This window comes from Methanohalophilus profundi (assembly GCF_004137855.1).
GTDB lineage: Archaea > Halobacteriota > Methanosarcinia > Methanosarcinales > Methanosarcinaceae > Methanohalophilus > Methanohalophilus profundi.
This window is the reverse complement of record NZ_QBKB01000002.1, coordinates 606,377-664,047: the sequence shown is the minus strand read 5'-3', so window position 1 is coordinate 664,047 and position 57,671 is coordinate 606,377. Positions and strand designations below refer to the sequence as shown.

The 57,671-nt window shown below is 43.2% G+C and carries 65 protein-coding genes, 1 tRNA gene and 3 pseudogenes (1 of these 69 cut by a window edge); 48 read left to right on the top strand and 21 right to left on the bottom strand.

Features of this window, described 5'->3' with window-relative positions:
* Positions 1–70: 70 nt before the first annotated feature.
* Together C9889_RS03445 and C9889_RS03440 are read left to right on the top strand one after the other, a co-directional pair.
* Positions 71–436 (top strand): carboxymuconolactone decarboxylase family protein, encoded by a 366-nt coding sequence (locus C9889_RS03445; protein WP_072560417.1) that lies wholly within the window; start codon positions 71–73, stop codon positions 434–436.
* 45 nt (positions 437–481) lie between these two features.
* On the top strand, positions 482–985 hold the full coding sequence (locus C9889_RS03440; RefSeq protein WP_129597194.1) for a type 1 glutamine amidotransferase domain-containing protein: 504 nt from the start codon (positions 482–484) through the stop codon (positions 983–985).
* A 56-nt stretch (positions 986–1,041) separates the two neighbouring features.
* On the opposite strand, the gene C9889_RS03435 is transcribed toward C9889_RS03440, so the two are convergent.
* Positions 1,042–2,040: a radical SAM protein gene (locus C9889_RS03435; protein WP_318531509.1), complete on the bottom strand. Its 999-nt coding sequence runs from the start codon at positions 2,038–2,040 to the stop codon at positions 1,042–1,044.
* 467 nt (positions 2,041–2,507) lie between these two features.
* Between C9889_RS03435 and C9889_RS10300 the strand changes: the two genes are divergently transcribed.
* On the top strand, positions 2,508–2,840 hold the full coding sequence (locus C9889_RS10300) for a hypothetical protein (protein WP_225419962.1): 333 nt from the start codon (positions 2,508–2,510) through the stop codon (positions 2,838–2,840).
* Between the two features lie 118 nt (positions 2,841–2,958).
* Here C9889_RS10300 and C9889_RS11105 read toward each other — a convergent pair whose 3' ends face one another.
* From C9889_RS11105 to C9889_RS11530, 3 genes are read right to left on the bottom strand one after another with little or no spacing between them, the layout of a single operon-like run.
* The gene (locus C9889_RS11105) at positions 2,959–3,087 is read right to left on the bottom strand and encodes a hypothetical protein (protein WP_318531508.1); all 129 of its coding nucleotides are present in this window, start codon (positions 3,085–3,087) and stop codon (positions 2,959–2,961) included.
* Positions 3,084–3,704 (bottom strand): malic enzyme-like NAD(P)-binding protein, encoded by a 621-nt coding sequence (locus C9889_RS11535; protein WP_318531586.1) that lies wholly within the window; start codon positions 3,702–3,704, stop codon positions 3,084–3,086. The genes C9889_RS11105 and C9889_RS11535 overlap by 4 nt, the downstream gene beginning before the upstream one ends.
* A 6-nt stretch (positions 3,705–3,710) precedes the next feature.
* Complete coding sequence (locus tag C9889_RS11530) at positions 3,711–4,307, bottom strand: hypothetical protein (RefSeq protein ID WP_318531507.1); 597 nt, start codon at positions 4,305–4,307, stop codon at positions 3,711–3,713.
* Between the two features lie 168 nt (positions 4,308–4,475).
* Between C9889_RS11530 and C9889_RS03415 the strand changes: the two genes are divergently transcribed.
* Positions 4,476–4,907, top strand: coding sequence for an FKBP-type peptidyl-prolyl cis-trans isomerase (locus tag C9889_RS03415; RefSeq protein WP_191985816.1), 432 nt, complete (start codon positions 4,476–4,478; stop codon positions 4,905–4,907).
* Between the two features lie 184 nt (positions 4,908–5,091).
* Here the strand turns inward: C9889_RS03415 and acnA are convergent, their stop codons facing one another.
* The 5 genes and pseudogenes from acnA to C9889_RS03395 all read right to left on the bottom strand — a co-directional run bounded on the left by acnA (position 5,092) and on the right by C9889_RS03395 (position 9,385).
* Positions 5,092–7,869: an aconitate hydratase AcnA gene (gene acnA, locus C9889_RS03410; RefSeq protein WP_129597190.1), complete on the bottom strand. Its 2,778-nt coding sequence runs from the start codon at positions 7,867–7,869 to the stop codon at positions 5,092–5,094.
* A gap of 26 nt (positions 7,870–7,895) precedes the next feature.
* The gene (locus C9889_RS03405; protein WP_129599391.1) at positions 7,896–8,126 is read right to left on the bottom strand and encodes a citrate/2-methylcitrate synthase; all 231 of its coding nucleotides are present in this window, start codon (positions 8,124–8,126) and stop codon (positions 7,896–7,898) included.
* Positions 8,127–8,248: 122 nt separating this feature from the next.
* Entirely contained in the window at positions 8,249–8,500 is a 252-nt protein-coding gene (locus C9889_RS10295) for a CDGSH iron-sulfur domain-containing protein (protein WP_394342246.1), read from the bottom strand.
* Positions 8,501–8,530: 30 nt separating this feature from the next.
* Positions 8,531–8,887: pseudogene (locus C9889_RS03400) on the bottom strand (CDGSH iron-sulfur domain-containing protein); the annotation flags it as partial.
* 72 nt (positions 8,888–8,959) lie between these two features.
* Positions 8,960–9,385, bottom strand: coding sequence for a hypothetical protein (locus C9889_RS03395; protein ID WP_129597188.1), 426 nt, complete (start codon positions 9,383–9,385; stop codon positions 8,960–8,962).
* A gap of 492 nt (positions 9,386–9,877) precedes the next feature.
* On the opposite strand from C9889_RS03395, the gene eif1A reads away from it, so the two are divergent.
* The 14 genes from eif1A (at position 9,878) to C9889_RS03325 (ending at position 20,665) form a co-directional block, all read left to right on the top strand.
* Positions 9,878–10,150 (top strand): translation initiation factor eIF-1A, encoded by a 273-nt coding sequence (gene eif1A, locus C9889_RS03390; protein ID WP_129597186.1) that lies wholly within the window; start codon positions 9,878–9,880, stop codon positions 10,148–10,150.
* Between the two features lie 200 nt (positions 10,151–10,350).
* Positions 10,351–11,427 carry a KamA family radical SAM protein gene (locus C9889_RS03385; RefSeq protein WP_129597184.1) on the top strand — a complete coding sequence of 359 codons (1,077 nt, stop codon included), beginning with the start codon at positions 10,351–10,353 and terminating at the stop codon, positions 11,425–11,427.
* Positions 11,428–11,811: 384 nt separating this feature from the next.
* Positions 11,812–12,054 (top strand): hypothetical protein, encoded by a 243-nt coding sequence (locus C9889_RS03380; RefSeq protein WP_129597183.1) that lies wholly within the window; start codon positions 11,812–11,814, stop codon positions 12,052–12,054.
* Entirely contained in the window at positions 12,038–12,295 is a 258-nt protein-coding gene (locus tag C9889_RS03375; protein ID WP_129597181.1) for a MarR family winged helix-turn-helix transcriptional regulator, read from the top strand. The genes C9889_RS03380 and C9889_RS03375 overlap by 17 nt, the downstream gene beginning before the upstream one ends.
* Before the next feature lie 225 nt (positions 12,296–12,520).
* Positions 12,521–14,839, top strand: coding sequence for a hydrophobe/amphiphile efflux-3 (HAE3) family transporter (locus C9889_RS03370; protein ID WP_394342245.1), 2,319 nt, complete (start codon positions 12,521–12,523; stop codon positions 14,837–14,839).
* Entirely contained in the window at positions 14,836–15,936 is a 1,101-nt protein-coding gene (locus C9889_RS03365; RefSeq protein WP_129597177.1) for a COG1361 S-layer family protein, read from the top strand. Before C9889_RS03370 ends, C9889_RS03365 begins: the two co-directional genes overlap by 4 nt.
* 23 nt (positions 15,937–15,959) lie before the next feature.
* The gene (locus tag C9889_RS03360) at positions 15,960–17,057 is read left to right on the top strand and encodes a COG1361 S-layer family protein (RefSeq protein ID WP_129597175.1); all 1,098 of its coding nucleotides are present in this window, start codon (positions 15,960–15,962) and stop codon (positions 17,055–17,057) included.
* Between the two features lie 148 nt (positions 17,058–17,205).
* Positions 17,206–18,432 carry a translation initiation factor IF-2 subunit gamma gene (locus tag C9889_RS03355; protein WP_129597173.1) on the top strand — a complete coding sequence of 409 codons (1,227 nt, stop codon included), beginning with the start codon at positions 17,206–17,208 and terminating at the stop codon, positions 18,430–18,432.
* Positions 18,429–18,794 (top strand): DNA-binding protein, encoded by a 366-nt coding sequence (locus tag C9889_RS03350; RefSeq protein ID WP_129597171.1) that lies wholly within the window; start codon positions 18,429–18,431, stop codon positions 18,792–18,794. The genes C9889_RS03355 and C9889_RS03350 overlap by 4 nt, the downstream gene beginning before the upstream one ends.
* A 78-nt stretch (positions 18,795–18,872) precedes the next feature.
* Complete coding sequence (locus C9889_RS03345) at positions 18,873–19,436, top strand: DNA-directed RNA polymerase (RefSeq protein WP_129597169.1); 564 nt, start codon at positions 18,873–18,875, stop codon at positions 19,434–19,436.
* A 15-nt stretch (positions 19,437–19,451) separates the two neighbouring features.
* Positions 19,452–19,637, top strand: a complete 186-nt coding sequence (spt4, locus tag C9889_RS03340; protein WP_072359208.1) for a transcription elongation factor subunit Spt4 — start codon at positions 19,452–19,454, stop codon at positions 19,635–19,637.
* Between the two features lies 1 nt (position 19,638).
* Positions 19,639–20,229, top strand: coding sequence for a GTP-dependent dephospho-CoA kinase family protein (locus C9889_RS03335; protein WP_129597167.1), 591 nt, complete (start codon positions 19,639–19,641; stop codon positions 20,227–20,229).
* Positions 20,210–20,509, top strand: coding sequence for a 30S ribosomal protein S24e (locus tag C9889_RS03330; protein ID WP_129597165.1), 300 nt, complete (start codon positions 20,210–20,212; stop codon positions 20,507–20,509). The genes C9889_RS03335 and C9889_RS03330 overlap by 20 nt, the downstream gene beginning before the upstream one ends.
* A gap of 9 nt (positions 20,510–20,518) precedes the next feature.
* Positions 20,519–20,665, top strand: coding sequence for a 30S ribosomal protein S27ae (locus tag C9889_RS03325; protein ID WP_013036965.1), 147 nt, complete (start codon positions 20,519–20,521; stop codon positions 20,663–20,665).
* A 6-nt stretch (positions 20,666–20,671) separates the two neighbouring features.
* Here C9889_RS03325 and C9889_RS03320 read toward each other — a convergent pair whose 3' ends face one another.
* From C9889_RS03320 to C9889_RS03310, 4 genes are all read right to left on the bottom strand, one after another.
* Positions 20,672–21,067 (bottom strand): response regulator, encoded by a 396-nt coding sequence (locus tag C9889_RS03320; RefSeq protein ID WP_129597163.1) that lies wholly within the window; start codon positions 21,065–21,067, stop codon positions 20,672–20,674.
* Complete coding sequence (locus tag C9889_RS11090; protein ID WP_318531585.1) at positions 21,057–21,383, bottom strand: sensor histidine kinase; 327 nt, start codon at positions 21,381–21,383, stop codon at positions 21,057–21,059. The genes C9889_RS03320 and C9889_RS11090 overlap by 11 nt, the downstream gene beginning before the upstream one ends.
* A 40-nt stretch (positions 21,384–21,423) precedes the next feature.
* Entirely contained in the window at positions 21,424–23,253 is a 1,830-nt protein-coding gene (locus C9889_RS03315; RefSeq protein ID WP_318531506.1) for a histidine kinase dimerization/phosphoacceptor domain -containing protein, read from the bottom strand.
* Positions 23,254–23,335: 82 nt separating this feature from the next.
* Complete coding sequence (locus C9889_RS03310) at positions 23,336–24,115, bottom strand: helix-turn-helix transcriptional regulator (RefSeq protein ID WP_129597161.1); 780 nt, start codon at positions 24,113–24,115, stop codon at positions 23,336–23,338.
* A gap of 314 nt (positions 24,116–24,429) precedes the next feature.
* On the opposite strand from C9889_RS03310, the gene mtbC reads away from it, so the two are divergent.
* From mtbC to C9889_RS03270, 9 genes and pseudogenes are all read left to right on the top strand, one after another.
* Entirely contained in the window at positions 24,430–25,041 is a 612-nt protein-coding gene (gene mtbC / locus C9889_RS03305; RefSeq protein ID WP_129597159.1) for a dimethylamine corrinoid protein MtbC, read from the top strand.
* Between the two features lie 11 nt (positions 25,042–25,052).
* Positions 25,053–26,378, top strand: a pseudogene (gene mtbB, locus C9889_RS03300) ([dimethylamine--corrinoid protein] Co-methyltransferase).
* A gap of 138 nt (positions 26,379–26,516) precedes the next feature.
* Positions 26,517–28,034 (top strand): APC family permease, encoded by a 1,518-nt coding sequence (locus C9889_RS03295; protein ID WP_129597158.1) that lies wholly within the window; start codon positions 26,517–26,519, stop codon positions 28,032–28,034.
* 205 nt (positions 28,035–28,239) lie between these two features.
* Complete coding sequence (locus tag C9889_RS03290) at positions 28,240–28,419, top strand: hypothetical protein (protein WP_072359226.1); 180 nt, start codon at positions 28,240–28,242, stop codon at positions 28,417–28,419.
* 45 nt (positions 28,420–28,464) lie between these two features.
* Positions 28,465–29,400: a peptidase U32 family protein gene (locus tag C9889_RS03285; RefSeq protein ID WP_318531505.1), complete on the top strand. Its 936-nt coding sequence runs from the start codon at positions 28,465–28,467 to the stop codon at positions 29,398–29,400.
* Entirely contained in the window at positions 29,385–29,678 is a 294-nt protein-coding gene (locus tag C9889_RS11085) for a hypothetical protein (protein WP_318531504.1), read from the top strand. The genes C9889_RS03285 and C9889_RS11085 overlap by 16 nt, the downstream gene beginning before the upstream one ends.
* Positions 29,662–29,853, top strand: a complete 192-nt coding sequence (locus C9889_RS03280) for a hypothetical protein (protein WP_263854029.1) — start codon at positions 29,662–29,664, stop codon at positions 29,851–29,853. Before C9889_RS11085 ends, C9889_RS03280 begins: the two co-directional genes overlap by 17 nt.
* Before the next feature lie 89 nt (positions 29,854–29,942).
* Positions 29,943–31,796, top strand: a complete 1,854-nt coding sequence (locus tag C9889_RS03275; RefSeq protein ID WP_129597156.1) for a DNA topoisomerase VI subunit B — start codon at positions 29,943–29,945, stop codon at positions 31,794–31,796.
* A complete protein-coding gene (locus C9889_RS03270; protein ID WP_129597154.1) occupies positions 31,796–32,899 on the top strand; it encodes a DNA topoisomerase IV subunit A in 1,104 nt (367 codons plus the stop codon). Before C9889_RS03275 ends, C9889_RS03270 begins: the two co-directional genes overlap by 1 nt.
* 4 nt (positions 32,900–32,903) lie before the next feature.
* Here the strand turns inward: C9889_RS03270 and C9889_RS03265 are convergent, their stop codons facing one another.
* The gene (locus C9889_RS03265; protein WP_129597152.1) at positions 32,904–33,152 is read right to left on the bottom strand and encodes a hypothetical protein; all 249 of its coding nucleotides are present in this window, start codon (positions 33,150–33,152) and stop codon (positions 32,904–32,906) included.
* A gap of 100 nt (positions 33,153–33,252) precedes the next feature.
* Between C9889_RS03265 and C9889_RS03260 the strand changes: the two genes are divergently transcribed.
* Positions 33,253–34,245, top strand: a complete 993-nt coding sequence (locus C9889_RS03260) for a bifunctional N(6)-L-threonylcarbamoyladenine synthase/serine/threonine protein kinase (RefSeq protein ID WP_129597150.1) — start codon at positions 33,253–33,255, stop codon at positions 34,243–34,245.
* Complete coding sequence (locus C9889_RS03255) at positions 34,230–34,820, top strand: Kae1-associated kinase Bud32 (RefSeq protein WP_225419960.1); 591 nt, start codon at positions 34,230–34,232, stop codon at positions 34,818–34,820. The genes C9889_RS03260 and C9889_RS03255 overlap by 16 nt, the downstream gene beginning before the upstream one ends.
* Before the next feature lie 17 nt (positions 34,821–34,837).
* Here the strand turns inward: C9889_RS03255 and C9889_RS03250 are convergent, their stop codons facing one another.
* A complete protein-coding gene (locus C9889_RS03250; RefSeq protein ID WP_129597148.1) occupies positions 34,838–35,434 on the bottom strand; it encodes a hypothetical protein in 597 nt (198 codons plus the stop codon).
* A 190-nt stretch (positions 35,435–35,624) separates the two neighbouring features.
* Here C9889_RS03250 and C9889_RS03245 point away from each other — a divergent pair, with 190 nt between their 5' ends.
* On the top strand, positions 35,625–36,179 hold the full coding sequence (locus C9889_RS03245; protein ID WP_129597146.1) for an XTP/dITP diphosphatase: 555 nt from the start codon (positions 35,625–35,627) through the stop codon (positions 36,177–36,179).
* Here C9889_RS03245 and C9889_RS03240 read toward each other — a convergent pair.
* The 3 genes from C9889_RS03240 to C9889_RS03235 are packed head-to-tail and all read right to left on the bottom strand — an operon-like array spanning position 36,174 to position 37,422.
* A complete protein-coding gene (locus C9889_RS03240) occupies positions 36,174–36,764 on the bottom strand; it encodes a cyclase family protein (RefSeq protein ID WP_225420084.1) in 591 nt (196 codons plus the stop codon). The two genes, C9889_RS03245 and C9889_RS03240, sit on opposite strands and share 6 nt — an antisense overlap.
* Positions 36,765–36,787: 23 nt before the next feature.
* A complete protein-coding gene (locus C9889_RS11080) occupies positions 36,788–36,922 on the bottom strand; it encodes a hypothetical protein (protein ID WP_318531503.1) in 135 nt (44 codons plus the stop codon).
* Entirely contained in the window at positions 36,922–37,422 is a 501-nt protein-coding gene (locus C9889_RS03235; RefSeq protein ID WP_318531502.1) for a histidinol phosphate phosphatase domain-containing protein, read from the bottom strand. The genes C9889_RS11080 and C9889_RS03235 overlap by 1 nt, the downstream gene beginning before the upstream one ends.
* Positions 37,423–37,555: 133 nt before the next feature.
* Here C9889_RS03235 and C9889_RS03230 point away from each other — a divergent pair, with 133 nt between their 5' ends.
* Complete coding sequence (locus C9889_RS03230) at positions 37,556–37,858, top strand: DUF211 domain-containing protein (protein ID WP_072359243.1); 303 nt, start codon at positions 37,556–37,558, stop codon at positions 37,856–37,858.
* Positions 37,859–37,861: 3 nt separating this feature from the next.
* Here C9889_RS03230 and C9889_RS03225 read toward each other — a convergent pair whose 3' ends face one another.
* On the bottom strand, positions 37,862–38,665 hold the full coding sequence (locus tag C9889_RS03225) for a 23S rRNA (uridine(2552)-2'-O)-methyltransferase (RefSeq protein WP_129597142.1): 804 nt from the start codon (positions 38,663–38,665) through the stop codon (positions 37,862–37,864).
* A gap of 87 nt (positions 38,666–38,752) precedes the next feature.
* Positions 38,753–39,226, bottom strand: coding sequence for a DUF7109 family protein (locus C9889_RS03220; protein WP_449405483.1), 474 nt, complete (start codon positions 39,224–39,226; stop codon positions 38,753–38,755).
* A gap of 146 nt (positions 39,227–39,372) precedes the next feature.
* Here C9889_RS03220 and coaBC point away from each other — a divergent pair, with 146 nt between their 5' ends.
* Positions 39,373–40,581, top strand: coding sequence for a bifunctional phosphopantothenoylcysteine decarboxylase/phosphopantothenate--cysteine ligase CoaBC (gene coaBC / locus C9889_RS03215; RefSeq protein ID WP_129597138.1), 1,209 nt, complete (start codon positions 39,373–39,375; stop codon positions 40,579–40,581).
* An 8-nt stretch (positions 40,582–40,589) separates the two neighbouring features.
* A complete protein-coding gene (locus tag C9889_RS03210; protein WP_129597136.1) occupies positions 40,590–41,465 on the top strand; it encodes a pantoate kinase in 876 nt (291 codons plus the stop codon).
* Positions 41,466–41,492: 27 nt separating this feature from the next.
* On the opposite strand, the gene C9889_RS03205 is transcribed toward C9889_RS03210, so the two are convergent.
* Positions 41,493–42,104 (bottom strand): EamA family transporter, encoded by a 612-nt coding sequence (locus C9889_RS03205; protein WP_318531501.1) that lies wholly within the window; start codon positions 42,102–42,104, stop codon positions 41,493–41,495.
* A gap of 5 nt (positions 42,105–42,109) precedes the next feature.
* On the opposite strand from C9889_RS03205, the gene C9889_RS11075 reads away from it, so the two are divergent.
* The 15 genes and pseudogenes from C9889_RS11075 to rpoB form a co-directional block, all read left to right on the top strand.
* Positions 42,110–42,382 (top strand): hypothetical protein, encoded by a 273-nt coding sequence (locus C9889_RS11075; RefSeq protein ID WP_318531500.1) that lies wholly within the window; start codon positions 42,110–42,112, stop codon positions 42,380–42,382.
* A gap of 160 nt (positions 42,383–42,542) precedes the next feature.
* Positions 42,543–43,582 (top strand): annotated as a pseudogene (mtaA, locus tag C9889_RS03200) (methylcobamide:CoM methyltransferase MtaA).
* 83 nt (positions 43,583–43,665) lie between these two features.
* Positions 43,666–44,409, top strand: a complete 744-nt coding sequence (locus C9889_RS03195; RefSeq protein WP_129597134.1) for a 4-phosphopantoate--beta-alanine ligase — start codon at positions 43,666–43,668, stop codon at positions 44,407–44,409.
* Positions 44,406–45,053, top strand: coding sequence for an HD domain-containing protein (locus C9889_RS03190; RefSeq protein WP_129597132.1), 648 nt, complete (start codon positions 44,406–44,408; stop codon positions 45,051–45,053). The genes C9889_RS03195 and C9889_RS03190 overlap by 4 nt, the downstream gene beginning before the upstream one ends.
* A gap of 15 nt (positions 45,054–45,068) precedes the next feature.
* Positions 45,069–46,403, top strand: a complete 1,335-nt coding sequence (locus C9889_RS03185; protein ID WP_129597130.1) for an amidohydrolase family protein — start codon at positions 45,069–45,071, stop codon at positions 46,401–46,403.
* A gap of 488 nt (positions 46,404–46,891) precedes the next feature.
* On the top strand, positions 46,892–48,091 hold the full coding sequence (gene metK / locus C9889_RS03180; RefSeq protein ID WP_129597128.1) for a methionine adenosyltransferase: 1,200 nt from the start codon (positions 46,892–46,894) through the stop codon (positions 48,089–48,091).
* 106 nt (positions 48,092–48,197) lie between these two features.
* The gene (gene ahcY / locus C9889_RS03175; protein ID WP_129597126.1) at positions 48,198–49,604 is read left to right on the top strand and encodes an adenosylhomocysteinase; all 1,407 of its coding nucleotides are present in this window, start codon (positions 48,198–48,200) and stop codon (positions 49,602–49,604) included.
* A 162-nt stretch (positions 49,605–49,766) separates the two neighbouring features.
* The gene (locus C9889_RS03170) at positions 49,767–50,564 is read left to right on the top strand and encodes a glycine/sarcosine N-methyltransferase (protein ID WP_129597124.1); all 798 of its coding nucleotides are present in this window, start codon (positions 49,767–49,769) and stop codon (positions 50,562–50,564) included.
* Positions 50,565–50,588: 24 nt separating this feature from the next.
* The gene (locus C9889_RS03165; RefSeq protein ID WP_129597122.1) at positions 50,589–51,425 is read left to right on the top strand and encodes a methyltransferase domain-containing protein; all 837 of its coding nucleotides are present in this window, start codon (positions 50,589–50,591) and stop codon (positions 51,423–51,425) included.
* Between the two features lie 80 nt (positions 51,426–51,505).
* Positions 51,506–52,441 (top strand): carbohydrate kinase family protein, encoded by a 936-nt coding sequence (locus C9889_RS03160; RefSeq protein ID WP_129597120.1) that lies wholly within the window; start codon positions 51,506–51,508, stop codon positions 52,439–52,441.
* Between the two features lie 373 nt (positions 52,442–52,814).
* Entirely contained in the window at positions 52,815–54,050 is a 1,236-nt protein-coding gene (locus C9889_RS03155) for an adenosylhomocysteinase (protein WP_129597118.1), read from the top strand.
* Between the two features lie 219 nt (positions 54,051–54,269).
* Positions 54,270–54,346: transfer RNA gene (locus C9889_RS03150), tRNA-Lys, on the top strand.
* Positions 54,347–54,394: 48 nt separating this feature from the next.
* A complete protein-coding gene (locus C9889_RS03145) occupies positions 54,395–54,631 on the top strand; it encodes a DNA-directed RNA polymerase subunit H (RefSeq protein ID WP_072359276.1) in 237 nt (78 codons plus the stop codon).
* Between the two features lie 127 nt (positions 54,632–54,758).
* Entirely contained in the window at positions 54,759–56,399 is a 1,641-nt protein-coding gene (locus C9889_RS03140; protein ID WP_129597116.1) for a DNA-directed RNA polymerase subunit B'', read from the top strand.
* On the top strand, positions 56,392–57,671 hold the 5' portion of the coding sequence (gene rpoB, locus C9889_RS03135; RefSeq protein ID WP_129597114.1) for a DNA-directed RNA polymerase subunit B. 535 nt of this gene lie beyond the right edge of the window; only the first 1,280 of its 1,815 coding nucleotides appear in the window; its start codon is at positions 56,392–56,394; its stop codon lies beyond the right edge, outside the window. The genes C9889_RS03140 and rpoB overlap by 8 nt, the downstream gene beginning before the upstream one ends.

Below are 57,671 nucleotides of genomic sequence, written 5' to 3'. Positions count from 1 at the left end.
GAATTATTCTTCACCAAATGTATTTATATAGCATGCAACCAGAAACGCATGTACCAAATGGGGGTATTACATGTCTAAACATGAAGAACTTGAACATGAAGAATTACTGGATAGTATGAGTAACAAACTGGGTTTCACTCCGCAAATCCTGAAAACATTGGGTGAGATCGACCCGCATTTCCTGAAAAAATACAATCATTGCAATCAGAAACTCCTGTCCGATGGTGCGCTGCCTGCAAAGATGAAGATTCTCATGGCACTTGCCGTGGTGGCATCCAAGCAATGTGAAAGATGCACGGTTGTACAGATGCAGAGTGCCTTGAAAAATGGAGCTACGGCTGAAGAGATTATGGAAACCATGGAAGTCATTTCCATAACCTCGGGTGCACCTGCTGTAGCTGCCTGCAGGGATGCGTTGAAACTTCTCAAGGAATAATCCCGGATCATTCCGGTTTTTCAATTTTTATGGGGGTACATTTGAATGAAAGTTTTGGTTTTTGGAGCCGATGGTTTTGAAGATCTCGAGTTGTTTTATCCTTTACACAGGTTGAAAGAGGAAGGCATCGATGCCAGGGTGGCATCTGTTTCCCGTGGTACCATTGAAGGTAAACACGGCTATCATGTTGAAGCGGACCTATCCTTTGATGAAATCGAGCCCGATGAATACGATGCACTGGTAATTTCCGGTGGCAAGGGGCCTGAGATAATGCGGCTTAATGAATATGCGCTGGATATAGTGAAGCATTTCATGAATGAAGAAAAACCTGTAGCTGCTATCTGTCACGGCCCACAACTTCTGATTTCCGCCCGTGTTCTGGATGGTTGCAAGGCCACCTGTTGGCCCGGCATCAGGGATGACCTGATCGTAGCAGGTGCAGATTATCGTGATAGTGAAGTGGTAGTTGATGACAATCTGGTCACTTCACGCCATCCGGGTGACCTTTTCGCCTTTGGACGTGAGTTGCTTGGTTTGATTAAAGGATGAAGTATGCTTTCCGGGATCTTCCCGGACCCATAATATATTTATTTTTTCTGAAATAATCAGATCAGTAGATCCTCAATGCCTGATTCTTTTACGATAGCGATTGCCTTCTCTTTCTCTTCCGGCAGTAGTCGCCGGGATATTTCCGGATACTCCCTGGCTCTGTAATGTGGTGTGTATTGAAACATGAGGTTAAACCTTACTTCTGGAATATGTTTTGCTATCCACCTGGCAACCGGCTTTGTGCAACATTCCAGATGTCCTGGCAGGACAAGGTGCCTTATGATAACCTCTGCCTGTCGGTAGGCTATTTCATGATTGCATTTGACGATTTCCAGATAATTCTGCACCTTGGAGTACTTTTTTGCGCATCTGTCGCTGCCATATTTGAAATCGGTAAGGTATACATCGATCACTCCTTCCAGTAATTTTGCGATTTCCCTGGAATGGTACATGTTGGAATTCCAGATAACGGGTATATTCACGGAAACCTCTCTGAGGGATTTCAGGATATTGTGGGCATGAGGGGTAGGGGTGACAAAATTTACGTTCCGGGCGCCAGAATGCCTTTTTTCCCCGATTATTGCAGCCAGGCTGGTGGGATTGACCGGGATGCCTTTTTCGGGATAAGCGGATATGTCCCAATTTTGGCAGTATACGCAGGCAAACACGCAGCCGGTGAAGAATATCGTATGTGAGGGTACCAGTTCGGCCTCTTCTCCCATATGCAGGAATTCTGAGGCATATCTGGAGGTTTCTGTCAACTTGCAAAATCCTTTCTGCCCTTCTTTTCTATTGATACCACACCTGCGCTCGCACAGGCAGCACTTTTCGAGTAACCTGTCTGCAATCGTTATTTTTAGGTCCAGCAGGGAAGGAGATGCTTGGGACAGCTCTGTATTATTCTCTCCCGTATCGATATTTTTCAGTAGTCGCCGGTATTTTTCAATTCCCCTGTCATGTATTTCCCAGAGTTCATCTAGGGATTTCGATATGTCAAACTCTGAAGGTATGCTTTTCACAATACGGATCAGGGCAGGTAACTGATTCTTTTCCACCTGAAAATAACGATTTAAAAACTTTGGTTCCCCCATGGAAAGATGTTTGTGTTTTGTGATTGAATATGTTGCGGTTACTTAGTTCAATTGCTTATTAATTTGTATGAATTATTCAGTAACTTTTAAAAATAATGATGTGGTTTAGATTCCAGATGATAATGTATGAGCTATTTTTGTTTGGAATGTAATACTACTATTACTTCTGCGGAATATAATTATTCAATGAATAAGTTTGGTCGTGCTTTATGCAGAAAGCATCAATAAACATCTTCTATATATGATTCTATGATCTCCTCCGACTCAAAAAACAAGGAAAAAATCAGTCAGGACAACAACAGTACTGAAAATAATTCCTTATGCGTTTCGAAAAAAGATTTTCATGCCGAAAATATGATCAAAGGCAGAATTGCCGAAACTCTTATTGAAGAATTATTTTTACAATTGGGTTTTCCGTATTCAGGTATGGGATGGAAAATACAATCCCTTGCGTAATGAATCTCCTAAAGGGTGTACGCAGTGATGTTGCAATTAACATCAGAAGAATGCCTGATTTTGTTGTACAGAATCCAAAAACATATGAAGTATCATTTGTTGAAGTAAAATTCAGGAAAAGTGAATCATTTAAACTAAAAGATGCAGGTGAAGACTACCCTTATGAAAACTGCTTTTTCATAGTTGTCTCTAAAAAACATATTAAATGCATAACCTATCAGGAATTGAAGGCAGGGAAAGAAATAGTCCCCAATCAAGAAATTATCTTGGTAATAGAAAAGAATTTGAATTGGATAAGGATACAATAATCCAATTTTGTAAATTTGCAGTCAAATTATTTGAATGTGTTTAATCAGGATGAAAATTTCAATTGTGTGGGTAGAATACAAGGTTTAAGCTTAGTTTGAATTTACCGATGGACAGCGTCTATTCTCTATTTTCGAAAAGACGCTTGCCTATTACAGGGAATACGGACAGGATGGAGAACGTTTTGGTTACCTGCTTGACAGGCGGGGTTTTGCTGAATACAGAGATGCAGTCCTTTAATTCCATCATTTTTTACGGGCGACACCACTCTTTATAGCCGCATCTGCAACAGCCTTTGCCACAGCAGGGACAACTCTGCTGTCAAGGGGATTGGGTATTATGTAATCTTCTTCAATACCGTCCTCCTCTACAATTGCAGCAAGGGCATTGGCGGCTGCAAGTTCCATCTCCAGATTGATCAGGGTGGCCCTGGTGTCCAGTGCACCTTTGAAGATCCCCGGAAATCCCAAACAATTGTTGATCTGGTTGGGACAATCAGATCTTCCGGTTGCCACTATACGAGCGCCTGCTGCAAAGGCTTTAAGGGGCATGATTTCAGGTATGGGATTTGCCATAGCAAAGATAATGGCGTCATTGTTCATGGAAGCAACCATATCTTCTGTAAGGATTTCGGGAACAGATACGCCTATAAATACATCAGATCCAGCGACAGCGTCAGCAAGACTTCCCTTTATTTCTTCAGGATTTGAAAATTCAGCGATTTTCTCTTTTTCTGGATTCATCCCTTCGGTACGTTTTCGGTTGATGATTCCATGTCTGTCACATACAAGCAGGTTTTCAGGTCTCACTCCTGTATGAAGGAGTTTTTTGGCAATGGCCATGCCGGCAGCACCGGCCCCCGATATGACGACCTAAATCCCGTTGATTTTTTTGCCGGTAAGTTTAAGTGAATTCAGTAAACCTGCTATTGTAACAATCGCGGTTCCATGCTGGTCGTCATGTGTCACGGGTATTGGCAATTCCTTTTTGAGCCGCTCTTCAATCTCAAAGCAGCGGGGTGCACTTATGTCTTCGAGATTGATCCCTCCGAAAACCGGGGCGATGTTTTTGACAGTTTTTATAATTTCTTCGGTGTCCTGGGTATCAAGGCATATCGGGAATGCATTAATTCCTGCAAGTTCCTTGAATATGATAGCTTTACCTTCCATCACAGGTAAACCTGCAGATGCACCGATGTTTCCCAGCCCCAGGATAGCCGACCCGTCTGTTATGATTGCGACGGTATTTTCTTTCAGTGTATATTTATACACATCATCATTGTTTTCAGCGATCCGTTTGCAGGGTTCGGCAACACCGGGAGTATAGGCAGTGCTTAAGTCCCGGGTATTGTCCAGACGGACTTTGCTTGCCACTTCAAGAACACCATGATGTTTTTCGTGTAATTGGAGGGACTCCTCTCCCAGTGAGTCGTCGGTTTCCATGCACGATTTTACTGTCAAATGTTTCAATTTTCACTCCCCTTTGTTCTGGTTAATTACCTAATTTATAATTGTGAAGGTTATCTACTTATAACCTCGCTAATGTGAAATTCACCCAAAACACCTAAGTAAGGTAGACAACCTCGGTTGGCTATGAGATGAGTGAAACTCGTTTTTATACAACACCGAGTTGATATATTGTCAATAAAAGATGGCGACACAATAAAGATCGATTATACAGGTACTCTGGATGATGGCACAGTTTTCGACAGTTCCGAAAATCATGAGGAGCCTCTTGAATTTACTGTAGGGGCAGGTCAGGTTATTCAGGGATTTGACGATGCTGTCAGAGATATGGAAGAAGGTGGAGATAAAGAGTTCAGGCTTGAACCTTCTGAAGCCTACGGTGAATACAACGATGGTCTTTCCCAACCAGTACCTAAAGACAACATTCAGTCAGATATTGATGTTGAAGTTGGAATGATGTTGCTGGTAAAAACACCCGATGGGCAAGAGCTTCCTGCAAAGATTGTTGAAGTGGGCGATGAGGAAGTCATACTCGATATGAATCATCCCCTCGCCGGTAAAGCATTGAATTTTAACATAAAAGTCAAAGAGATATCATCCTGATATCTCTTTTTCATCTAATTTTCACATTCCTTTACTGAAATTACTGCTGCCTGATTAACGTTTTTTATCGATATGTTTTACCCAGCGAAGGCTCTGGAAATGTATCGTTTAGGTAGCAAAATAGTATGTGAATCAAATATAGGTGTAATTTTCTGGAAAAATATGAAAAAAGGAGGATGGGGAATTATTCCTCCTTTGCCTTATCTCTCAGGAACTTGTGCAGAATTCCACCGTTTTTGCAGTAGTCTACCTCTATATCGGAATTGAGGTTTACAGTTACATTGAATGTGACTTCATTTCCATCTGGGTCACGGGCTACAACCTCGAGTTCACCCCGGGGTTTCATTTCCGAGATGCCCTTGATGGTGTAGGTTTCATCGCCTTTAAGTCCCAGTTCTTCTTTACTTTCACCTTCTCTGAATTGCAGGGGGATTACCCCCATTCCTACAAGATTGCTGCGGTGAATCCTTTCGTAGGACTGTGCGATTACCGCTCTCACACCAAGCAGTTGTGTACCCTTGGCTGCCCAATCACGGGAACTGCCTGTCCCGTATTCCTTGCCCGCGATTACCACCAGAGGGATATCATTTTCCATGTATTTCATGGCAGCATCATAGATTGGCATTTCCTCTCCGTCAGGGAGGTAAACTGTCCATGAACCTTCCTTACCAGGCACAAGTTTGTTTTTCAGGCGCACGTTACCGAAGGTTCCACGCATCATTACTTCGTGGTTACCCCTCCTGGAACCATATGAATTGAATTCCTCTTCCGTCACGCCGTGTTCCATCAGGTACCTGCCTGCTGGATAATCGGCGGGTATGGACCCCGCAGGCGAAATGTGGTCGGTGGTTATACTATCGTCCACAACTACAAGCGCCCTTGCATCCTTTATGTCTTCCATATTTTCGATATCAAGGGGGAAATCCTGGAAAAAAGGGGGTTCCTGGATATAGGTAGATTCATTGTTCCAGTCATAAAGCAATCCTTCCGGCGCATCGAGTTCCTGCCAGCGATCAGTTCCCTGGAATACATTGGCATATTCCTTCTCGAACATTTCGGGCTGTACATATTTACCACAATACTGTTCTATCTCACCGTTTGCAGGCCAGATGTCCTTCAGGTAGACTGGTTCACCGTTAGGGTCACATGCAATAGATTCTTTTGTGAGATCAATATCTACTGTGCCTGCCAGGGCAAAGGCGACCACAAGCATAGGGGATGCCAGGTAATTGGCTTTTACATGGGGGCTGATCCTGCCTTCGAAATTCCTGTTTCCGCTGAGTACCGATGTAACAGTCAGGTCACGGTCCTCTATTTCTTTTACTACCGCTTCGTGCAGGGGTCCACTGTTTCCAATGCATGTGAGACAGCCGTAGCCCACAAGGTGGAATCCCAGGGCTTCCAAATAAGGTACAAGACCGGCTGCTTCCAGATAGTCCATTACCGCCTTTGATCCGGGTCCAAGACTGGTTTTCACAAAGGGTTTGACCTTAAGTCCTCTTTCAACTGCCTTTTTCGCAACAAGACCGGCACCGATAAGTACCGAAGGATTTGAGGTATTGGTACAGGATGTGATGGAAGCAATGGCAACAGAACCGTGGTTTAGGTCGACGTCTTCTCCTTCACATTTGATCTTCATGATCCCGCTGTGGTCGGGATGTGTTTTTTCCACAACATCATAACCGCCCTCTTCAAGCCAGCGGCTGTAATCCGGATCAGTCTCGAAGTCTTCACTTCCTTTCTTCAGGGAGTATACATCTTTTATTGTCCTGTGGAAAGCTGCGGACATATCACTGAGCACAATGCGGTCCTGTGGTCTTTTCGGACCTGCAAGGGAGGGCTGCACCGTACCCATATCAAGTCCAAGAGTAGAGGTATATTCCGGAACCGGTGCATCACTTTCTGCAAACAGACCCTGTTCCTTGCAATATTGGCGAACCATATTCACATGTTCTTCACTGCGTCCGGTCATGAGCATGTAATCCAGTGTAACTTCGTCAACAGGGCAAAATCCCATTGTTGCGCCGTATTCCGGACCCATGTTGGCAAGGATTGCCCTGTCAGGCAGGGAAAGTTTCCTGTAACCGGGACCATAGAATTCCACGAATTTACCTACAACACCGTGTTCCCTGAGCATCTGGGTTACTGTGAGTACAAGATCTGTGGCTGTGATTCCATCTTTCAGTTCTCCTCTTAATTCAAAACCCACAACTTCAGGTATTGGCATATAGTAAGGTTGCCCAAGCATAACTGCTTCAGCCTCTATGCCCCCAACGCCCCATCCTAGGACACCCAGGCCATTGATCATTGTGGTATGGGAATCGGTTCCTACAAGAGTATCGGGATAGGCGACAGTTTCGCCGTTTTCTTCCCGCAGATGTACCACATTTGCCAGGTGTTCAAGGTTTACCTGGTGGATTATGCCGCTTCCCGGAGGTACTACGTTGAAATTGTCAAAGGCATTCTGTGCCCAGTGCAGCAGTTCATAACGCTCCCCGTTTCTCTGGAACTCAAGTTTCTCATTACAGTTTCTTGCATAGGAAGTGCCGTAACAATCGACCTGTACTGAGTGGTCTATAATAAGATCTGCAGGAATTACAGGATTAATCTCCTCCGGATTTCCACCAAGTCTTTTCATTGCAGACCTGATTGCGGCAATATCCACAACCGCAGGTACGCCTGTAAAATCCTGCAGGATTACCCTTGAAGGGATATATGGGATATCCGTTTTTGGTACATTGCCGGGTTTCCAGCCTGCAAGGTTTTTTACATCCTCTTCGGTTACAACCTTGCCATCTGTATTCCTTACCAGATTTTCCAGTAATACCCGGATGGAATAGGGAAGAGAAGAAATTTTGCAAAGGCCATTTTCCTCAAGTGTATCCAGACGGTATATGGTACTCTTCTTACCCTTGGTATCAAGAGTATCTCTTGTTTTAAAAGAAACTGAATTATTATCCATAATTGGCACCTGTAAATATAAATCCGTTAAACGAATTTTGCACGTGGTCTTATCAATCTGTTATCTGAATATTGTTCGAGACAATGTGCAATCCAGCCCGATATCCTGCCAGTGGCAAAAACTGCCGTTGCAAGTTTGGGAGGGATGTCAAGATATTTGTAAACGACACCGGAATAAAAATCTACATTCGGATATATAGGTTTACCCCTATTTTGCACATATTCTTCATATGCGGCCCCCTCTATCTTCTCGGCAATCTCGAACCACTATTAGGTCACATCGATAATGGTAGTTTTCCAAAAATAAGAACTTATAATCGGTGATTTCCTGCAAGACCAACCGATTTCATATTAGGCTTTTTCACCAGATGTACATGAATTCAGTTTTTCTCATCCTCGAATTCAATGTACCAGTGACTGCCATCGCAGAATGGTTTGTTTTTGGAGCCACTGCATCTGCACAAACAATAGTGGTCCTGAGTCTCAGGCTTAGATCCATCCGGATCATCAAGTTCAATATCTCCCACAACATTATAGGAACGGTCCTTCCCGACAAATACTTCCGCATCATGCGGATAATCTTTGTGCAATTGGCCATCCATGGTGTAGCTCAATGCTCCGGATGGGCACATCCTTATAACCCTTGCGATTTCTTCCGGGTCAGCGCCATCAGGATCGATCCAGGGTTAAACGCCCATCCTGAAAACCGAAGGCAAATTGTCGGTACAGTGGCCCATATGGGAACATACCCCACGGTTGTCATGGATTGTGATTGCTTTTCCTTTGTAAGTATCTATTTTGTCAGGAACGCGGTCTGCTTTTTTTTCTCCTGAAAAACCGTTCTTCATGTGAGTGCCATCGCAAAAAGGCTTGTTCCCGGATCCTCCACATCTGCACATTTCAATGGTGGGCTTTGTTTCAATAAATACTCCTTTTGAATTACGCAGGGTGTTGAGATTGCTTACAATGTATGGCCCGTCTTTTGATACTTTTATAATGGTTTTGTCTTCTTTATCCATTGACATTCCCCTTGCATAGACTTTTGTCCTGAATAACTTAAGTAATTATTGCGAATTAATTCTCTGTTTTATTCAGTACTTTCCTGTAAATTTAGCAATTGATCTGTGCAGGCCATGGATGCTGAAATCCTTCCCCAGGTACATCATAGGACATTTTCCCTTGATTATCTGTATATCAGGATCCCTCATCTCCTCGATTCCTGGAGTTTCGGTACGCCAGTGTATCCAGAAATTAGAAAATCCTCTGTTTTTGAGGGCTTGCACAAAGTCTGCCGAATCAGAGGTTGTGATTCCCAGTACAGTATTTTCTACATTGTCCGGTATATCATCAACACTTTTTATGTCTCCTTTATCGGGGTTAGCTGACAAATCAAAAACATACACTTCTTTACCTCTTTTATTGAGTTCATCTATGGTGTACTTCATTGCCGGCTTGGTATTGTCAGTTATTACTACAAAGGATTGTTTTTCCCAGAAATTTTCCCTATCGTTGTCCATGGAAATCCCTCCCACCAAATAACATTGTACTTCTGGTTAATAACAGATGTCGGTTTTAGAATGTACAGTTATGTATACTATTGGAGCAGATCAGACAGGATTGTGGAAAACAGGATTGATCTTTATCTGTACTTTTTGTTAACCAGTAAACAGTGATTCAAATGCAATAAATATATTACAACTGTAGGCTGAATGTGGCTTGATAGTTCTTGTTTTGTTACTTATTTTCAATTACAACTAATTAATATATTTCAATTTTTATTTTACTCTGTTCAATTGGATTTAAATATGTTGAATGCATATAGAGCAACGTTGTGATTGCATAATTTATTATCAGGAATTGGGTTTGTTTTGAGGATAATTTGTATTAATTCCGTCTTCTGATCACTAAAATAAAATTCCTTCATAAAATCTAAATGAGGTATCAATCTGGCTTATAACAACTATAATAAAAAAAAAGAATAAGAATAAACAACAGAGCGAGGGTGCACAATTACTAAAGTCCGGACTCCGCGTAAGGACAGGAATGAAATTGTTGCTACGGTATCCAGAATGCTTGGAGGCAAAAGGCTTGACCTTCAATGTATGGATGGCGTTGTAAGAATGGGAAGAATTCCCGGTTCCCGTAAAAGACGTATGAGAATAAGGGAAGGTGACGTGGTCCTTGCAGTACCCTGGGACATTCAGGATTCGAAAGCCGATGTCGTCTGGAAGTACAGAAGACAGGAAGTCGCCTGGCTTCAGAAAAAAGGTTATCTGAAATAATTTTCACTTAATGTGTTGCAGGGATGGAGTTTTTTTCCATCCATTCACGCAATCAGTTTTTAATTAGACACCATTTTAGGCTTGTCTGGCTGTGCTTTTTTGTCTGGGTTTGAGTTATACAACTTTGTTCTATTTACAAATATCTACCATAAACAATATATTTTATGACTTTTATCTCTTGATAAGGAGTATTCACTATAATGAGTGAAGAATGGAAAGATCAAATTACTAATCAAATTAATTCTCTTGAAAAGCTCGAAGAAATAATCAATCTAACTGAATCTGAAAGGGAAGCCATAAAAACCCTTGATACACACTGGGGTACTACACCTTATTTTGCTTCCCTTATGGACAAGGATGATCCGGAGTGTCCAATCAGGAAACAGGTTGTTCCATCCCTTCAGGAAACTCATAACAGGTATGGGATGAATGATTACCTTGTCTGGAAAGAAAACAGGGCCACCGAAGAAGTACGGCCTGATAGTATTGCCAGGCAGTATAAGGACAGGGTCGCATTCACGGTTTTCCAGAAATGCGGTATCTATTGTCGCCATTGTTTCAGGAAAGAACTGGTTGTGAGTCATGATCTGAAACTGGATTTTAATGTGGATGATGGTATTGAATGGATTCGCCAGCATCCTGAGGTCCGGGACGTTCTGATAACGGGAGGGGACCCTCTTCTTTTATCGGATGAAAAGATTGAATATATTATTGGAAGTCTTCGGGATATTCCTCATGTTGAGATGATCCGTATTGGCTCACGTTTGCCTATTGTTTTGCCTCAAAGGATTACTGATAATCTGAAAAGGATACTGGGTGGATATCATGATGTACCAATTTGGCTGAATACCCAGTGTAATCATCCCAAAGAGATTACTGATAAAACAAAACGGGCGGTCTATGATCTTGTGTCTGCAGGTGTTAATGTAGGTAATCAGGCAGTATTGTTGAAAGGCATAAATGATGATGTGCAAACCATAAGGGATTTGCATCAGAAATTATTGACTGCAAGAATCAGACCATATTATCTGTTCTACTGTGAACCTGCACCGGGCATCGATCATTTCCGTACTCCGGTAGAAAAAGGTGCGGAATTGATACGCGATGGGCTGCGGGGGCACACAACAGGACTTGCTCAGCCAATGTATGTAATTGCAACCAATGTTGGTAAAATTCCTTTGATGCCGGATTACTATATGGTAGATAAAGATGAGGAAAAATATGTTCTCAGGAACCATCGGGGTGAATTAACGGAAATCCCGAATATACCCGAGTAAAAGGGAACTGTTTCTTCAGGTTATATGGTGTCACTGTGCTGGCACATATGATCTATAATATTTATATATTTCGTATAATAGTCTATTTTTTAATCTATCAACAGGCTCTATTTTACTTTCAGTTTTAATTACTTTACTTTGGAGTTCTTCTGCGCGACAAGTATATATATATATCAAAATTGATCTGTAGCACTCGCTCCAAACGGGAGGGATTCTGCTTGTATCCCTCCCCCAGTTCATTTACAGATTTTCCATCATTTTATACTTCTGTCAAATCATTTTCTATTCTGTTAATTATCCAGGGTTAAATTTATATTTCATTATTCTAATTGTTCGATAAATTGACTATTTGGGATATGTAATATTCTGTGGAGTTGTTGTTAATTGGAAGATGCTCATTCATCTATGAAGGAACTTGCAGAACTGAAACTGGAATATGATATCTTGTCCAGAAAAGTTCTTTATGATGTTGTGGAAAAAGTTTTTGATAACAAATCTGAGCCGTTGCCAAACTTAAAAAACCGCAACCATGCAATCCTTATCCTTGGCCGGGAAAAAGAGATGATGCCTTTCACTCTTGCCAGGTTCCTGGATCTGAAAAAAAAGCAGTGTGACAAGCATTATTGATTCTCTTGAGAAGGACGGCCTGGTAAAAAGGACAGCAGATCCTATGGACCGGAGAAAAATATGGGTCTCACTAACCTCCTCGGGTTACAGGTATATGGATGTGCTTGAAGGCTGTATGGAGAAATTCATTAACGTCATGCTTGAAGGGCTTGAACAGGATGAAATTGATGAAATGTTGCAAAGTATGCGTTCGGTAGTAAAGCTGGAACGAAAAATAGCTGACAATGTTTTAAATACTTAATATAATTGGTAAAAAGTGAATTTTTTTTGTTGGTAATGAAAAAATTATATATAGCAGAATTGCATGGACCAAATCCCCGATATATAGTCAAGTACTCGTATACAAGAAATTCAGCATATTTGCGTATAAAAATATATCTCTATATATTAAAAGGAGCGATTCCCTATTAAAAACATCTTTGAGAAACTGGGTATTTTCATAGAGGATCATGCGATTGCCATTCTGATAATTGCAATGTTACTTGTTCTTGTTTCATTTGAAGGTGCTCAGCTGATCAAGATGGAATCGGGTACAGAAACATTTGTAGATAAAGATTCGCAGCTGTACCAGAATTATGATCACCTTTATCTGAGCCTTTTCAGTAAGGAAGCCATTGTTGTTATGGTGGAAGGGGGTGATGTACAGGACAGGGCTCTACTGGAAGCGATTGACCGCCTGGATAGTATGTCGTCTTCAATACCGGGTGTGCTGAGTACGCAAAGTGCTTCTTCGGTTGTAAAGGAAGCCAACAATCTGGAAAACGGAAGATTTGAGATCCCGCAAAAGGATGAACAGTTGTCCGAATTAATTCCTTGTGTTCCATCGTCCCTTTCTCCGGATAAAACCCATACACTTGTTTATATTGAAATGGCAGGGGATACCAGCGAGATCCGAAAACAGGAAATTCTTCGTGAAGTTGAAACCTCGGTAGATCTGGCAGAGTTCCCTCCCGGGTACAATTTCATCGTCACCGGTGATCCTGCCTTTGAGATAGGGATGAATAAGGAAATGATGTCAAGTATGGGTGTCTTACTCTTGCTCTCTGCCTTTTTGATGGTCATTGTTCTCTATCTTGTATTCAGACACGTAAGATGGAGATTGATGCCGCTTGCAATTGTGCTTCTGGGAATAATCTATACATTCGGTGCAATGGGTTATCTTGGTATACCCATGACAATGATTTCCATGGCAGCGTTTCCGGTACTTATTGGGTTGGGGATCGATTATGCCATACAGTTCCATAACCGTATTGAGGAAGAACTGGAGAGGGGTGAATCCCCCAAAGAAGCGGTTATTGACACGATCAAACATGTCGGTCCGGCTGTGATGATTGCGCTTACAATCACATCACTTGGCTTTGTTTCTCTTGCGACTTCTACAGTACCTATGGTACAGGATTTTGCAAAACTTCTTCTTATTGGTGTGTTTATGTGTTTCCTGTCCTCTCTTTTTGTAGGTGTGACTGTTATATACGGGCTTGATACCTTTGCAAAAAAAAGACAGGAAAGGGCAAAGAAGCACCATGTCGACTCCCTGCGCCACAGGCTTATCACACGCAGGTTCAAAAAATCTGGTAAAAAGAAAACCACTACAGATTCAGACGGCTTTATTGACAATACCCTGCGTTCGGTTGCGACTTTTACAATGAAACATCCCGTGCCTGTACTCATCATTGCAGGTTTAATCTGTATAAACGGTCTCTACGCAGATACCTTTGTGCCAATTCAGACAGACACTGAAACCTTTGTGCCGGAGGATATGCCTGCCCTGATAGATCTTCAGCATCTAGGAGATATTACAGGGGGGGATGATGAGCTCAACATAATCATAAAGACTTCAAATATTGCAGATCCGGACCTTTTAGATTGGGTTGATAAATTCAGCCGGCATGAAGTTGATAATCGTGAGAATATCTATGGAGCCACAAGTCTGGCTACCCTTGTCAAATCGAATAATGGTGGAGTGCTTCCGGATTCAGAGGAAGGGGTGAGGCATGTTCTTTCAAAGATTCCTGATTCAGCAAAGGAGCGATACATCAGTGGCCAGAATATAATGGTCGTCAACCTCAACATTGGTGATGCTATGAGCGGTCTGGGACTGGAAGGTATCGAAACTCTTGCCAACGTTATTGAAAACGACATTCAGTGGCTTGCTCCTCCACCAGATGTAAGTGTGACAATAACGGGTCATTCCTTTGTGTTTATCGAGGTCATAGGTGCCCTTACATCTGGAAGGATTTTCATGACCTATCTGGGTCTTGGAATGGTTTTCGCCGGTCTGCTTGTAATATATAGAGATTTCCTGAAAGCCTTTGTACCCGTCATAACTATGTTTATGGTTATTGGGTGGACTGGAGGGCTTATGTACTATCTGAATATGGAATATACGCCGATGACCGCGACCCTTGGAGCTCTGATATTGGGGGTTGGTTCGGAATATGCTGTACTTATGATGGAGCGCTACTTTGAGGAGAGGGAAAAGGGTGCTCTACCGGAAGCAGCTATGTGTGAAGCCAGTGTTAAGATCGGCAAGGCTATCGTTACTTCCGGTTTGACCACATTATTTGGTTTCCTGGCACTGGTTGCTTCTGCTTTTGGTATGATAAGCAGTTTTGGCATCATTACTGTAATCGATGTTGCCCTTGCTCTGATTGCTACATTTGTCATATTCCCTCCAGTAATTGTAACCCTGGACAAATGGAGGGATAAACACAGAGCAAAAAAAGCAGGGCATAATCTGGATTCATCTGCAAATAATCTTCAAACAGGGGCTGATATCACATGAGTAGAACCCAACACAATACAAATAATTTCAGAAGACAAATGGTCTTTCTGTCCCTGATCTCAGTAATACTGCTTGCAACTCTATTTATTGGTGTGTCCACAGCCCAATCAAAAGAGTACATACCCCCGACTTACGAATATACTACAAATTATTACCGGGGTTATGGTATGCCGGATATTCATGCTTCAGTGGTAGGGGACACTCATTTTGATCGGGGCGAAATAGCCAATGTAAATATTATTCTCTCTAACAGGGGTATTTTGCATGGCTTTAAATCTGTCACAGACGTGGAGGGCGATGAGGCCGAACAAGCTCTTGCCATGAAAGAGCTGGAATATGAAACAAAACGCACAACTGCTTACGGTATAAAGACCAGTCTTGTTTCCCCCACTGATTATATAGAGATCGATTCTTCGACCAATGGCCAGATCCTGGAAAAATTGGTTCCCGGAGATCTACCCTCACGTCCTATGACATTCACTATTGAAATTTCGGAGAATGCTCCAGCAGGGGACTATGTACTTTTCCTTCCGGTAAGTTATGAGTATCAGGAGGATGTCCGCATGACAGGTGGCCGGACTATTCAGCTAGGGTTGCCTGACATGGATCGTGCTACCTACTATAATAATTCGAATAAAACTCTGCAAATACCTATCCACATAGAAAAAGCAGCGGAATTCGAAATAGTTGATGTTGATGGAGAGCTGGTTGCCGGTGAAGAAAGCGTAATACAGGTGACGTATCGCAATGTCGGTGAATTGACCGCGGAGAGTGCTCTTGCCAGGGTGGTCGTCATGGACCCTCTCAGTACCGGCAGTTCTACGGCATTGCTGGGTACTCTTGAACCGGGCGAAGAACACACTGTTTCATTTAATGTGAACTCAGATGTTATGGCTGTTGTCAAGGAATATGCAATAGATAGTGAGATACGTTATATCGATGAGGATGGGGATTACGCATTTTCTGATAATATGAAAATTAATGTGCCAATGCAATCATCAGATGAATGGATTAATATCACCCAGATTTCACTTTTATTGACTCTTTTGATAACCATATATCTGGTAATTGACAGTATCCGTAAAAAGAAAAAGTAATTCTGGAAAGGAGAGGAGTGACCATGAATACAAGAAATTTAATGATAGGAATAATTGCACTGGGAATATCCCTGATGTGTCTGATTCCGGCCTCAGCTGCCGGTTTCACCCCGCAGAATAATGCCTTGCCTGATAATTTTGATTTTAGTGACAACTACTACACTGTATATGGAGGTCCCGATGTAAGTGCAAACATCGTTGGTGATAATGAATTTTATCGTGGGGATAGTGTCACGCTGAATATTAATCTTATGAACAAGGGGTTGATTACAGGCTTCAGGTCAGAGGAGGATGATGACCCTATAGATGAACTTGATCAGAAACTACAGCAACAGGAAATGTCCTATGAATCACAACGGACAACTGCGATTGGGATTGTGGCAATTCTTACTTCTCCTGATCCCAATGTAGAAGTGAAATCCGGTCCACAGGAAGCCGGTTCACTGGCTGCCGGTGAGCAGACTTCATCCCCTGTTATGTTCAATGTGGAGTTTTCAGAGAATGCACCCTCAGGGGATTATCCTCTGATTCTCAGTCTTTATTACGGCTACCAGAAAAATGTCCAGGTTTCCGGTGATAATGAAACAAGTCTTGGTGTCACAAATATGGATGTGGGACTCTGGTATGATGTGGGCTCCCAGAATGTTACCATTCCTGTAAATGTGAAAAAGGAAGCACAATTTGAGGTTACCAATGTTTCCGGGCAGCTGGATATAGGTGAGGAAGGTATGCTGCATGCTACCTATACCAATACGGGTAATGAACCTGTAAAGGATGCCATTGTTCGTATAAGTGCAGCTGATCCTTTCAGTACCACGGATGACCAGGCATATCTCGGGGATATGGATGCCGGGGAAAGTGCCGTTGCGGTATTTAAGCTTAAAGTAGGGGATACTGCGATTGAAAAACCATATGCCATAAACAGTGAAATCAAGTATGAGGACACTAAAGGTCATGACAGGGTTTCAGATAATGTGAAAATAAAAACACAGGTATCGGCTTCATCCAACACCTATACAGGCGGATTGATGTTACCTATGGGTTTTGGGATTGCAGCATTGGTTATAGGTGCTATTGTGTTGTATATAAGGCGTAAACCAGGTCAAAAACCAGAAGAGTGATGTTTTTATCACTCCTCTCCTTATTCTTGTCAATCCGGTTTTGACAGCAACATTTTTACGTAATTAGAATTATTAAGTGTTTCACGTTCAATTCATCTTATATCAACTACATTTCTACTTTAGTCCCAAAAGGGAGGGAAATTAAAAATTGAGTCAGCCTTGTGTTAATATCGGCATGGTAGGTCATGTCGATCATGGAAAAACCACTCTTGTACGTTCATTATCCGGTGTATGGACTGATAAGCATAGTGAAGAACTGAAAAGAGGTATCTCTATCCGTCTGGGTTATGCAGATACAACTTTGATGAAATGCCCCACCTGCCCTGTACCACAGTGTTATTCAGTAAAGAACGAATGTCCTCACTGTGGTGCAAAAACAGAACAGGTCAGGACCATATCCTTTGTAGATTCTCCCGGGCACGAAACACTGATGGCTACGATGCTTTCAGGTGCAGCCATTATGGACGGTGCTATTCTTGTCATTGCTGCTAATGAGGAATGCCCCCAGCCCCAGACAAAGGAACATCTCATGGCTCTTGACATCATTGGTATCAAAAACGTTGTCATAGTCCAGAACAAGATTGATCTTGTAAACAGGAAAGATGTCATAGAGAACTATAAACAGATAAAGGATTTCGTCAAAGGCACGGTTGCAGAGAACGCTCCCATAATCCCTATTTCTGCCCAGCAGGATATCAATATCGATGCACTTATAGATGCAATGGAAAAAGTAATTCCGATTCCTACATATAAACTTGATAAGGATGCACGAATGCTCATTGCAAGGTCTTTTGATATAAACCGGCCAGGTATTCCTATTGACCAGATATCAGGTGGTGTTATCGGTGGTACCCTTACGGAGGGCACATTGAAAGCTGGTGATGAGCTGGAAATAAAACCAGGAAGGAAAGTTGAAAGTGAAGGTGCCATTCACTGGGATCCTATTCATACCAGGGTAACTGGCATTATAGCAGGTACGACTTCCGTTGATGAAGCAACTCCCGGCGGTCTGCTGGCAGTGGGTACAGAGCTTGATCCGGACCTGACAAAAAGTGATACTCTTACCGGTCAGGTAGCAGGTAAACCCGGGACATTACCCAGTACCAATCATTCCTTCACCCTCAGGTTAAAACTTCTTGATCGTGTTGTTGGAGTGGATGATGAAGGGGAAATTGGTCAGATCAAGACAAGTGAGCCCCTGATGTTAAACGCCGGCACAGCCACAACTGTGGGGATTGTTACAAGTGCCAGGGAAGATGTTGCCGAGGTCAATCTTAAAAGACCTGTTTGTGCAGACATTGGTTCAATGGTTGCCATAAGCCGCAGGATTGGTTCCCGATGGAGATTGATCGGTATCGGGGTAATTGAGGATTGAAAGTTATCATTGACACAAACGGGATAATGCTTCCAGCACAATTTGGTGTGGACATATTCGCAGAACTCAGGAGACTGGGTTTTGATCAATTCCTTCTTCCCACAGCGATCCTGCACGAACTTGATGGCCTTGTAAGACGTTGTCGGGGTAAGGATAAAATGGCTGCGAAATTAGCTATTTCATTATCTGAAAGATGTGATATTATAGAAGGAGAGGGATTTGCGGATGATGTTATTGTCCGCCTTGCACCCGTTTATGATGCAGCTGTATTGACCAATGATATTGGATTACAGCAAAGATTGAAAGAAAAGGAAATACCGATTGTAAGGCTGAGGCAAAAGAACAAACTTGATTTCCTGTAATCTGGATAATAGCACAATGGTTTATAAGGGATGAGAAGTTCTGGTATTCTTATATAATGATATTGCGGAGATAATTATATGTACAAGAGGATGAAGCTTGTTGATACAGTTCGGGTCGCTCCCAGTCTCCTTGCCGATGATGTAAGGGTCAGTGTCAAAAATGCTCTCAAGAATAAACTTGAAGGGCGAGTTGATAAAAAGATCGGCTCTGTTGTAGCTATCACTGATATTGATGAGATAGGTGAAGGTCATATTCTTGTAGGAGATGGCGCAGTCTATTATGATGTTACTTTTGAAGCGATCATGTTCATACCGACGCTGCAGGAAGTAATCGAAGGTGAAGTTGTTGAAACCGTTGAATTTGGAGCTTTTGTCAGCATAGGGGCAATGGACGGTCTTCTGCATGTTAGCCAGATCACAGACGATTTCATGTCCTATGATGGAAAGAATGGAAGGCTGGTCAGTAAGAACGTAAGTAAAGCTCTTTCTGAAGGCGATCGCGTAAGGGCTCGTATAGTGGCTGTTAGTATTAATGAAAGGGAGCCACGTGACAGTAAGATCGGTCTGACAATGCGACAACCTGCTCTGGGCAAGCTGGAATGGCTCGATGAACAGAGAAAACCCACTGTAGCAAATAAATAATCAGGAGTTCTAGTTATGGTTGAATCTGTTTGCATGGATTGTCACAGGCTTGTTGCAGGTCAGGAATGTCCTGTTTGTGGCACCACTAACCTTAGTAACGATTGGAGCGGACTTTTGGTTATAGTGGACCCTGAAAAGTCCGAAATCGCAAAAAAGATAGGGGTTACGATTCCTGACAAATATGCTTTGAAGGTGCGGTAATTTGGGTGGAACGATTTCGATACCCGCATCCCTGCGTCCTTTGTTGCGTAAGAAATTTGGAGTCCTCTATAAAGGATCCGCCGAAGAAAACATTGGAAAAGTATCAAGGGATCTTGATGACCCCATAAAACTTATATCTGTAGGTGATGTTACTACGTTCCACTTGCTCAAATCGAATATTATTCCAGATATACTTGTAATCGATGACAAAACTCATCGCCAACCTGCTTGTGAGCAGATGATCACAGGTACAAAACAATCAGGTTTCAAGGAACTGGTTGTAAATAATCCCGCCGGTTCAATTACAGAAGAACTGGTGGATGCACTTGCGGAAGCACTAGATTCAAATCGGCGAGTCAGGATATTTGTGCAGGGAGAAGAGGATCTTGCATCTCTTCCTGCAATAATGATGGCCCCTGTAGGATCCGTCGTTCTCTATGGACAACCTGGTGAAGGTATGATGTTTGTCCGAATTACTGCTTCCAAAAAGGAAGAGATGACAGAACTAATTGACAAGATCATTGATCAACAGCATTGTAAAGAACAATTATACACTATGTGGAGGAAGTTGTATGGATATCAGCATAATTGAAGAGAAGAACAACACTCTTCTAAACAGAAAGGAACTGAAGTTCAATGTGACTTTTGAGGGACCAACACCTGCAAGGAATGATGTAAAATCAAAACTTGCAGCCATGCTGAATGTGCCTATTGAACTTATTATAGTCCAGGACATGAGAAACATGTTCGGTAAACAGGAATTATCCGGTTATGCCAGGATCTATGAAGATGCGTCCCGCATGAAAGAAGTTGAAAAGGAATATAGCCTCAAAAGAAATGAGCTCCCAGAACCTGAAGCAAGTGAAGAATAAGGTGGTTATATGGCTGTAAAAGAGTATTATAAAGTAGACGGCGATAATATCGAACGTACCAGGCAGTTCTGTCCTCGCTGTGGTGAAGGTGTATTCCTTGCCGAACATAAGGACAGGTTGACCTGTGGAAAGTGTGGCTATACTGAATTCAAATAAATATTTTCACTCTTTTTTTTCTTTTTCTTTCCTGTAGTTGTCCAGAGCTAATTTTATAGTATTTTGCAGGGTGTTTTCCTCAAAGGGCTTTATAAGATAGCCGTAGGTTTTTGTTCTTTTTGCCCTTTCAAGTATTTTATCATCCGAATAAGCTGTAAGGTATACAACAGGGATGTCCATGGTTCCATATATCTTTTCAGCCGCTTCAATTCCATCAATTTTACCTTTCAGCATTATATCCATAAGTACAAGGTCCGGAAAAGTTATTTCAGCTTTTTGTATAGCTTCTTCACCTGAAGCCGCTATGCTGGGCACCCTGAAACCCATACCTTTAAGCATTTTTTTTATGCCAAGGGCTACTATATTTTCATCTTCTACCACGAGAATTTTTTCACCTGACATCTTCACCCTCTGTTATTTCTTTATTTTTTTCCTGGAAAACAATTTCAAATCTTGTGCCTTTTGATGTGTCTATTTCGATTGTTGCATTTATCTGTTCTGCGAGTGTATGGACAAGCAAAAGGCCAAGGGAATCTGTATCTTCAAAATCAATTTCACCCTTCATTCCGATACCATCGTCACTGACAACCAGTTTGTGATGATCATTTATTTTTTGAAGCTCGATTGTTATGGTGCCTTTACCTTTATCAAAAGCATACTTTAATGAATTGGATACAAGTTCATTAATAATTATTCCGAGTGGAACGGCTGTATCCATTCCCAAAAATATGTTTTCCACATTAATTTTTATATCGACTTCACTTTTTTTCCAGTACATAGGATTGGGATAGATAATTGATAAGATTTTTGCTATAGTCTGCAAAATCGATGCTCTCCATGTCCTTTGACTGGTAAAGTTTCTCATGTACAAGAGCCATTGTGCGAACTCTGTCCCTGCTATTGTTGAAAGCATCCAGCACGTCCTCGTCCCTGAATTTTTCAGATTCAAGGTACAATAGTGTGGATATAACCTGAAGATTATTCTTTATCCTGTGGTGTATTTCTTTTTTTCGTATATCTTCAATTTTAAGAAGGGCTTCTTCAGCTTGTTTCCTTTCATCGATATTCACGATTACGCCCTGGAGATATTTCACATCGTGGCATTTACCTTCCAGGTCAGAAACATGGCTGTTGATGTCATTATCTTTATTAATCATATGATGTATGATTTCGCGTTGCTCCCTCTGAATGAAGGTACGCTCATCAACCCATCGGGTTTCACCGTCTTTTGTCAGTATCCTGTACTCTATATTGAATTGGGTTTCCTGACCGGAGCATATTTCTCCCAGTTTTGCCTCAACCTCGGGCAGGTCATCCGGATGTATAATATCTCCATAACCAAGGCCATTCGGTCCGAAATCTTCCGGAGAATATCCAAACTGGGATATATTCTTTGATACAACTTCAACAGGCCAGTTCTTTTCTGCTTTCCATTTAAAAACAATTACCGGGCTGTTGTTGACAACCTTTTCCATCTCTTCTCGTAACTGACTGGCATTCTCAAGAGCATTGAGTATATCATTCAATCCTTCAGGTATTTCCCGGAAATCAATATCCACGTCTGTTTCGGCCCTTTCATCAAGTTTACCTCCGATCGCAGCATCAGATATATTCTTAAAGTCGTTCACTATTTCATTTATCGGGCCTGTCACCGATCTGGTAATCAGGATTGCAACAGCTCCCATGAATATCAATGATATTGAGGAAATCAAAAGTAACCTATTCCTGAGGTCTGTTACTCCTGCAAGCATTTCATCCTTTGGTACTACCAGGATAAATGCAAAATTTGAAGTTTTTATTGGTTCATAGAACATAACCACATCTTTGCCGGTGATGGGATCTATTGTTTCTATATAGCCGCTTTTGCCGAGTTTTATTTCATCAGCCATGCGTGTAATTTCTGGCACATCGTAGTCATAGAGGGTTTTTTCTCCCACCAGTTCTTCATTTGTAGGGTGGGAGATGAGAATCCCGGTATTTCCGGTCATAATTGCATGGCCGGTATCAAAGGATTTTACCTTGTTTACTACATCATTCAGATGATTCAGGGAGACATCGACACCCCCAATGCCAATAAACTCGCCCTCTCTTATTATGGGTGTGACATAACTTACAATGAATACACCTTCATAGTAATAGGGTTCAGTAACGATATCCCGCTTTAGTTTCTTTGGCAGCTGGTAGTATCCGGACGTTTCATAATCAAGTAATGGGTCAAGTGTTATATTTCCCGGTATCCTGTTCCAGTAGGGAATAAATCTCCCGGTTTCATCATGGCCGGTTGTGTTTACATAACTACTATCCATCCCATCAAATGTATTAGGTTCATAACAGACATAGGTTCCCAGCAAGTCAGGATTTTCTTCCAGCAGTTTTAACAAAATATTGTTTATTTCGGTACGGTTTTCTGAATGGTACTGTGTAAGGGAATGGGCGATTGCCTGTCCAGTAGCCTGATTTGATCGCATTTCAATATCAAACATATTGGCATAGTTTTTCGCCTTCTGTATTGATTGATCGTATGCAAGTTCCTCTTCCTGGGTTGTCACTGTTGAAATAATCACTGCAGTGGATGTAATCAGTACCACAAGTATCCCCGTCAGGATAAAAAACATAAGTTTGAATTTTAGTGGTACATCTCTCCATGTCATTTCAATCAGTCAGTCCTGGTCAATCCCATTCTATCAGAGTTGATTTCCGGCGGAAGTGTTCATATAATTCAGTCCCCCATTGTAGTGCACTTGCATCAAAACTCATTATTTTCTTGTGATCGTACATATCATTCTTATTGAAGAGGCAGAGATAAATGAACCTATCTGTTACAACGGATGTTAGATTGACTTCGTTGCAAATATATAGATTGGTATGTTCCCTTTCAACAATGTGGCGGAATTTATCAGTATGTTCTTCTTTCATCCGTTTGTAAATTGGCTCAGTAAGTATAAGGTCTATTTGAACCCCGTCTTTTGCCAGTTCATAATATAAATCGGGATAAAGAGGATGGAAATAGGCCATTATTGTCATTACTTTTTTGGACTTGATCAGATTCTTGCTGAATTCTTCGGGCAGGTCAAAAAGATGGTTCATATCCGGCTCTATTACCATACATTCCCCTATATCACCCAGCCGTGAATCAAGTTCTTCCGGAATTGAGCTTAGATCCCGGGTTGCCCAGTAGTCATTATTTTCCTCTATGACTCCCAGGGTTCTCAGCAGTGGGACCATATTTTTTACTATAATTTCTCCTATATCCGAAAGCTGATAAACCCTGTCCTCTTCAATGATTAGGTTTTGTTCCCTGAGTATTTTTATCTGGGGCATCATTGCTTTGGATGTAACATTAAGGGATGTTTTGATCTGGTCTATATTTCTGGGTCCTTCCATTAGCAGTAAAAGAAGTCTTTTCCTTTTTTCAGAGAGCCAGATAGTATCACTCAATGATGATTGCATACATTCACCTTTTAGTTAAGGGGTTTAAACTTCTTTTTTTATATTATTTATACCATTTCAGAACAAGGTCTATTAAAACGAGGTTATGTATTTTAAAACCGTTATAATTTCCCATATCACTGGTAATTACTTGTGTCTCTTGACAAACCTCATAGAGTTTGCTCATTCATTTATCTTTCGCAAATTCGATGCAATTTAGGCTATATACAATTCATATCTTATTTTTCATGTGAGTAAACCGATCAAATCGGTGGTCTCAGGATCTCTATGGAAAGGAGGTTGTAACAACGACAAAAGAAGAATTATACAAAGAATTGTCTGACGCTATTGTAAGTTGCAAGAAAGACCAGGTTCTTGCTGCTGTCGAAAAAGCCCGTGGTGAACTCGAGGCTCCCGACATCATTGAGAATGGTCTTGCAGCAGGTATGAACGAAGTCGGTACCCTTTTTGAAAGGGGTAAATTATTCCTTCCACATGTCATGATGGCTGCAGAAGCCATGCAGGCCGGTGTGGATGAACTTAAAGGCGATATGCCTGAATCATCCGATAAGGCTGCCAGTGTAATTGTCAATGGTACCGTAGAAGGAGATGTCCATGACATTGGCAAAACCATTGTATCTACCATGCTCCAGACAGCAGGATTCGAAGTTCATGACATTGGTCGTGATGCACCTGTAGCAGATTTCATTGCCAAGATCAAGGAAACAGACGCAAATATGGTCGGTGTTTCCGCACTTATGACCACCACTCTCCCGGGCCAGAAGGAAGTAATCGAAGCCCTCGAAGAAGAAGGTCTCCGTGACAAGGTAAAAGTTATGGTAGGCGGTGCCCCTGCAACCAACTCATGGGCCAAAAAGATCGGTGCAGACTGCTATGCAGAAAATGCAACTGAAGCTGTAAGCAAAGCAAAGGAACTTCTCTTATAAGGTGATTATTTATGGCAAATGAATATATCTTAAGAATGGGAGATGGCGAGCGTATCTCCATGACCAGGGAGCAGATCATTGCAGACCTCCGTGAAGGTAGTGCAGATGCAGCAGACCTTGGTGACATTCCTGAACTTTCCGGGGATGAACTTGACAAACTCGCAGATATCATTATGGATTCCAACCGCATTGTAAGTGTCGAACCAGGTATGCAAGTGCCGGTTACCCACGACATTGGTACCCTCAGGATCGATGGTGATCAGGGTAACAGTGGTGTCGGAATTCCTGCAAGTCGTCTTACTGGCTGTATGATGCACGAGAGAGGCTTTGGTGCTGACACAATGGAACTGGGTCATATCGATTACAGTTTTAAACCAGTCAAACCGGTCATTGCTCAGGAACAGCAGGCTATGGAAGTCTGTCAGGAAAACATGACTATCCCCCTTCTCTATGGTGCAATGCCAAACCTGGGTCTCTATTATACACCAGATGGTCCATTCGAAAACCCTGGTGACCTCCTGAAGGCTTTCAAGATCAATGAGGCCCGTGAATCCATCGAGCATGCCGGTGACCATGCAACCCGTGACATGACCTGGATCATGCAGCACCTGCAGAAAGTAGGCTGTGACGGTGTCAACTTTGATACTATCGGTGCAGCTGGAGATGGTGATTTTTATGCTTCCCTTTATTCTATCAAGGCGCTCAGGGAAGAATTCCCCGATATCTACATCGAAGCAGGAATGGCCGGAGAATGTACTCTTGGTATGCACGGCGAACTTGAGTTCGAAGGTAATGTTCTTGCAGGCCTCTGGCCACATGAGCAGGTACCTCTTGCAGAGGAAGCCGGTGCAAATGTGTTCGGTCCGGTCTGCAACACCAACACCAGCAAATCCTCCGCATGGAACCTTGCTCGTTCAGTAACTTTCACCAAAGCAACTGTTTCAGCTTCAAACATTCCCTGCCATGTAAATATGGGTATGGGTGTCGGCGGTATCCCAATGTTCGAGACTCCACCAATCGATGCAGTAACCCGTGCCAGCAAGGCAATGGTAGAAGTTGCAGGTGTAGATGGTGTTTAGATAGGAGTTGGCGACCCAGTCGGTATGCCAATCTCACACATTATGGCATCCGGTCTTACAGGTATGCGTGCAGCAGGTGACCTTGTTGCAAGAATGGAGTTCTCCGAGAACATGCGCATAAATGAAGCCAAGGACTATGTTGCCAGGAAACTCGGTGTTGAAGCAATTGACCTGGGTGACGAATATGTCATGAGGGAAATCCGTGAGGAACTTGATATTGGTGTACTTACATCCGTTCGCATCCAAGATGAATATTGAGAAACTTCTGGATGTCAATATCAATTGCTGTGACAGATTCAGGGAAATCACAGGCTAAATTTAAAGGCCGGGGAGTTTCCCGGTTTTAATTTATTATCTTTATAATACATTTCAATAAAAAGGAGTGTGGTGTTTCTTATGAGTGAAGAAAAAGGTGGTGCAGGAATCGACCTGCATCATGCGGAACAATGTAGTAAAGTCGTGTGCGATGCCAGTGAACTGGAACGTACTATTAACTGGAAACAGGGACTTGCCATCGCACTTGGTGTCCCGCTGTTGATCCTGCCTTCTCTGGGATATTTCCCTATGTGGGTATCATCAGCTGCAATAATTGTTTGGGGTCTTTCTGTATTCCAGGGTTTCATGCAAAACCTTGCTTATGGTGAACTTGCAACAGCTTTTCCCCATGCATCGGGTCTACCCGGATTTGCACAAAATGTGTTTAAGACAAAAGACTATAAAGGTAAATACGACAAAAGTAAACTGATAGGCGGTTTCAGTGCCTGGAGTTACTGGTTTGCATGGAACCCTGTACTTGCGATATTTGCCATCCTTGTAGGTGGTTACATTTATAATCTCTTCCCCATAATGGCGGAAATGTTTACTCAATATCAGCTTTCTCTGATAGCCGGTGTTGTGATTTTTGGTGGACTCATCCTTGCAAACTATCGTGGTCTTGAAGGTGGAGCACTTGTAGGTTATATTCTGGCGGCCCTCTCATTGTTGCCCCTTATTGTCATAACTCTGGCACCCTTTGCAACCGGTGATGTGGTAATGTCTAATATCACAAGCCAGTGGCTTCCAGCAGATTGGGCATGGGATGCTCATCATATCTTGATACTCTTAGGTCTGTTTGCAATGGCCCAGTGGAGTGCTTGTGCCTGGGAAACAGCGGCTATCTATGGCCCTGAATACAAGAATCCGGGATCTGACGTACCAAAAGCTCTGTTTGTCTGTGGTGTAGTATGTTTCTTCTCTTTCGTACTTGTACAGGCAGCAGTAATAGGAGTTCTCGGTGTTGAAGGTACAATTGCACAACCAATATCCCCAATGATCCCTGTAGCACAGGCTGCGTTTGGATCTGCCGGTGCAGTGGTTGCAATTGTCATGTTGATAGCAGCAATGGTGCTTATCATTCAGACTGCTTACCTTGGTTCTGCCAGGGCAATGCACTCAATGGCAACTGAAGGAAACCTGCCAAAAATTTTCGGTAAACTAAATTCCTCCGGTACCCCCATTGTGGCAATGGTAGTAATCGGTCTTTTCAACCTGCTGTTGATATCCATGGGCACACCTACTGCAATCCTTGCAGCATCTGCTATTGGTTACACATGTGCAAACGGTATCAGTCTGTTTGCCTATGTGAAAGCCAAGCTTAATCCTGAAATGGCCGCACTAGACAGGCCTTTCAAGGCACCTACAGGTTGGAAGAACATTGCATTGCTCTTTGGTATATTCAACATCCCCCTATGTCTTGTGGGTGTTGTTTATCTTAACAGTCTTGAAGTCGGATGGACTTCAACCTGGATAGGATTCATAGTACTGGCATCTTATCTGCCAATGTGGTTCTACTCTAGAAACGAGGCATATAAGGAAAAAGAAACAATCAGTGCTGTCAGCCTGGTTTCAAGTATCTCCTCCAGTAAAAAGAAGTGAGTGGGATTTGTCTAAAGCATTTCCGGGTTTCTCCTAACCGGAAATGCTCACTCCTATATTTTCTAGTTGTCTGAAATCCCATTCCTTTAAATTTTTATTTATTTTTATATACAATTTTATATTTATTTTCTCCTGCAAAAATACATATACATATCATATCGTTTTCACTTTGCATTCATACCAAAACTGAATCAGAGCGGAAAACATGCCAGACATTGAGGATATGATTATCGGGCTACTTCTCACAAGTTTCACAGTTGCACTTGGCCTCTATCTTGTAACATCCGGTTCGGAACTTTATATTCCACGGATGGAAGAGGTAATGATGGGAACGGTTCTTGTTTTTGTAGCAACCGGTTATAACAATTTCCTGCGGAATCCCTGATATAAAGACAAAATCTCTATATTATGCCTAATATCTTTTCTACCCATGGATTCTAATTACCCTGTGCCTGAACTTGTAGTAGGTGTAAGGGATGAAGGTACCCTTTCCGCATGTTCACAGTATGCAGATGCTGTGTATTTTTCCGTAGATCGGCTGAGCCTGCGATCCCGCGCAAAGGCTATTACTGTGGATAATCTTTCCGACTTTGTAAAATCGGTAAGAAAAAAAGAGTTGAAAGCTTATCTTGTTGCCAATTCTGTCATACATCCTGAAGACACTTATGATCTGTCGATTATCCTAAACGCTGCCAGGAGGGCAAAAGTCGATGCAATCGTAGCCTGGGATCCTGCTGTGATATTACAGGCATCTTCAATGGGACTTGATATACATATTTCTACACAGGCCAATGTTTCCAATGCAAAGACGGCAGATTTTTATGGTTCTCTTGGTGCAAGCCGTATTATTCTATCGCGGGAGCTAAGTCTTTCTCAAATAAAACAAATCAGACAGCATACTGATATTGAACTGGAGGTTTTCGTTCACGGGGCTATGTGTCAGGCTATTTCCGGCAGATGCTATCTTTCGGCATATCTTCTGGGTAAATCCGGTAACTGTGGTCAATGTACCCAGCCGTGTAGATGGGAATGGACACTCAATGCGGATGATGGTTCGCAGGTGCAAGTGGGTGGAAAATACCTGCTAAGTGCCAGGGACCTGTGCATGATTGAACATATTCCCCAACTCGTAGAAGCCGGGATAGATGCCTTCAAGATTGAGGGACGATTACGTGACTCAAGATATATCTCCACTGTATCCCGGTGTTATTCAGAAGCTCTGGAGGCCTGCAGGAGTGGAGAATTTGAAAACAACAGGGTACTTGAATGGAATCAACAGCTTTATGCTGTTTATAACAGAGGTTTTCCACAGGTTTTTATTTCGGTATTCCCTCCCGTGAAGGTTTCATTGTGGAAAAAGACATGAATGCATCGCAAACCCTCAAACAACTTGTAGGTGAAGTTGTAAATTATTATAAAAATCAGAGTGCTGCATATGTGAAGCTTACAGATTCTGGCCTTAGTATCGGTGATACGATTCTGATTGAAGGGGAAAATACCCATCTTGAACAGCATGTATCTTCCATGCAGGTGGCAGGTAATAATATTAAATTAGCTGAAAAAGGTATGGATGTGGGGCTTGCTGTATTCCACCCTTGTGCCCTGCTACCTGTGTGCCGGTGCTGTGGTGCAGTTTGGTATTAAGAAAGTGGTTGCCGGGGAGTCAGAAACCTTTGAAGGAGCACAGGATTTCCTGCGTAGCAAAGGAGTTGAGGTGGTTGACCTGGATATATCTGAATGTAAAATGTTGATGAAGGAATTTATTCGGGAATACCCTGAGCTCTGGAATGAGGATATAGGGGAAAGTGTTCCATACTAACAAATATATAAATATATGCTGACTATATTGTATCGTTTCCTGTGGTCTTAATTTTGCAGGAAATTTGTTTTTAAGGGGATGAAGGTTCAATGCCAGCACCAATTGCAGAAGAACTTGCAAAAAAACAACAATCAATAAGCATAGCCGAATTTTTTGAAAAGAACAGACAGATACTGGGTTTTGATTCGGCCCCCAGAAGTCTTATTACTACGATAAAGGAAGCTGTGGATAACTCCCTGGATGCCTGTGAGGAATCGGGGATACTACCTGATATTATGCTTCATATTAAACGCACGGGTAAAAGCGGGGTCGTTGTGATTATTGAGGACAATGGTCCGGGTATTGTGAAAGATCAGATCCCGCGGGTTTTTGCCAAATTGCTTTACGGTTCCCGCTTTCATGCTCTCAAACAGAGCAGGGGTCAGCAGGGTATCGGTATCTCTGCAGCGGTCCTCTATTCCCAGCTGACAGCAGGCCATGCTACCAGAATTATCTCTAAGATAGGTCCCCAGTCCCCGGCTCACTATTATGAACTGATGATCAATACTCGTACCAATGATCCCGAGATATTGAAAGATGAAATAACCGAATGGGATCGTCCTCATGGAACCCGGGTGGAGATGGAAATGGAGGCCACCTATGTAAAGGGGCGCCGCCAATCGGTAGAGGAATATCTCAAGGCCACAGCCATTGTAAATCCCCATGCCCGCATAAAACTCATTGATCCTGAAGGTGATGAGAGGATATTTGACAGGGCCACCGATAAAATACCCGAACCTGCAAGCGAGATTTTGCCGCATCCCCATGGTATCGAGCTGGGTACTCTTATGAAAATGCTGCGTTATACCGGCAGGCAGCGACTTGCTCCTTTTCTGAGATATTCTTTTTCCAAGATAGGTTTGCTCACAGCAGAAGAAATCTGTAGTGCCAGTGGACTTGATGTGGATATGGACCCGCACACCATTGAAAGGGAAGATGCGAAACGCCTTCTTGATGCCTTCCAGAAAGTAAAAATCATGTCCCCTCCTACAGATTGTCTGTCCCCAATAGGTGAAGAATTGATCTATAAAGGTCTGGAGAAAGAATTCAAAGTAGATTTTATTGCAACTACCACGCGTACTCCCTCCGTTTATTCCGGTAATCCCTTTGTTGTGGAAGTTGGTATTGCTTACGGAGGCAATCTGCAAAAGGATGACAGGGTCAATATAATGCGGTTTGCCAACAGGGTCCCTCTTCTGTATCAGCAGGGAGGCTGTGTGACCACACATGGCGTGGAAGGTATCAAATGGAAGCAATATGGTATTAACCAGCCGGGTGGGGGGCTGCCGATTGGGCCTTTGGTATTGCTTATACATGTTGCATCCACAAATGTGCCTTTTACATCTGAATCCAAGGATGCCATTGCGGATATCCCCGAGATTCAGGATGAGGTGGAACTGGCCCTCAAAGAGGCGGGAAGGAAACTAAACCGCTTCCTTAAAAAGAAGGGTTCCCTTAAAAAACGCAAGGAAAAGGAAGTTATTATTAACAAGGTATTGCCCCGCATGGCTGAAAAACTGGCAGAAACACTTGACAGGGAAGTACCGGATATCAATCCTGTTGTTGCCAGGGTAATGGGCAACCTGCTCGTTGACAGGCAATTTGATGATGGTAATACCAATGTATCAATCAGGACAAAGAATTTTGGAAGTAAGAAAGTAGAATTCAAATTACATGAGATGTTGCCTTTCCAGATCGAGGCAACCCCGTCACCCAAAGTGGTCAGTATGGGCAATGATTATGATTACATATGGAAAATTGTTCTCAAGCCAGGTGAGGCTTTTGCCGTGAATTACCAGTTACCTGACCCATCGGATTTGGATTCTATAAAAGAGCCGCCTATTGTTGAAGGGGTTGAGGAAGAGATTGTTACAGGTGCCAGAGCGATAAAAGGGGTTGTATAATGGCTAAGAATGAACACCGTAAAGAGCATGACAGGCTTGCAGAGCAAAGGTTAACGGGTCTTGCATCGGAGTTGTATTCGCATTTTGTGGATGGAAAGATCCCTTATGTGAATATGCCCAGCAGAACCAAGAACAATATTGAATTTAATGAAAACAGTGATGTATGGGTTTATGGTGCCCGGGAAAGTGAAAGAAGTGCCAAGACCGTCAAAGGTGCATTCCAGTTATTGAAAACCTCTCATGTGCTGGATTTTCTTTTAAATAATCATATAGGGAATAACCGTGGTTCAACCTTGAGGGAATTATACTACATTTCAGAGAACTGGGATATTGCCAAATTCAAGGAACAACCCGAAAGTGATCGCCTGGTTGAGGACCTTGAAATAATTTCCAGTCTCCAGAGGGAATATTTCCATATGCGTCCCGAAGAAGACGGTGCTACACTTTTTGGCCCATTGCGGCTTAGGGAAGAAACAAAGCGAGGGGATCGTGATATCCATTGCCAGGAGGATGTGGGTGAAAGCGGCTACCAGATTCCTTTCAATGTGGAGAACATTGATTTTATAGACCATGATGCCAAATTCATAATAGCCATTGAGACCGGTGGTATGTATGCCCGGCTGATTGAGAATGGTTTTGATGAGCGCAATGACGCCATACTCGTGCACCTCAAGGGTCAACCCGCCCGCTCAACCCGGCGTATGATCAAGCGTATGAATGAGGAACTGGGTATTCCGGTTGTGGTGTTTACTGACGGTGATCCCTGGTCCTATCGTATATATGCCTCAGTTGCATACGGTGCTATCAAGAGTGCCCACCTTTCCGAGTTCATGGCAACTCCTGCGGCCAAGTTTGTCGGAGTGCAGCCTTCGGATATCGTGGAGTATGAATTGTCCACCGATAAATTGACAGATAAGGATGTCGATGCCCTGCGCAGTGAACTTACAGATCCGAGGTTTGAAACCGATTACTGGAAAGAACAGATTAACCTGCAGCTTGATATAGGGAAAAAGGCAGAACAGCAGGCCTTTGCGGGCAAGGGTCTGGACTTTGTCACAAAGACATACCTGCCCGACAGGCTTTCAGATATGGGTATAATTTAAAAAATCATTCAAAGAATTTTGTGCGTTGCAGCAGGTCGTCAACACTCTTTTTTGTGTGGAGGCCTTCCAGCATTCTGTCCCTGTCAATCCACATATCGGCCGCACTCTGAAGGCCGCTTGTTTTGTGGGGGACATAATTAATCCCTTCATCGGGTGTGGCCAGACGACCGGAAAATCCCATTTCCCCTACTTTCCATTCTTTTACGGATGCCTGTGCCTCTGTTTTTGTTTGCTCGTTTTTCTCTTCTGACATGGCATCCCTTTTGCATTTCCCTGAATATATAACTTACCTGGGTTTGCATCAGTAAACTTAATATCCCCCTCTTCCCATTAGCGCAAAGGAGTTATTGCAAGTGACGCTGGTTCTTGGCATAGAGGGCACCGCATGGAATCTGAGTGCGGCTGTTGTAAACGAAGATGAAGTGGTTTGTGAGGTGACGCATACATACAAACCGGCAACTGGGGGCATTCATCCTCGAGAAGCGGCTCAACATCATGCCCAGTTTGCTTCTTGGGTGATTTCCAATCTTTTCGATGAAATGGCAGAGAAAAACATAAGTCCCAATGATATTGATGCGATCTCTTTTTCACAGGGCCCGGGTCTGGGTGCCTGTTTGAGGACCGTGGCAACTGCTGCCAGGGCCCTTTCCCTTTCCCTTGAAATTCCTCTTGTAGGGGTAAACCATTGTGTGGCCCACGTGGAGATCGGTAGGTGGAAAACACCTGCAAAGGACCCTGTGGTGCTCTATGCAAGCGGTGCCAATACCCAGGTACTGGCCTACAGGCGAGGAAAATACCGCGTATTCGGAGAAACCCTAGATATAGGTATCGGGAACGCCCTTGATAAGTTTGCCCGCAGTGCAGGCCTGTCTCATCCGGGCGGGCCGCAGATCGAGATGTATGCAAAGGATTCGATGAATTACGTAAACCTGCCCTATGTGGTGAAGGGTATGGATTTCTCTTTTTCCGGGCTTTCAACTGCAGCCACCGATGCCCTGCAAAAACATACGCTGGAGGATGTGTGTTATTCCCTGCAGGAGAATGCTTTTGCAATGCTTGTGGAGGTGACCGAGCGGGCACTGGCACATACCGGTAAGACTGAGGTGTTGCTAGGTGGTGGTGTCGGTGCGAACATGCGCCTGCGGGAGATGCTTGATATTATGTGTGATGACCGTGGTGCATCCTTTTATGTTCCTGAAAAACGTTTCATGGGAGATAATGGTGCTATGATCGCCTGGCTCGGTCTTCTTATGTATAAGGCAGGCGATACAATAGAGGTCGAAGATTCTCATGTAAATCCAAATTATCGTCCTGACATGGTGGATGTGACATGGCTGAAGGAGTAAATGAAATGATCAGGGATGGCGCAGAGGCAAAGGTCATCCGGAGGAATAACCGTCTGGTCAAGAGTCGTGTCCCTAAACGTTATCGTGTGCGGGAACTGGATGAGCGTATACGCAGGGAACGCACCCGTGCAGAGGCCCGGCTGATCTCAGAAGCCCGCAGGGCCGGGGTGGCGACACCCGTTATCTATGATATTTATAATTCCACCATTGAAATGGATTACATTGAGGGTAAGCCATTAAAATATGTCATTTCTGAAGATTTGTGTGAAATCCTCGGGGAACTTGTGGGCAGGCTCCATGCAGCAGGTATAATTCACGGCGACCTTACGACCTCGAATATCATCTGGGATGGAAACAAGATGTGGCTTATCGATTTTGGGCTTGCTTTCAGCGCAGGGGACCTTGAATCCCGCGGTGTAGATATTCATGTGCTCTTCCAGACCCTTGAAAGCTCCCATCCCAACCACGAGGTGCTCATAGATGCCTTCTGCCGTGGCTACCGTCTTACACTTTCCAGTGCAGACGAAGTACTGGACAGAGTAATAGAAATAGAAAAAAGAGGCAGGTACGCCTGAGAAATCTCCCTCAGGTATCACCAGTATATATTTATTCGTTTCACAATCCCCAGTTCTTCATAGTCATAATTTTTCCTGAAAAGGGGTTCTGGCTTATATTGGACACCAACTTCCAGTTTGTCTATGATTTTGTCATTTAAGCATTCTTCTGTGTGTTCCTGGCTGGAACTGGTGCAGTCAATATAGATCATGCCCCTGTCGGTAGTCCGGAAAACATTCAAAGCATGACCATTGTTGTTCCATCTCTTATCATCAAAATCTACCGTCACCACACCTGCCCTTATCCCAGCGCGTTCGGCATTGTTATGCAGGGTTACAGCATAGTCCGCACACTCGAACTCATCCGGGTCATAGGGTATCTCATCAGTAGTATCTGATTTAAGGAAAACTAACAGTTCAGAATGGGAAGGATTGGTTGCGTTGTGATAGTTATGGAGTAATTCAAGGCCATGGTTGGTATTGGTAAAACCCGTATATTTTTCTACATATTCTCCTGCCATCATGTCATAATATAAATGACCTGCAGGATTGATCCCAATAATTATCAGGAATAGTAATACTAGTGTACTAGATATCTTGATGTAGATTCCAAATTCCCCCCGTTTCCTCCCCATATACATTATTGATATGGCAATATCTAGAAAACAATATATTGTATGTTACAAACAATTATAACTCTATTTGTAAAAATATTCCTCTAAATGAATTATTGTGATTTGTCCAGTAGTTACGGAGTTATATTTATCACATATTTTTCCTCTTTAGAAACAGGTATTATCTGTATCCATCCGATTATGTGATATCATGCGCAAAATAGTATTTGTTACCGGCAACATTGGAAAGTTTAAGGAAATAAAGGCAATTCTTGAGGCCAAAGGAATTGAGGTTATCCAGAATACTGATGGTTACCCTGAGTTACAGGAGGATGACTTGGAGCCGATTGCAGCCTATGGGGCACGTTGGACATGTGAAAGACTTGGCCTTCCAGTTATGGTGGACGATTCCGGACTTTTCATAAACTCCTTAAATGGATTTCCAGGTCCTTATTCTGCCTTTGTGGAGGATAATCTTGGCAATCCCAAAGTCCTGAAACTGATGGAGGATGAAGAAAATCGCAGTGCTTATTTCAAATCTGTTATTGGCTACTGTGAGCCGGGAAAAGAACCCCTGACGTTTACCGGTACTGTTGAAGGCAACATCGCCTATGAGGAAAAGGGGGAAGGCGGTTTTGGCTATGATCCTATATTCCTGTATGGTGACCGGACATTTGGTGAAATGGGAGATGAGGAAAAGAATAAGGTATCCCACAGAAAGCGTGCTGTGGGCAAGTTTGTGGAATGGGTTGACTCAAACTTATGACCGGAGAAGTATTGCTCGTGCCGGTGCCCCGTCACACCCTTTTATTTTTAGTGGCAGACAGACAAATCCATAATAACCCGGTGCAACCTTTTTAAGATCCAGATTCTCAATTATATTGATCCCTTTTCCAAGCAACATCATGTGGTTGTCCAGTCCTTCTCCGGAATCCACTGACTCCGAATCGACTCCTACTGTCAGGAAGCCATTTTGGGCAATCCATTCTGCGGTATCGGGAAGTATTCTTGCAAATTTTTGGTCTGATGATTCAGTTTTCAGCAATACGATTTCACATCTGTTTTTGTCTTTGGAGGGAAAGGCTTCTTCCATTTCGTCGTTTCCGATTTCGGTTTTCCCGGAAAGGTCGACCAAGTAAGCCCTGCCCACAAGAGAGGACAATTCCAGTTCATCCACTGTGCGCCCGTCCTCAAATATATGGGCAGGGGCATCGATATGGGTTGCAGTGTGACTTCCCATTTCGAGTTCTGAGACACTGTATCCGCAGGATTCTATAGAAGTGATCCGCCTGACAGTAACTTTTGGATCTCCCGGATAAACCCTGGTTTCAGGTCCGATGGATTGTGTAATATCAATAATTTCCTATGTCATTTTCAGATAAAGACCCTTGAATTTTCCAGCACCTGCTTTGCTTCATCCTTTTCAAGACCTGCCCCCATTGCCACTTTCAATGCAGTGCTTGTTGTTATCAGGTCAGAAGGATGGTGTGAATCGGTGTCCACGACCATTATCGCACCGCTAAGTTTTGCGATTTTGGCAACATGCCCATTGGTACGGTTATGCCCCCCCTCGAGGTAATTTCCAGACATACATTGTTGTCCGCTGCAATTTTAGCTTCTTCTTCAGTGATAAATCCGGGGTGTGCTAGGATATCTACGTCCGGACATTGTGCAGCTGCACGGTTTGTGCCGGGTAAAACAGGTTCTACCGGACTTTCCCCGTGTACAACAACAATTTCGGCCCCCAGTTCTCTTGCAAGTTTTGCAAGTGCTGCTATTTTTTCAGGGGGTACATGTGTTATCTCAATGCCGGGAAGCACCTTTATGTCCATTAGCTCTTCCAGGTATTTTGCCTTGGTAACACAGTTGAGTATGTGTTCTACGTTGGTGAAATCGGCATGGTCTGTTAGGCCGATTGCCTCATATCCGAGAGTTTTTGCCCTGCGGACCTGCTCACTTGGAATAAGTTCTCCATCGCTGAATATTGTATGTGTATGTAGATCTATCATGATAATTCCTGTTGTGTTTTGTACAAAGTATTTATTGTTTGTATTGATAATATCTTCTGTGCTAGATGTCCATATTTTTATATCATATGCATGGAATGGATATCTAAATAATTCTTCATATTGGAGATAATGAATGATGAATAATAAGTCAGGGATTCGCAGGTTGGTTCTGGATGTTCTGAAGCCACATAATCCTTCCATAGTTGAACTTGCAGGTGTGTTGGGTGATGTGGAAGGAGTTGATGGTGTCAATCTCAGTCTTTATGAAATGGATCAGAAGACCGAAAATGTAAAAATTACCCTTGAAGGGCTTGATCTTGACTATGAACTTATCCGTCAGGAAATAGAGAATATGGGTGCGGTGGTCCACAGCGTAGATGAGATTGCAGCCGGTAAAAAAATCATCGAAGAAGTGGAGACTCACCAGGATAGGTGATTCTCATTTTTCTTCTTCTTCTTTTTCTTCAGGACTTTCCAGTCTCTGTATAACATCTGCAAAAGCAAAATTGGGTTTTACGTCTCTTACCTTTATGCGCACTCTTTCTCCTTTTTCAGTGTCACAGATGAATACTACAAATCCTTCCACAAAAGCAGTACCGTCGCCGCCGGATCCTATTCTTTCGATAACAACGTCATATTCCTCCCCTTTCCTGATTGGTGCGGTAAGGAATTTTTTGCCCACCACGTATATTTCGGCACTTTCTGACCTTGAAGCCTCTGGTGAATGGGCCCGGACATATGTAAATTCACCTCTTACTTTATCCAGGTATTCCTTGAACATATCTCCCTGGAATACTTTTACAACAAAATTTCCCTGGGGTTTAAGGATGCGGGTTGCACATTCAAGTGCTGATTCGGCCAAAGCGATAGAGCGTGCATGATCCAGGTTCCAGTTTCCTGAAAGATTGGGTGCAGCGTCACAGATAACAGTATCAGCTCCTTCTTCTCCTACTGCTTCCTTGATCTGATTTGCAGTCTCTTCCCGGGTAATATCACCGCGAATTATGGTTATTCTGTCCATTGGCTTGATGCGCAATATGTCTACACCGACAACTTTCCTTTTCGTCAGTTCCCTTGCGACTTCAAGCCACCCACCCGGAGCGGCTCCGAGATCTACAACATCACTGTCTTCTCTGATGACATTAAATTTCTTGTTAATCTGCTGGAGTTTGTAGGCTGCTCTTGAGCGATAACCTTCGGCTTTTGCACGCCAGTAATATGTATCTCTTCTATGCCTTGCCATTGGATTGCTTCCTTCATTATGTAAGTATAAAAGGTTATGCCTCTTTAAGTTCCTCTATCCGCGCACTCAATGAGAATATATTTTCCTCTATCTCGGTGAGTGCATCAGGAACCCATGTATCAAATCATAGTAAATATTTACAAGGTCCATGTATTTTTGCTCCAGATCCTGTATGTATTCAGGTTCTGCAGGGGTCTGCACTTCATTGATCATGTTCTCCAGATGTGTGGTCCGCATCTTCAATCTTCTTTTAAAGCGTGTTGCTACTTTTCCCATGTCCAGTTCTCTTTTTTCGTAACCTACCATATCAAGTGCATCACTCAATTCCTGTGGATATTCAGGAAACGCATCTGGTCCCAGAATAAAATATTCTGCCCTCTCTGTGTTTTCCATCCCTATTATTTCTTCACAGGTTATGTTTTCCAGAAAATGTCTGGAACAGGCCTTTTCACACATCTTGAGTATATCTTCCTCTGTAGGGGGTTCATCATCCCTTGCATAGGTGATTTCCTGGGCAGTGCAGGTAATCTCGTGTACTGTGGCTGCTCCCAGTACATCAATTATCCCGGAAGTTCTTCGATTGAAATCATGATTACTTCTGTATCATTTTATGGCTTAATAATGTCATGCCCGCGAAACTCAATGTGCTACCAGGCTATTTTTAAATAATTAGAGGCTTACACTCTTCCATAACACAGGCGAAAATCATGCATTCTACACTATGGATCAAAGGAACTAAAAGTAAATCCCTTGAGGGAAAGACCGTTGTGCTGGCAGTTACTGGTAGTATTGCAGCCGTAAGGGTTGTGGAACTGGCACGTGAACTAATACGCAACGGTGCAAATGTCTATGCTGTCATGAGTGAAGCGGCCACGCGTATTCTCCATCCGGATGCATTACATTATGCTACCGGTCATGAAGTGATTACGGATATAACCGGGGGAGTGGAGCATGTGGGGCTGTGCGGGATACAGGGTATGGCAGACCTCTTATTGATAGCTCCGGCAACTGCGAATACTATAAGCAAAATCGCAATGGGAATTGATGATACGCCTGTAACAACCTTTGCAACCACTGCCATTGGTAGTGGGATGGCCACAATAGTTGTACCTGCAATGCACCAGTCCATGTATGATCATCCTGCGGTGCATTCCAATCTCGAAAAACTTGGGGATTATGGCATCAGTTTGGTTGGCCCCCGTGTAGAGGAAGGGATTGCCAAGATATCTCCCAATGATGATATTGTCCTGGCAGTTGAGCGGCAACTTATGGGGAAAAAACTTGCAGGCAAGAAAATAGTGCTGACATCCGGTGCAACTGCTGAAGCCATTGATCCTATCCGTATACTCACCAATCGGGCTTCAGGCAAAACAGGTCAGGAATTAGCCAGGGAGGCTTTCCGGCGGGGCGGGGATGTTACAATAATCCACAGGAATGAACTGGATGTGGATGGTATAAATGAGGTTTATGCAGAAAGTGCAGCCAGTATGCTGGATAGCTGCATGGAAGAAATAGACCGGGGGTGTGATGTATTCATAAGTTCGGCTGCGATTTCGGATTATACACTTGATTCTTCAGGATCCAAAATAAAATCAGGCCAGAATCTTATTCTTGAAATGCATCCCACTGAAAAGATATTGCCACAGGTACGAGACAATCATCCCGACGTAGTGATTGTGGGATTTAAAGCCGAAACCGGTGTTGGTGAAAAAGAGCTTGTGGGAAGTGCGACACGTATGCTTGAAGAATACGGCCTTGAGATGGTTGTTGCCAATGATGTGGGGGAAGGGGGAATAGGCACCTCTGACAATTCCGTATATATCCTGCAGGATGGGCTTTCAGCATCTCATTATAGTGGTTCCAAACGTTACCTCGCATCTGTAATAATGGATCGGCTTGAGCAAATCCTGTTGTGAGGGTTTCTATGGATCCAAAACAAGAATGTGTAACATGCTTTGCTCCTGGCCATATCACAGGTTTTTTCACAATCCATGAAAACGATGATCCGGCCCTGAAGGGCACTACGGGGTGTGGTATAGTTCTTAACAGAGGGGTCACTGCAAAAGTAGGTGTGGGGCCCGATATTAAAGAGACAGAGATATTCCTGAATGGTTCAAAAAACCAAGCACCTGTAACTTCCCATCTGGTTGCCTCCCTAGCCAGTGAACCTGTAAGGATAGAATCCCATGCTGATATCCCCGTAGGCTGTGGTTTTGGTGCTTCCGGTGCAGGTGCACTGGCAACTTCCTATTGCTTAAATGATCTTTTCTCACTGGGCCTGACGCAGAATGAAGTCGTGGAAGCCGCTCATATTGCCGAAGTTGTGGGGGGAGGTGGACTGGGTGATGTGGAAGCCCAGGCACAAGGCGGGATTGTTATCAGGAAAAGACCGGCTCCGGTTACAAAAGGAGGCCTGCTGGATCGTATCGTTTCTCCTTCATTTAGTGTACACTGCGTGGCTCTGGGTAAGTTGTCTACAAAAACGACCCTTGCCGATTCCTCTGTGACTGGAAAGATCAATATTGCAGGCAAAACCGCCATGAAAAATTTGCTACAGAGTCCGACCATTGAAGAATTTATGCGTCAATCCCGCAGTTTTAGTTTTGAACTGGACCTTTTGAGCAAGGGGGCAAAAGACATCATCGAGGCTGTGGAAAATGTTGGTGGATTTGCTTCACAGGCTATGCTTGGAGATGCGGTTTTTGCGGTTGCTGGCCCGGGGTGTACTGATGCTGTCATCAGGGATACGATGAGTGAATTCGGAACAGTATTTAGCAGTACAATTGCAGGTACTTATTGATATCTCTGCAAATCCTATCTTTTTCTTTCATATTGACATAAGAATTATTGCAAAAAGGGCGGATACCACTCCTAACCACTGCCTGGGGACAAGTTTTTCTTTTAGTATAAAATATGCAAGCAGTACCGTGACACCCGGGCTTAATGAGGATAGAATTGTGGTAATATCCAGTCTGCCTGCTTCTGAAGCCAGGGTAAAGAATGTACCTCCTCCGGTATTGAAAAGTCCTGCAAGAACAATTACAGGCAGTACGTCAATGGAAGGGGGTTTCACTTTTACTGATCCTGTCAGTGTGACAAAACCTACAAACATCAATAGGGCTGTTCCTCTGGCAAAAGCCAGTGGCCAGAATATGGCAGTTTCACTGAAATTATCTATGGATATAAAAAAGAGTCCAAAGCCCATTCCTGCTAGAAAAGGATACTTCAGGTCGTTTATTTTGACTTTTGGCCCGTTATCCATACTGACAATAAGCCACACTGCTATAAAAGCAAAAATGAATCCTGCAATTCGCAGGATTTCAGGAAATCCTTCATAAAACGCAGAGTAAATTACCGGGACAATGGCCGATATCACTGCAGCAACCGGGGCAACTATACCCATTTTTCCTTCAACCAATCCCTGATAGAGGGCTAACAATCCGGATGTTCCAAAAACCTGCCAGACATCCCCATAACAATTTACTTAATGGGGGCAGGTTTTCTGAGAAAACAAATGCGAGTATTGGAAAAAGTACAACTCCTACAATCTGGGTAACCAGAACTACTGAATATACGTTAGTGCGTCTTGAAGCACAGCCGCCGGTAAAATCACCCGCTCCCCAGGAAACGGCAGATGCAAGGCCAAAAAAGATTGCCATAAGTTCAACAGGGATTATTTTGGATTCTCCGGTTCATATTGTGATTCTCATTGGCTGATTGGTGTATTTGATGTTAAATCTGTGCTTTAGTCGATAGATTGAAGTAGTCTTCAGGTGAGATTATTTCATAAAATTAGCTGCAGATACCCACGTCTGAATCTCATATCTGGATTTCCTTGCAGGATTGCAATTTGATATTTTCTATCCGGAGGCATTTAATGACAGGCATCACACTAAAACAAAGATTTTTGGATTCCCTTGCAGGAAAAGATGTTGATAAGGTACCGGTCTGTTCGGTAACCCAGACAGGTACAATTGAATTGATGGAAGCCACCGGCAGCCATTGGCCAGAGGCACATTATGATGCTGAAAAAATGGCTGCACTGGCTATAGGCGGGTATGAGGTGGCCGGTCTGGAAGCCGTACGTTATCCTTTTGACGGTACGGTCATAGCCCAGACTCTGGGATGCACGATAAAGGAAGGAACTTTTGATTCGCAGCCATCTGTTCTTGACAACCCATGTAGTAATAAGGAGGATGTCGGGAAGTTCAATCTCCCGGATAATTTCCTGGAAAGCGAACGTATATCCACTATACTGGATGCCACGGAAATTGTCCGGGAAAGGGTTGGGGAAGATATTCCTGTTGTTGCAGGTATGCTTGGTCCTGCTGCAATTACGATCTCCCTTGTGGGTGCAAAAAATTACCTTATGTGGTCTCTCACAGAGCCGGAAACTATGCGTAAACTGCTCGGTATGGGTGTAGAAATATGTGTGGAATATTCCAATGCCCTTTTCGAAAGGGGTGTGGATGCATTTGTATGCCTGATTCCGAAGCCGGACCGGACTTGCTACCTCCAGATATGTTTGAATCCCTCGTTCTTCCGGAATATGACAAAATCTGTTCCGGCACTGATGGGCCTATGATATTGCACATGTGCGGAGATGCCACCGCAATCCTCGAACCGATGGCTTGTTCAGGATTTGAGGGATTAAGTATTGAAGAAAAAGTGGATGCCAAATATGCCAAAAGGATAATTGGGGACAGGGCTTGTTTGATAGGCAACGTTTCGCCTGTAGATATCCTCCTTTCGACTCCTGCGGAAGAAGTGAAAAGACAGGCTAAGATGTGTATTGAAGATGGTGTGGATATTCTTGCTCCAGGCTGTGGACTTGCGCCATATACTTCGCTTGAGAACCTGAAGGCTTTTGTGGAAGCAAGGGACGAGTACTATAAGGGTCTAAATCCCGAGTTATAAGAAGGTACAAATACCTGTTTTTCTTTTGAAGCAACAATTAATTGATCGATTTATTTTTGTTCTGATTATTGAGGTGTAAAAATTTGACTGGCATTCCACAAACACATCCTCGTTATCATTCCCTGATTGCAAGGGAAAATATTGTTGAAGGTGTGAATAAAGGTATTACTAGTATGCAGGGTCTTGTGGCTCAGGGCAGAGGTGAATGCTTTGACTACCTGCTTGGTGAAAGGACTGTCCCTTCGGCCTTACTTGCAGAAAAGATAGCTTCTGCATTGCTTCTTCTGGCAGATAGGCCGGTCATTTCGGTAAACGGCAATACATCGGCCCTTGTCCCTGAAAAAATGGTTGAACTTGCATCTGTCACAGGGGCATCCCTTGAAGTCAATCTTTTTCACCGTACCGAGGAGAGAGTTTCTCGTATCATCTCTCATCTGGAATCCTTTGGTGCGACCCGTGTGCTTGGGGCACGAGGGGATGGCAGGCTTGGTCTTGAACATGCCCGGGCTATTGTGGATCAGGAAGGAATCTACAGTGCAGATGTGGTTCTTGTTCCCCTGGAGGACGGGGATAGATGCCAGAAATTGGTGGAGATGGGTAAAACTGTTATTGCAATCGATTTGAATCCATTCTCACGCACATCAAAGACAGCCACACTTACGATTGTAGACAATGTGAACCGTGCGATGGCAAATATGATCAGCTATTCCCGGCAACTTGGAAACTGTAGCCATGGAGAGCTTGAGGAAATTGCAGGGGATTTTGATAACGCTACATTTCTCAGAGAAGCTGTTGGAGAACTAATGGAGAATCTTAAGAATCAGTGAAGGTGATCATTCTGGATATTATTGAAAGCACAAGAGATTATGTGTCAGATGTACTCTTCGATGAACCCAGTAGCCACGATATGGGTCACGTGGAGCGGGTCGAATCCCTTTGCATGTATATAGGGAAAAAGGAAGGGGGAAATCCTGATGTATTGAGGCTTGCTGCCCTATTGCATGATGTGGGGTTTGTTCGCGAACATCAGGAAGGCGGTGATCATGCATTGTATGGTGCTGAAATCGCAGGTTCTTTTCTGGCTGATAAAGAAGTTGATGAAAAAACCATTGAACATATTGTATCCTGCATACGTACTCACAGGTTCAGCCGGGGTATGGTTCCTGAATCAATCGAAGGGCAAATTTTACAGGATGCGGATAGGATTGATGCCCTGGGTGCGGTGGGGATTTTCAGGTCACTGCTTTCAATGGGGGCTTTGCGAGGCTTAAAACATGCCAATGGTACTGTGAAGGAAAGTTCCATGAATGCCTATGCGCAAAACCCTTTTGAAGGTTTTGAAGAATATATGGAAAGGAAGCCTTTTAAGATAATGGATCGTCTGAACACACATACTTCCAGGGATATTGCAACAGAGAGGCTGAAAATTATGGAAGCTTTTCTTGAACAGCTCAGAAAGGAAGTTTATTGATATTGGAGAGGTTTTATGGCTGATGTTTTGATCAAGAACGGTTACGTCCTTACTATGGATCCTGATACCGGAGATCTCAAAAAAGGGGAGGTTGCCATTGAAAATGGCAGGATTGTCTATGTGGGTCTTTCTTATAATGGCAAGGCAGACAAAATAATAGATGCAAGTGGTTCGGTTGTCATGCCTGGACTGGTAAATACCCATAATCATGCAGGTATGACACTCTTAAGGGGTTATGCCGATGATCTGCCACTTGCAGAATGGCTTGAGGATTATATCTGGCCCGTGGAAGAAAAATTGGGTCCGGAAGAAATCTATGCAGGGGTCAGGCTGGCATGCCTGGAGATGATAAAATCCGGAACAACCACCTTTGCTGACATGTATATTCATGAGCAGGCAGCTGCCCGTGCAGTTGAGGATTGTGGTATGCGTGCAGCCCTTTCCTATGGTATGATTGATTTTGGAGATCCAGAAAGGGCAGAATCTTCCCTATTAAAAGGCAGGAACTTTGTAAAGGATTTCAATGGTGCAGCCAATGGGCGCATATCTGCCATGTATGGCCCTCATGCTCCTCATACTTGCTCTCAGCAATTCCTGCAGGATGTGCGTAAGCAGGCTCGCAAGGATGATGTAAAAGTTCACATCCATGTGCTTGAAACCGAAGCTGAACTGAACCAGATGAAAGAGAAGTATGGCAAGTGTTCGGTTAACATGCTTCATGACATTGGTTTTTTTGACAGTGATGTACTTGCTGCTCATTGTATCTGGCTTTCAGAGGGGGATATGGATATTTTGGCTGAAACCGGGGTTCATGTGAGCCATGATCCTGTGAGTAATATGAAAACGGCAGCAGGTATAGCACCGGTGCCACAACTGCTTGAAAAGGGTGTGAATGTGTCCCTGAGTACCGATGGATGTGCTTCAAACAATAATCTTGATATGTTCGGGGTAATGAAAATGACTGCACTGCTCCATAAGGTAAACAGTATGGACCTAACTGTCATTGATGCCCGGAAAGTGCTTGAGATGGCCACTGTAAACGGGGCAAAGGCACTTGGAATTGAGGCCGGTATGATCAAAGAAGGCTACTATGGCGACTTAATTATTGTGGACATGAAACGTCCGCATCTTACTCCATTGTATGATGTCGATTCGCATCTAGTCTATTCGGCTCTTGGTAGTGATGTCACAACAGTGTTGGTAGACGGGAAAGTGCTAATGGAAAACGGCCAGGTTCTATGTATGGATGAATATGAGATAATGGCAGAAGCTTCTAAAGCTGCAAAAAAAACTGACAGTCAGCATCTGATTGATGTTCTGGGTTTGCAGGGGTCTTTAGTTGACAAATAATTTTGGACACGACATAGATTTTAATGGTGGCTATCTGTAGATACATTCATGAAAATCCTTCAAAATACATTTGTAATGTTTGGCCAGAAAGCCATAATAGTAGGTTTGATTTATTATTTTTGAAATGGAATATATATTTACTTTCTTATATACTGTAAAAATAATTTGAAATCCTTTAATTTGAAAACACATATATAGTATGGCGTATTATGTGATGGCAATCAGTTACGATTATAGTGGAAGGGTATGTTCGTGGTAATCAATGATTATCATTGATTCCAGAAATGTCCACTATATTATGTTATAGGAATGTTTCAGTGTGGAATTATCCATTCTTGACATTTGATTGCGAATTCAGATCCAAATGTATGTCCGTTCATCCGGGCCTTTAACGTATCCGTTCAATCGGACCTTATAACGTATCCGTTCAATCGGACCTCTAGCGTATCCGTTCAATCGGACCTTTAAGATAAAACAGGAGTGTGAAAATGAGTAAACTCAAATATGACCACGTATTTACTTCAGAAGCGGTCGGTGCAGGACATCCAGATAAGATATGTGATCAGGTATCTGATGCAGTTCTGGATGCATGTCTGGAAGCTGATTCTGACAGTCGTGTGGCATGTGAAACACTTGTAGCCCATGACCTTGTGGTAAATGCAGGTGAAATTACCTGTAAAGGTATGGAACAGATTGATACAGAGAATATAGCACGTGAAGTTATTCGTGATATAGGGTATGATCATAAGGACCTTCTTTTCTGGGACAAATCCTTTGAATACATATCAAAAATCCATGAACAATCCCCTGACATATCTATGGGAGTTACCGAGGGTACAGGGTTATATGAAGAGCAGGGTGCAGGGGACCAGGGTATGATGTTTGGTTATGCTACCAATGAAACAGATGAGTACATGCCTGCTCCAATTGCGTTTAGTCACAGGCTACTCCGGTACCTGGACTCTATCCGTCAGGAAGGTAGGGTGTCCTACTTAAGACCGGATGCCAAATCACAGGTCTCAGTGAAATATGTAAATGGAAAACCTGACCACATAACAGCTGTAGTTATATCACAGCAGACTGACGACATCCCACTTGAAACAGTTCGTAATGACATGGTAGGATTTATCAATGAAGTCCTTGAGCCAACCGGCATGTTGAGGTCAGATACCGAGTATTACATAAACCCAACAGGAGGATTCGTTCTAGGAGGTCCCTATGCAGATGCAGGACTTACCGGACGTAAGATCATCGTGGATACCTATGGAGGAGTAGGCAGCCATGGTGGGGGAGCTTTCTCGGGTAAAGATCCTTCCAAGGTTGACCGTTCAGCAGCATACTATGCAAGATATGTCGCCAAAAACATAGTTGCAGCAGGTCTTGCCGATAAATGTGAAATCCAGGTAGCTTATGCTATTGGTGTCTCAAAGCCTCTCAGTATCAATGTTGATACCTATGGTACAGGTGTAATAGAAGACCAGGAAATTCAGGATGTACTTGAATCCGGTGAAATATTTGATTTCAGACCGGCAGCCTTGATAGAAGATCTGAATTTACTGCATCCTAAAGGTTGGTCATACAGGCAGGCATCTTCTTATGGTCATTTTGGCAGGAATATTTTCCCATGGGAACAACTTGACAAGGTGGATAGCCTCAAAGGAAAATTCAATCTCAACGTAGTGAAATGATTTTTGTCTAAATCACAATAGTCGCTATTTAGATTGGTACTAGGTATTTAGAAGTATATTTGGAATCTTAGCGTTGCTAAGAAGATGATTAATTATTGGTGAAAATATGGTTACAAATAAGGATTATAAAGTTAAAGATATCGGACTTGCTGACTCCGGTCGCAAGCAGTTAAATATAGCTGAACAGGAAATGCCGGGTCTTATGGCCACACGTGAAAAGTACGGGCCTATGAAACCACTTAAAGGAGCACGTATAAGTGGCAGTCTTCACATGACTGTTCAAACTGCAGTTCTTATTGAGACACTGGTTGAACTCGGTGCAGATGTGCGCTGGGCATCATGTAATATATTCTCAACCCAGGATGAAGCAGCAGCTGCAATAGCAGAAACAGGTGTTCCGGTTTTTGCATGGAAGGGTGAAACACTTGATGATTACTGGTGGTGCACCAAAAAGGCATTGACCTGGCCGGATGGTAAAGGTCCAAATCTCATTGTGGATGATGGTGGAGATGCCACTCTGATGATGCATCGTGGGTATGCAGCAGAAGATGACCCTTCCATCCTTGATGAACCTACAGACAACAAGGAACTTATAGCCCAGAATGAAGTGCTTAAAAAATCCCTGAAGGAAGATCCTCAATTCTGGCATAAAGCGGTTGCTGATTGGAAGGGTGTGTCCGAGGAAACAACCACCGGTGTGCACAGATTGTATCACTGGGAAAGGAAGGGAGATCTTCTTACACCTGCTATAAATGTCAATGACTCTGTAACCAAGAGTAAATTCGACAATGTCTACGGATGCAGGGAATCCCTTGTAGATGCCATAAAACGTGGTACTGATGTGATGATTGCAGGTAAGGTTGCAGTTGTTTGTGGTTATGGTGATGTTGGTAAAGGCTCAGCAGAAGCACTGGCTAATCACAAGGCAAGAGTGATTATTACAGAAACCGATCCAATCTGCGCACTGCAGGCATTGATGGAAGGCTATGATGTTATGACTGTTGAGGATGCACTGCCCTATGGTGATATTTATGTTACCACAACAGGCAACTGTGATGTACTTACGACCGAACACATGTCTAACATGAAAGACCAGGCAATTGTCTGTAACATAGGCCATTTTGATAATGAGATCCAGGTTGATGCACTTAACAATATGGATACTGTTAAAAGGATCAATATCAAGCCACAAGTAGATGAATACCAGTTCCCTGATGGACATTCCATATATGTGCTGGCAGAAGGTAGACTTGTCAATCTGGGCCTTGCAACAGGCCACCCGAGTTTTGTCATGTCAAACAGTTTCACAAACCAGACACTTGCGCAGATCGATCTCTGGGAGAGTCCAAAGGAAGTTGGCGTTTATCGATTGTCAAAAGTACTGGATGAAGAGGTTGCAAAGTTGCACCTCAAAAAACTTGGTGCTAAATTGACCGAAATGTCACAAGAACAGGCTGAATACATCGGTGTCCCTGTTGGAGGACCTTACAAACCAGAACATTACCGATACTGAATAATTAAATTATGGATTTTTGGATAAGGGCTCCCCGGGGTGGGGGCCCTTCATTAATTTCGCTTAATCTATTCTGGATTCATGAATGCATGAGCCAGGCGAATAGCAACAATCGAATGTATTTGTAAATATACTACATTAAATAACAATAGGAGGATCTACATGAACCAAGTAGAAGAAGAAGAACAGGATTTTGGAGATAATCCAATAGAAGTAAGGGAATCGGACCATTATGAGGAAGAGTATGTTCCTGGATTTGTTGATAAATGGGACGAACTCATCGACTGGGAAAGCCGTGCCAAGGGCGAAGGAGATACTATCATAAACATCCTGAAAAAGAGAGGTGTTGAGAAAATACTCGATGTGGCAACAGGCACCGGTTTTAATTCTGTTCGTTTACTTCAGGCAGGTTTTGATGTCGTAAGTGCAGATGGCAGTGCCGAAATGCTTGCCAAGGCCTTCGATAATGCCCGTGATCATGGGTATTTGATGAGGACCGTTCAGGCTGATTGGAGATGGATGAATAAGGACATCCATGACAAATTCGATGCTATTGTATGTCTGGGTAATTCATTTACACACCTTTTCGATGAAGGCGACCGCAGAAAAACTCTGGCTGAGTTCTATGCGCTGCTGAAACATGATGGTGTATTGCTTCTTGACCAGCGTAACTATGATGCCATACTGGATGATGGTTATTCCAGCAAGCATGCCCATTATTACTGTGGGGATACTGTATCAGTCTATCCGGAACATGTTGATGAGGGGCTTGCCCGCTTCAGATATGAATTCTCGGATGGTTCAGTCTACAATCTCAATATGTTCCCCTTGAGAAAAGATTACACCAGGCAACTTCTGCATGAAGTTGGTTTTCAGGAAATAAACACCCTTGGGGACTTTAAAGAGACCTACAAAGAGGATGAGCCTGATTTCTTCCTCCATGTTGCAGAAAAAAATTAACAAATATGGGAAGATGGAATCAACATGTCTGAAAACCAAAAAACCGCAGTAGATAAAGCACAGGAATACTACAATAGCGATGACGCCGACAATTTTTACTTTACCATCTGGGGCGGCGAGGATATCCATGTCGGTCTCTATAATTCAGAAGATGAACCAATATTTGACGCCAGTCGACGTACGATTGAAAGGATGGCATCAAAAATAAGTAATCTGGATAAGGATAGTAAGATTCTGGATATCGGAGCTGGTTATGGTGGAGCTGCCAGGTATCTGGCCAAAAAATATGGCTGTCAGGTAGTTGCCCTTAATTTGAGTGAAGTAGAAAATGAACGCGACCGAAAAATGAATGAGGACCAGGGTCTTAACCATCTTATAACAGTTTTGGATGGTAGCTTTGAAGAAATTCCCTATCCCGATTTCTCTTTCGATGTGGTATGGTCCCAGGATGCAATCCTTCATAGTGGTAATCGTGAACAGGTTATCAAAGAAGTTGCTCGTGTGCTGAAAAGTGGCGGAGATTTTGTATTTACTGATCCGATGCAGACTGACGATTGTCCGGAAGGGGTCTTACAACCAATACTGGACCGTATCCATCTGGAAACCCTCGGTTCACCCGGTTTTTATCGGGAATCTGCCAAAAAGTATGGTATGAAGGAAATTGAATTTGAGGAACATGCTTCCCAGCTGCCGACCCATTATGGAAGAGTGTTGAAAGAAACTGAAGGTCAGGAAGATGAGCTCTCCAAAGTAGTCAGTCAGAACTACATCAATAATATGAAACAGGGCCTCAACCACTGGGTAAACGGTGGCAATAACGGATATCTGACCTGGGGTATATTCCATTTACGTAAAAAATAATTGGAATAATTACCTTTTTTTTATTTTCATATGGATGGTCTATAATTCAAACTAGAATCATAATTTAGGAGTACATATAAATGGACAAAGCTTTAATTTGTGGATCTTTCGCTTTTGATAATATCATGGTTTTTAATGACCAGTTCAAGAATCATATTTTACCGGATAAAGTGCATATATTAAATGTGTCATTCCTTGTACCTGAACTGCGTCGTGAGTTTGGAGGTTGTGCAGGAAACATAGCCTACAATCTCAAGTTACTTGGTGGTAATCCTCTCCCAATGGGAACAGTTGGTACCGATTTTGAGAATTATGCAAAATGGATGGATGAGAAGGGTATCAACCGGGAACATGTGAATGTGGTTGATGACACTTTTACAGCACAGGCTTTCATTACAACAGATATGGATGACAACCAGATAACTGCCTTCCATCCCGGGGCAATGAATTATTCCCATAATTATTCAGTACTTGATGTAAATGATCCTGCAGTGGGCATTGTAGCACCGGATGGCAGGGAAGGTATGATTCAGCACGCCCGGGAATTTGTGAGTGCGGGTATACCTTTCATCTTTGATCCCGGTCAGGGCCTGCCTATGTTTGATGGTGATGAATTAATGGAATTCATAGAGCAGGCTACCTGGTTGACAGTTAACGACTATGAGTGGCAATTGATTCAAGAGAGGACTGGCAAGAGTCAGGAGGAGATCTCTGCAAAGCTCAAAGCTCTTATAGTTACAAAAGGTCCGGAAGGTTCATTGATCTATAAAGACGGTGAAGTAATCCAGATTCCTGCCGCCAAACCAGCTGCTTTACAGGATCCCACGGGTTGTGGGGATGCATATCGTGCTGGCTTGCTCTATGGTCTAACAAATGACCTGGATTGGGAAACCACAGGACGGATTGCATCTTTGATGGGTGCTATAAAAATTGAACACCAGGGAACCCAGAACCATCACTTTAAGCTAGCGGATTTCAAGAGACGTTTCAAGGAAGCCTTCGGTACGGTCTTTTAAAAAATAGGACAAATCTCAGGTGGAAGAAATTCTGGTGCATTAAACCATAATTTCTTCTTATTTTGTTTATATGGAGCTATTTGAATTTGTATTGATGGGGTTGCTTATGTTGCAATCACATATGCAAATGAATTGAAAATTTTGGGATTATTTGCATTTTTGGTTGCTTTACAAGTGCGGGTTGTAATATTGCAATTTGTCGTGACCTTTATGGTTGCATTAATAAGGTTTAAGTATTTTACAGACAAAGCATATTCATTCGTCAGCTTTTTGTTTTTCCCAAACATTGTCGTTGTATTCCATTGTGTGGGATTGTGAAGAATTAGAAATTTTAAGTATTTTTTAATAGAGTCATTATCAAATGAGGTATTGTATGATCGATGAGGAAATTATTGAATCTGGTGAACAAAAAATTGAGTGGGCCAGGAATCATATGCCTGTTCTTTCTATAATCAGGAAGGAATTCGAAGATGAAAAACCTCTGAAAGGTCACAGGATAGCAATGGCACTTCATGTAGAGGCAAAGACTGCCGTATTGGTAGAAACCCTTGCTGCAGGAGGGGGCGAAGTTGCTATTACCGGTTGTAATCCTCTGAGTACGCAGAATGATGTGGCTATGGCTCTGGATATGAAGGATAATATCGATTGTTTTGCAAAATATGATTGTTCCAGCAAGGAATATTATGGATCTATCGACAGGGTACTTGATATTGGTCCGGATATAACCATCGATGACGGTGCGGATCTGATTTTTAAACTTCATACGGAAAGGACCGAACTTCTTGATTCAATACAGGGTGGGTGTGAGGAAACTACCACAGGGATCCATCGTCTCAAGGCAATGGAAGCGGAAGGGGCCCTGAAGATGCCGGTAATTGCCGTAAATGATGCTATGACCAAATTCCTTTTTGATAACCGTTATGGTACGGGGCAATCTTCCTGGGATGCGATTATGAGGACTACCAACCTGTTAGTGGCGGGTAAGACCGTTGTCATTGGTGGCTATGGCTGGTGTGGTCGTGGTGCTGCCATGCGGGCTTCAGGCCTGGGTGCAAATCTCATTGTGACAGAAGTGGATCCAATACGTGCTCTTGAAGCAAAAATGGATGGCTTCAGGGTCATGCCTATGCAAAAGGCCGCTCTATATGGTGATATCTTTGTGATGACCACTGGAAATACTGATGTACTGAACAGGGGTCATTTTGAGGTGATGAAAGATGGTGCCATACTTGCCAATTCCGGACACTTCAATGTGGAAATAAATCTGGAAGATCTTGTTGCATTGTCTTCTTCAGTAAGGGATGTCAGGAAAAATATCAAAGAATATACGGTAGGCGGTAAACACATTAATGTTCTTGCCGATGGGAGGTTGGTAAATCTTGCTGCAGGCGATGGTCATCCGGCTGAAGTGATGGATATGAGTTTTGCTAACCAGGCCCAATGTGCGCGTTATATTGCCGAGAATAAACTTGATGTAGGGGTGCATGCGGTACCTCCTGATCTGGATATGCGTGTGGCCAGGCTCAAACTGGAATCTCTTGATGTCGAAATAGACTCGTATTCTCCCAAACAGGCAGAATATATGGGTGGCTGGGAATGTGGGACATAAACAGATAACTTTGTAAAGTCGGAAAATGATGCTATATATACCTTGTTTGGAGTAGTGTTCTACTGCTTCTTTATTTTCCGCAATTATGGTTCATTTTCATGCGTTGGAGGCATTTGGTTTTCGGTAGAAGTGCCCTCTACAATAAACCTTATATACAATGCCACTCATGTATTGGCGCTGCCTAAGGGTGGCATGAATGGTGTATGCGGCAAACATTGTGGGCTCGTAGCTTAGTCAGGCAGAGCGTCTGGCTTTTAACCAGACGGTCTAGGGTTCAAATCCCTACGAGCCCGCCACAAAATTATGGGAAACATTTACCTGCAGATTTTTTAGGAGGATATTATTTGAGTAAGTTCAGCCTGCTTGATCATGAATTCATTCCCCGTCATGAAATTATTGATGAGGATGAAATAAAATCTGTTCTTAAAGAGTATAATATTGGTAGGGAACAGCTACCTAAAATCAAGATAGAAGATCCTGTTATTAAAGAAATTGGTGCTGAAGTGGGAGACGTAGTGAAAATTACCCGCAAAAGCCAGACTGCAGGAGAGGCCCCCTATTATCGGTATGTAATTGAATGACATGCATAACTCATATTCGCCGGGTTCTGTCCCGTTCATTGATTTTGTTCTTACGCTTACATTCGCATGCGCTACGTTGTTTGCCTGAATATTCTATATTAACTTAAAAGAAGGTGCTAGCATCGCTTTGGATACCAGTTTTCTGTCGGAAGCCTATTTTACAAGGGATAAAATCGTACAACACCATATCGATTCATATAACAAGTTCTTAAACAGCGGTCTTCAGAAAGTTATCGATGAACAACGTCTCATCGAGACTGACATTGAGGATATATACGTCAAGTTAGGCCGCATCAGAGTTGAAAAACCGGTTGTCAAGGAGGCGGATGGTGCAATTGAAAACCTCTACCCCAATGAGGCCAGACTCCGAAACCTTTCTTATTCTGCTCCTCTTTTCCTCGAAATGTCCGTGGTCAAAGGTGGAGAAGAATCCGAACCAAGGGAAGCCAAAATTGGACAACTACCGGTTATGATCAAATCCGAGATATGTAATCTTGTTGGAATCGATGATGAGGAAATGATCGAACACGGCGAGGATCCGCTTGATCCAGGAGGCTACTTTATCGTTAATGGTACCGAAAGGGTAGTTATGACCCTTGAGGATCTTGCACCCAACAAGATACTGGCCGAAATCGGAGAGCGTTACGGGGATCGCATAGAAGTTGCAAAGGTTTTCTCCCAGCGCAGAGGCTACAGGGCACTTGTGGTGGTTGAAAGAGGCAGGAAAGCCCTGCTGGAAGTTTCTTTCCCCTCCATCTCCGGAAGGATTAATTTCATCACTCTTCTCAGGGCTCTTGGTATTGAAACAGATGAAGATGTCGTCAAGACGGTTTCAACAGATCCTGAAATAATGAAGTTCATGTTCGAAAACCTCGAAGAGTCTGAAGTAGATACAGTAGAAGAAGCGGTTGAGAAGATTGGTATGAGGGTGGCCTCCGGTCAGGCAAGCGAGTATCAGGTCAAGAGGGCAAATTATGTTATTGACAGGTATCTGCTTCCTCATCTTGGTAATGAACCAGAGGACAGGGTGGCAAAAGCCCATTTCCTGGGTCGCATGGCCGAATCATGCTTTGAATTGGCTCTTGACCGTCGTAGTGCGGATGATAAGGATCACTATTCCAACAAGCGCCTGAAACTAACAGGTGACTTGCTGGAAGATCTCTTCAGGGTGGCTTTCAACCGCCTGACACGTGATGTCAAATACCAGCTTGAAAGAGCAAACATGAGGAACAGGGAATTGAATGTTTCCACATTGGTCAGGGCAGATGTCCTTACAGACCGCCTCCAGCACCCACTTGCAACAGGTAATTGGGTTGGAGGAAGGAGTGGTGTATCCCAGTTGCTTGATCGTACTGATTATATTTCTACACTTTCTCACCTGAGACGAGTAATATCTCCACTTTCCAGAGCACAACCTCACTTTGAAGCCCGTGATCTGCACTCTACTCAGTGGGGCAGATTGTGTCCTTCAGAAACACCAGAAGGTCCCAACTGTGGTTTGGTGAAAAATTTTGCCCAGATGGTGGAACTATCCACAGGGGCGGATGATTTCGATAAAGTGAAAAATGTGCTTTATGGTCTTGGTGTGGCACCGGCGCAGCTTCATATGCCTGAAAAGATCCTTAAGTATTCCAATGAGCTAGGAACTGATGTAGAGGAACATGAAATGCCAGTAGATGATTTGATAAAATCCCCTGGTTATCAGGATATTACTGATGATAGTGGTAAGAAATCTCTCGGTAATGGGGGGGTGATTCTTGGTGACTGATGCCAAAGTATTCCTGAATGGTGAATTAATAGGCACGCATCCTGATCCTGTCAATCTTGTGGAAGATATTCGCAAGCAAAGAAGGGCCGGTATGCTTTCCAGGCAGGTAAATGTAGCTCTTTATGAAGATATTCATGAAGTGATCATCAATTCCGATATAGGTAGGGCAAGAAGGGCACTTGTAGTAGTAGAAAACGGCCTGCCTCTTGTTACTGAAGACCATATTGATAAACTCAAAAGCGGAGATTTGACGAGTGCAGATCTCATCAGGCAGGGTCGTATTGAATACCTGGATGCCGAAGAAGAAGAAAATTCATATGTGGCTCTCTACGAGAGTGACATCACTCCCAAACACACACACCTTGAAATAGATCCCTCTCTGATTCTGGGTATCTGTGCAGGTATGGTCCCTTATCCGGAACATAATGCATCCCCCAGGATTACCATGGGTTCGGCTATGATCAAACAATGTATTGGTGTGTCCACTTCCAACCTGAAACTCAGGCCTGATACCCGTGCACACGTGTTACATTACCCCCAGAAAGCACTCACACGCACGCAGACATGCGAATCAATTAACTTTGATGAAAGGCCTGCGGGTCAGAACTTCGTTGTGGCTGTAATGTCCTATGAAGGTTATAATATTGAAGATGCACTGGTTTTCAACAAAGGATCCATTGAAAGAGGCCTTGGTAGAAGCCACTTCCTCAGGACTTTTGAGGGCGAAGAACGTCGTTATCCCGGTGGGCAGGAAGATAAATTTGAGATTCCTGATTCGGAATACAGGGGTGCACGTAGTGCGGAAGCCTATGCGAACCTGGATGTTGACGGGCTTGTCAATCCGGAGACCACAGTTGGGCCTAATTCAGTATTGATCGGTAAGACCAGTCCTCCTCGTTTCCTTGAAGAACAAACGGATTTCGGTATCACCGTAGAACAGAGAAGGGAAAGTGCAATCACCATGCGTTCCAATGAAAGGGGTGTGGTTGATACTGTCCTGCTTACAGAATCCATTAACGGTACCAGGCTCACCAAGGTAAAGGTCAGGGATCAGAGGATTCCTGAGATCGGTGACAAGTTTGCTTCAAGGCACGGTCAGAAAGGAGTAATCGGACTTATAGTTCCATATCACGATATGCCCTTCACAGAATCCGGAATGGTTCCTGATCTGGTAATCAATCCTCATGCAATCCCTTCACGTATGACAGTTGCACATGTTCTGGAAATGATCGGTGGTAAAGTAGGATCTGTAGAAGGCAGACGTATCAATGC

Bases quoted from the DNA above. Each gene is read 5' to 3' on its own strand.
- coaBC (WP_129597138.1), top strand. From the start codon at position 39,373: ATGCATTCTACACTATGGATCAAAGGAACTAAAAGTAAATCCCTTGAG.
- C9889_RS11080 (WP_318531503.1), bottom strand. From the start codon at position 36,922: ATGGTCGTGGACACCGATTCACACCATCCTTCTGACCTGATAACAACA.
- C9889_RS03225 (WP_129597142.1), bottom strand. From the start codon at position 38,665: ATGGCAAGGCATAGAAGAGATACATATTACTGGCGTGCAAAAGCCGAA.
- C9889_RS03290 (WP_072359226.1), top strand. From the start codon at position 28,240: ATGCCAGACATTGAGGATATGATTATCGGGCTACTTCTCACAAGTTTC.
- C9889_RS03310 (WP_129597161.1), bottom strand. From the start codon at position 24,115: ATGCAATCATCATTGAGTGATACTATCTGGCTCTCTGAAAAAAGGAAA.
- C9889_RS03155 (WP_129597118.1), top strand. From the start codon at position 52,815: ATGATCGATGAGGAAATTATTGAATCTGGTGAACAAAAAATTGAGTGG.
- C9889_RS03235 (WP_318531502.1), bottom strand. From the start codon at position 37,422: ATGATAGATCTACATACACATACAATATTCAGCGATGGAGAACTTATT.
- C9889_RS03250 (WP_129597148.1), bottom strand. From the start codon at position 35,434: ATGGGGAGGAAACGGGGGGAATTTGGAATCTACATCAAGATATCTAGT.
- metK (WP_129597128.1), top strand. From the start codon at position 46,892: ATGAGTAAACTCAAATATGACCACGTATTTACTTCAGAAGCGGTCGGT.
- C9889_RS03255 (WP_225419960.1), top strand. From the start codon at position 34,230: ATGGCTGAAGGAGTAAATGAAATGATCAGGGATGGCGCAGAGGCAAAG.
- C9889_RS03345 (WP_129597169.1), top strand. From the start codon at position 18,873: ATGTACAAGAGGATGAAGCTTGTTGATACAGTTCGGGTCGCTCCCAGT.
- C9889_RS10295 (WP_394342246.1), bottom strand. From the start codon at position 8,500: ATGTGCCCATCCGGAGCATTGAGCTACACCATGGATGGCCAATTGCAC.
- C9889_RS10300 (WP_225419962.1), top strand. From the start codon at position 2,508: ATGGAAAATACAATCCCTTGCGTAATGAATCTCCTAAAGGGTGTACGC.
- C9889_RS03325 (WP_013036965.1), top strand. From the start codon at position 20,519: ATGGCTGTAAAAGAGTATTATAAAGTAGACGGCGATAATATCGAACGT.
- C9889_RS03185 (WP_129597130.1), top strand. From the start codon at position 45,069: ATGGCTGATGTTTTGATCAAGAACGGTTACGTCCTTACTATGGATCCT.
- C9889_RS11105 (WP_318531508.1), bottom strand. From the start codon at position 3,087: ATGATGGAATTAAAGGACTGCATCTCTGTATTCAGCAAAACCCCGCCT.
- C9889_RS03330 (WP_129597165.1), top strand. From the start codon at position 20,210: ATGGATATCAGCATAATTGAAGAGAAGAACAACACTCTTCTAAACAGA.
- C9889_RS03440 (WP_129597194.1), top strand. From the start codon at position 482: ATGAAAGTTTTGGTTTTTGGAGCCGATGGTTTTGAAGATCTCGAGTTG.
- C9889_RS03275 (WP_129597156.1), top strand. From the start codon at position 29,943: ATGCCAGCACCAATTGCAGAAGAACTTGCAAAAAAACAACAATCAATA.
- C9889_RS03295 (WP_129597158.1), top strand. From the start codon at position 26,517: ATGAGTGAAGAAAAAGGTGGTGCAGGAATCGACCTGCATCATGCGGAA.
- C9889_RS11075 (WP_318531500.1), top strand. From the start codon at position 42,110: ATGTTCCAAAAACCTGCCAGACATCCCCATAACAATTTACTTAATGGG.
- C9889_RS03170 (WP_129597124.1), top strand. From the start codon at position 49,767: ATGAACCAAGTAGAAGAAGAAGAACAGGATTTTGGAGATAATCCAATA.
- C9889_RS03385 (WP_129597184.1), top strand. From the start codon at position 10,351: ATGAGTGAAGAATGGAAAGATCAAATTACTAATCAAATTAATTCTCTT.
- C9889_RS11090 (WP_318531585.1), bottom strand. From the start codon at position 21,383: ATGGATACAGCCGTTCCACTCGGAATAATTATTAATGAACTTGTATCC.
- C9889_RS03285 (WP_318531505.1), top strand. From the start codon at position 28,465: ATGGATTCTAATTACCCTGTGCCTGAACTTGTAGTAGGTGTAAGGGAT.
- C9889_RS03210 (WP_129597136.1), top strand. From the start codon at position 40,590: ATGGATCCAAAACAAGAATGTGTAACATGCTTTGCTCCTGGCCATATC.
- C9889_RS03270 (WP_129597154.1), top strand. From the start codon at position 31,796: ATGGCTAAGAATGAACACCGTAAAGAGCATGACAGGCTTGCAGAGCAA.
- C9889_RS03445 (WP_072560417.1), top strand. From the start codon at position 71: ATGTCTAAACATGAAGAACTTGAACATGAAGAATTACTGGATAGTATG.
- C9889_RS03165 (WP_129597122.1), top strand. From the start codon at position 50,589: ATGTCTGAAAACCAAAAAACCGCAGTAGATAAAGCACAGGAATACTAC.
- C9889_RS03230 (WP_072359243.1), top strand. From the start codon at position 37,556: ATGATGAATAATAAGTCAGGGATTCGCAGGTTGGTTCTGGATGTTCTG.
- C9889_RS03395 (WP_129597188.1), bottom strand. From the start codon at position 9,385: ATGGACAACGATAGGGAAAATTTCTGGGAAAAACAATCCTTTGTAGTA.
- C9889_RS03160 (WP_129597120.1), top strand. From the start codon at position 51,506: ATGGACAAAGCTTTAATTTGTGGATCTTTCGCTTTTGATAATATCATG.
- C9889_RS03320 (WP_129597163.1), bottom strand. From the start codon at position 21,067: ATGTCAGGTGAAAAAATTCTCGTGGTAGAAGATGAAAATATAGTAGCC.
- acnA (WP_129597190.1), bottom strand. From the start codon at position 7,869: ATGGATAATAATTCAGTTTCTTTTAAAACAAGAGATACTCTTGATACC.
- C9889_RS03360 (WP_129597175.1), top strand. From the start codon at position 15,960: ATGAATACAAGAAATTTAATGATAGGAATAATTGCACTGGGAATATCC.
- spt4 (WP_072359208.1), top strand. From the start codon at position 19,452: ATGGTTGAATCTGTTTGCATGGATTGTCACAGGCTTGTTGCAGGTCAG.
- ahcY (WP_129597126.1), top strand. From the start codon at position 48,198: ATGGTTACAAATAAGGATTATAAAGTTAAAGATATCGGACTTGCTGAC.
- C9889_RS03365 (WP_129597177.1), top strand. From the start codon at position 14,836: ATGAGTAGAACCCAACACAATACAAATAATTTCAGAAGACAAATGGTC.
- C9889_RS03265 (WP_129597152.1), bottom strand. From the start codon at position 33,152: ATGTCAGAAGAGAAAAACGAGCAAACAAAAACAGAGGCACAGGCATCC.
- C9889_RS03245 (WP_129597146.1), top strand. From the start codon at position 35,625: ATGCGCAAAATAGTATTTGTTACCGGCAACATTGGAAAGTTTAAGGAA.